Annotated in this window: 53 protein-coding genes (2 of these 53 only partly in view); 27 read left to right on the top strand and 26 right to left on the bottom strand. The window is 67.0% G+C overall.

Annotated elements, in window-relative coordinates; translation table 11 throughout:
* From CFB40_RS13675 to CFB40_RS39070, 5 genes are all read right to left on the bottom strand, one after another.
* Positions 1-100, bottom strand: the 5' portion of a protein-coding gene (locus CFB40_RS13675; protein ID WP_006488946.1) for a branched-chain amino acid ABC transporter permease. 851 nt of this gene lie to the left of the window's left edge; only the first 100 of its 951 coding nucleotides appear in the window; it begins with the start codon at positions 98-100; its stop codon lies off the left edge, out of view.
* A 211-nt stretch (positions 101-311) separates the two neighbouring features.
* On the bottom strand, positions 312-1,055 hold the full coding sequence (locus tag CFB40_RS13680) for an amino acid-binding protein (RefSeq protein WP_174975958.1): 744 nt from the start codon (positions 1,053-1,055) through the stop codon (positions 312-314).
* Positions 1,056-1,258: 203 nt separating this feature from the next.
* Positions 1,259-2,239, bottom strand: coding sequence for a 4-hydroxy-3-methylbut-2-enyl diphosphate reductase (gene ispH / locus CFB40_RS13685; RefSeq protein WP_011352949.1), 981 nt, complete (start codon positions 2,237-2,239; stop codon positions 1,259-1,261).
* 2 nt (positions 2,240-2,241) lie between these two features.
* Positions 2,242-2,697 (bottom strand): FKBP-type peptidyl-prolyl cis-trans isomerase, encoded by a 456-nt coding sequence (locus tag CFB40_RS13690; protein WP_046544593.1) that lies wholly within the window; start codon positions 2,695-2,697, stop codon positions 2,242-2,244.
* An 11-nt stretch (positions 2,698-2,708) separates the two neighbouring features.
* Positions 2,709-2,834 (bottom strand): hypothetical protein, encoded by a 126-nt coding sequence (locus tag CFB40_RS39070; protein WP_256093565.1) that lies wholly within the window; start codon positions 2,832-2,834, stop codon positions 2,709-2,711.
* Between CFB40_RS39070 and radC the strand changes: the two genes are divergently transcribed.
* The 4 genes from radC to nadB all read left to right on the top strand — a co-directional run bounded on the left by radC (position 2,833) and on the right by nadB (position 6,009).
* Entirely contained in the window at positions 2,833-3,606 is a 774-nt protein-coding gene (gene radC / locus CFB40_RS13695; RefSeq protein WP_089431600.1) for a RadC family protein, read from the top strand. The two genes, CFB40_RS39070 and radC, sit on opposite strands and share 2 nt — an antisense overlap.
* A gap of 237 nt (positions 3,607-3,843) precedes the next feature.
* Entirely contained in the window at positions 3,844-4,077 is a 234-nt protein-coding gene (rpmB, locus tag CFB40_RS13700) for a 50S ribosomal protein L28 (protein WP_004186391.1), read from the top strand.
* Between the two features lie 17 nt (positions 4,078-4,094).
* Positions 4,095-4,262, top strand: a complete 168-nt coding sequence (gene rpmG / locus CFB40_RS13705; protein ID WP_006478046.1) for a 50S ribosomal protein L33 — start codon at positions 4,095-4,097, stop codon at positions 4,260-4,262.
* 160 nt (positions 4,263-4,422) lie between these two features.
* A complete protein-coding gene (nadB, locus tag CFB40_RS13710) occupies positions 4,423-6,009 on the top strand; it encodes an L-aspartate oxidase (protein ID WP_046544591.1) in 1,587 nt (528 codons plus the stop codon).
* 91 nt (positions 6,010-6,100) lie between these two features.
* On the opposite strand, the gene nadC is transcribed toward nadB, so the two are convergent.
* From nadC to purN, 6 genes are all read right to left on the bottom strand, one after another.
* Positions 6,101-7,066, bottom strand: coding sequence for a carboxylating nicotinate-nucleotide diphosphorylase (nadC, locus tag CFB40_RS13715; RefSeq protein WP_254600335.1), 966 nt, complete (start codon positions 7,064-7,066; stop codon positions 6,101-6,103).
* Positions 7,066-8,202 carry a quinolinate synthase NadA gene (gene nadA / locus CFB40_RS13720; RefSeq protein ID WP_089431880.1) on the bottom strand — a complete coding sequence of 379 codons (1,137 nt, stop codon included), beginning with the start codon at positions 8,200-8,202 and terminating at the stop codon, positions 7,066-7,068. The genes nadC and nadA overlap by 1 nt, the downstream gene beginning before the upstream one ends.
* 255 nt (positions 8,203-8,457) lie before the next feature.
* The gene (locus CFB40_RS13725; RefSeq protein ID WP_089426146.1) at positions 8,458-9,651 is read right to left on the bottom strand and encodes a DesA family fatty acid desaturase; all 1,194 of its coding nucleotides are present in this window, start codon (positions 9,649-9,651) and stop codon (positions 8,458-8,460) included.
* A gap of 221 nt (positions 9,652-9,872) precedes the next feature.
* Positions 9,873-11,237: a mechanosensitive ion channel family protein gene (locus tag CFB40_RS13730; RefSeq protein ID WP_089431601.1), complete on the bottom strand. Its 1,365-nt coding sequence runs from the start codon at positions 11,235-11,237 to the stop codon at positions 9,873-9,875.
* Between the two features lie 18 nt (positions 11,238-11,255).
* Complete coding sequence (locus CFB40_RS13735) at positions 11,256-12,521, bottom strand: RsmB/NOP family class I SAM-dependent RNA methyltransferase (protein ID WP_011352957.1); 1,266 nt, start codon at positions 12,519-12,521, stop codon at positions 11,256-11,258.
* Positions 12,518-13,180: a phosphoribosylglycinamide formyltransferase gene (purN, locus tag CFB40_RS13740; protein WP_039368183.1), complete on the bottom strand. Its 663-nt coding sequence runs from the start codon at positions 13,178-13,180 to the stop codon at positions 12,518-12,520. The genes CFB40_RS13735 and purN overlap by 4 nt, the downstream gene beginning before the upstream one ends.
* A 123-nt stretch (positions 13,181-13,303) precedes the next feature.
* On the opposite strand from purN, the gene CFB40_RS13745 reads away from it, so the two are divergent.
* The 5 genes from CFB40_RS13745 to dut all read left to right on the top strand — a co-directional run bounded on the left by CFB40_RS13745 (position 13,304) and on the right by dut (position 19,522).
* Positions 13,304-14,296: a bifunctional riboflavin kinase/FAD synthetase gene (locus CFB40_RS13745; protein ID WP_089431602.1), complete on the top strand. Its 993-nt coding sequence runs from the start codon at positions 13,304-13,306 to the stop codon at positions 14,294-14,296.
* A gap of 104 nt (positions 14,297-14,400) precedes the next feature.
* Positions 14,401-17,238: an isoleucine--tRNA ligase gene (gene ileS, locus CFB40_RS13750; protein ID WP_089431603.1), complete on the top strand. Its 2,838-nt coding sequence runs from the start codon at positions 14,401-14,403 to the stop codon at positions 17,236-17,238.
* Between the two features lie 2 nt (positions 17,239-17,240).
* Complete coding sequence (lspA, locus tag CFB40_RS13755; protein WP_069248662.1) at positions 17,241-17,741, top strand: signal peptidase II; 501 nt, start codon at positions 17,241-17,243, stop codon at positions 17,739-17,741.
* A gap of 67 nt (positions 17,742-17,808) precedes the next feature.
* Positions 17,809-19,020, top strand: a complete 1,212-nt coding sequence (gene coaBC, locus CFB40_RS13760; RefSeq protein WP_089426151.1) for a bifunctional phosphopantothenoylcysteine decarboxylase/phosphopantothenate--cysteine ligase CoaBC — start codon at positions 17,809-17,811, stop codon at positions 19,018-19,020.
* A gap of 55 nt (positions 19,021-19,075) precedes the next feature.
* Entirely contained in the window at positions 19,076-19,522 is a 447-nt protein-coding gene (gene dut / locus CFB40_RS13765) for a dUTP diphosphatase (RefSeq protein ID WP_057926079.1), read from the top strand.
* Between the two features lie 51 nt (positions 19,523-19,573).
* Here the strand turns inward: dut and CFB40_RS13770 are convergent, their stop codons facing one another.
* From CFB40_RS13770 to clpS, 4 genes are all read right to left on the bottom strand, one after another.
* A complete protein-coding gene (locus CFB40_RS13770) occupies positions 19,574-20,344 on the bottom strand; it encodes a COG4705 family protein (protein WP_089431604.1) in 771 nt (256 codons plus the stop codon).
* A 135-nt stretch (positions 20,345-20,479) separates the two neighbouring features.
* On the bottom strand, positions 20,480-21,859 hold the full coding sequence (locus CFB40_RS13775; protein ID WP_089431881.1) for an amino acid permease: 1,380 nt from the start codon (positions 21,857-21,859) through the stop codon (positions 20,480-20,482).
* Between the two features lie 104 nt (positions 21,860-21,963).
* Positions 21,964-24,264, bottom strand: a complete 2,301-nt coding sequence (clpA, locus tag CFB40_RS13780) for an ATP-dependent Clp protease ATP-binding subunit ClpA (protein WP_089426153.1) — start codon at positions 24,262-24,264, stop codon at positions 21,964-21,966.
* A complete protein-coding gene (gene clpS / locus CFB40_RS13785) occupies positions 24,261-24,575 on the bottom strand; it encodes an ATP-dependent Clp protease adapter ClpS (RefSeq protein WP_006398529.1) in 315 nt (104 codons plus the stop codon). Before clpS ends, clpA begins: the two co-directional genes overlap by 4 nt.
* Positions 24,576-25,120: 545 nt before the next feature.
* On the opposite strand from clpS, the gene CFB40_RS13795 reads away from it, so the two are divergent.
* The gene (locus tag CFB40_RS13795) at positions 25,121-25,324 is read left to right on the top strand and encodes a cold-shock protein (RefSeq protein WP_006478030.1); all 204 of its coding nucleotides are present in this window, start codon (positions 25,121-25,123) and stop codon (positions 25,322-25,324) included.
* Between the two features lie 184 nt (positions 25,325-25,508).
* Here CFB40_RS13795 and CFB40_RS13800 read toward each other — a convergent pair whose 3' ends face one another.
* Positions 25,509-27,107, bottom strand: coding sequence for a multicopper oxidase family protein (locus tag CFB40_RS13800; RefSeq protein WP_089431882.1), 1,599 nt, complete (start codon positions 27,105-27,107; stop codon positions 25,509-25,511).
* A 668-nt stretch (positions 27,108-27,775) separates the two neighbouring features.
* On the opposite strand from CFB40_RS13800, the gene CFB40_RS13805 reads away from it, so the two are divergent.
* The gene (locus tag CFB40_RS13805; RefSeq protein WP_089426154.1) at positions 27,776-28,000 is read left to right on the top strand and encodes a hypothetical protein; all 225 of its coding nucleotides are present in this window, start codon (positions 27,776-27,778) and stop codon (positions 27,998-28,000) included.
* 122 nt (positions 28,001-28,122) lie between these two features.
* On the opposite strand, the gene CFB40_RS13810 is transcribed toward CFB40_RS13805, so the two are convergent.
* Positions 28,123-30,351 (bottom strand): NADP-dependent isocitrate dehydrogenase, encoded by a 2,229-nt coding sequence (locus CFB40_RS13810; RefSeq protein ID WP_089431605.1) that lies wholly within the window; start codon positions 30,349-30,351, stop codon positions 28,123-28,125.
* A gap of 282 nt (positions 30,352-30,633) precedes the next feature.
* Positions 30,634-31,890 carry an NADP-dependent isocitrate dehydrogenase gene (gene icd, locus CFB40_RS13815; protein WP_006478026.1) on the bottom strand — a complete coding sequence of 419 codons (1,257 nt, stop codon included), beginning with the start codon at positions 31,888-31,890 and terminating at the stop codon, positions 30,634-30,636.
* 277 nt (positions 31,891-32,167) lie between these two features.
* Between icd and CFB40_RS13825 the strand changes: the two genes are divergently transcribed.
* From CFB40_RS13825 to CFB40_RS39535, 6 genes are all read left to right on the top strand, one after another.
* Complete coding sequence (locus CFB40_RS13825; protein WP_089431606.1) at positions 32,168-32,746, top strand: pseudouridine synthase; 579 nt, start codon at positions 32,168-32,170, stop codon at positions 32,744-32,746.
* A 281-nt stretch (positions 32,747-33,027) separates the two neighbouring features.
* A complete protein-coding gene (locus CFB40_RS13830; protein ID WP_011352970.1) occupies positions 33,028-33,243 on the top strand; it encodes a hypothetical protein in 216 nt (71 codons plus the stop codon).
* A gap of 163 nt (positions 33,244-33,406) precedes the next feature.
* Positions 33,407-33,907: a DUF192 domain-containing protein gene (locus CFB40_RS13835; protein ID WP_089426157.1), complete on the top strand. Its 501-nt coding sequence runs from the start codon at positions 33,407-33,409 to the stop codon at positions 33,905-33,907.
* Positions 33,908-34,124: 217 nt separating this feature from the next.
* Complete coding sequence (gene fusA / locus CFB40_RS13840; protein ID WP_089426158.1) at positions 34,125-36,236, top strand: elongation factor G; 2,112 nt, start codon at positions 34,125-34,127, stop codon at positions 36,234-36,236.
* Positions 36,237-36,401: 165 nt separating this feature from the next.
* Complete coding sequence (locus CFB40_RS13845) at positions 36,402-37,412, top strand: HoxN/HupN/NixA family nickel/cobalt transporter (protein WP_174941971.1); 1,011 nt, start codon at positions 36,402-36,404, stop codon at positions 37,410-37,412.
* A 289-nt stretch (positions 37,413-37,701) separates the two neighbouring features.
* Complete coding sequence (locus CFB40_RS39535) at positions 37,702-39,267, top strand: hypothetical protein (protein WP_089431883.1); 1,566 nt, start codon at positions 37,702-37,704, stop codon at positions 39,265-39,267.
* Positions 39,268-39,293: 26 nt separating this feature from the next.
* Here the strand turns inward: CFB40_RS39535 and CFB40_RS13855 are convergent, their stop codons facing one another.
* Positions 39,294-40,139 (bottom strand): aldo/keto reductase, encoded by an 846-nt coding sequence (locus tag CFB40_RS13855; RefSeq protein ID WP_089426160.1) that lies wholly within the window; start codon positions 40,137-40,139, stop codon positions 39,294-39,296.
* Between the two features lie 166 nt (positions 40,140-40,305).
* Between CFB40_RS13855 and CFB40_RS13860 the strand changes: the two genes are divergently transcribed.
* Positions 40,306-41,052, top strand: coding sequence for a GntR family transcriptional regulator (locus CFB40_RS13860; protein ID WP_011352976.1), 747 nt, complete (start codon positions 40,306-40,308; stop codon positions 41,050-41,052).
* A gap of 21 nt (positions 41,053-41,073) precedes the next feature.
* Here CFB40_RS13860 and CFB40_RS13865 read toward each other — a convergent pair whose 3' ends face one another.
* Both CFB40_RS13865 and CFB40_RS13870 read right to left on the bottom strand, forming a co-directional pair.
* Positions 41,074-42,465 carry a CoA transferase gene (locus tag CFB40_RS13865; protein WP_089426161.1) on the bottom strand — a complete coding sequence of 464 codons (1,392 nt, stop codon included), beginning with the start codon at positions 42,463-42,465 and terminating at the stop codon, positions 41,074-41,076.
* A gap of 367 nt (positions 42,466-42,832) precedes the next feature.
* Complete coding sequence (locus tag CFB40_RS13870) at positions 42,833-43,156, bottom strand: DUF2917 domain-containing protein (protein WP_089431607.1); 324 nt, start codon at positions 43,154-43,156, stop codon at positions 42,833-42,835.
* Between the two features lie 220 nt (positions 43,157-43,376).
* Between CFB40_RS13870 and mdtD the strand changes: the two genes are divergently transcribed.
* Together mdtD and CFB40_RS13880 are read left to right on the top strand one after the other, a co-directional pair.
* Positions 43,377-44,813, top strand: a complete 1,437-nt coding sequence (mdtD, locus tag CFB40_RS13875) for a multidrug transporter subunit MdtD (protein WP_089431608.1) — start codon at positions 43,377-43,379, stop codon at positions 44,811-44,813.
* Positions 44,814-45,005: 192 nt separating this feature from the next.
* A complete protein-coding gene (locus CFB40_RS13880; RefSeq protein ID WP_089426165.1) occupies positions 45,006-46,280 on the top strand; it encodes an EAL domain-containing protein in 1,275 nt (424 codons plus the stop codon).
* A 22-nt stretch (positions 46,281-46,302) separates the two neighbouring features.
* Here CFB40_RS13880 and CFB40_RS13885 read toward each other — a convergent pair whose 3' ends face one another.
* The 3 genes from CFB40_RS13885 to CFB40_RS13895 form a co-directional block, all read right to left on the bottom strand.
* The gene (locus CFB40_RS13885) at positions 46,303-46,908 is read right to left on the bottom strand and encodes a methyltransferase domain-containing protein (RefSeq protein ID WP_089426166.1); all 606 of its coding nucleotides are present in this window, start codon (positions 46,906-46,908) and stop codon (positions 46,303-46,305) included.
* A 101-nt stretch (positions 46,909-47,009) separates the two neighbouring features.
* The gene (locus CFB40_RS13890; protein WP_089431609.1) at positions 47,010-48,056 is read right to left on the bottom strand and encodes a 2-dehydropantoate 2-reductase; all 1,047 of its coding nucleotides are present in this window, start codon (positions 48,054-48,056) and stop codon (positions 47,010-47,012) included.
* Positions 48,049-48,573, bottom strand: a complete 525-nt coding sequence (locus tag CFB40_RS13895) for an Mpo1 family 2-hydroxy fatty acid dioxygenase (protein WP_089431610.1) — start codon at positions 48,571-48,573, stop codon at positions 48,049-48,051. The genes CFB40_RS13890 and CFB40_RS13895 overlap by 8 nt, the downstream gene beginning before the upstream one ends.
* A gap of 81 nt (positions 48,574-48,654) precedes the next feature.
* On the opposite strand from CFB40_RS13895, the gene CFB40_RS13900 reads away from it, so the two are divergent.
* On the top strand, positions 48,655-49,362 hold the full coding sequence (locus tag CFB40_RS13900) for a Crp/Fnr family transcriptional regulator (RefSeq protein WP_089426642.1): 708 nt from the start codon (positions 48,655-48,657) through the stop codon (positions 49,360-49,362).
* Between the two features lie 86 nt (positions 49,363-49,448).
* A complete protein-coding gene (gene chrA, locus CFB40_RS13905; RefSeq protein WP_089431611.1) occupies positions 49,449-50,660 on the top strand; it encodes a chromate efflux transporter in 1,212 nt (403 codons plus the stop codon).
* Positions 50,661-50,766: 106 nt separating this feature from the next.
* On the opposite strand, the gene sodB is transcribed toward chrA, so the two are convergent.
* Both sodB and xseA read right to left on the bottom strand, forming a co-directional pair.
* Positions 50,767-51,345 (bottom strand): superoxide dismutase [Fe], encoded by a 579-nt coding sequence (sodB, locus tag CFB40_RS13910; protein WP_011352986.1) that lies wholly within the window; start codon positions 51,343-51,345, stop codon positions 50,767-50,769.
* Between the two features lie 227 nt (positions 51,346-51,572).
* Positions 51,573-52,955, bottom strand: a complete 1,383-nt coding sequence (xseA, locus tag CFB40_RS13915; protein ID WP_046544571.1) for an exodeoxyribonuclease VII large subunit — start codon at positions 52,953-52,955, stop codon at positions 51,573-51,575.
* A gap of 450 nt (positions 52,956-53,405) precedes the next feature.
* Between xseA and lpxK the strand changes: the two genes are divergently transcribed.
* The 5 genes from lpxK to CFB40_RS13940 form a co-directional block, all read left to right on the top strand.
* A complete protein-coding gene (gene lpxK, locus CFB40_RS13920; protein ID WP_089426170.1) occupies positions 53,406-54,434 on the top strand; it encodes a tetraacyldisaccharide 4'-kinase in 1,029 nt (342 codons plus the stop codon).
* Positions 54,415-54,609, top strand: coding sequence for a Trm112 family protein (locus tag CFB40_RS13925; protein ID WP_010090898.1), 195 nt, complete (start codon positions 54,415-54,417; stop codon positions 54,607-54,609). Before lpxK ends, CFB40_RS13925 begins: the two co-directional genes overlap by 20 nt.
* A gap of 110 nt (positions 54,610-54,719) precedes the next feature.
* Positions 54,720-55,505: a 3-deoxy-manno-octulosonate cytidylyltransferase gene (kdsB, locus tag CFB40_RS13930; RefSeq protein ID WP_071334980.1), complete on the top strand. Its 786-nt coding sequence runs from the start codon at positions 54,720-54,722 to the stop codon at positions 55,503-55,505.
* Between the two features lie 208 nt (positions 55,506-55,713).
* On the top strand, positions 55,714-56,376 hold the full coding sequence (gene adk, locus CFB40_RS13935; protein WP_011352990.1) for an adenylate kinase: 663 nt from the start codon (positions 55,714-55,716) through the stop codon (positions 56,374-56,376).
* A 299-nt stretch (positions 56,377-56,675) separates the two neighbouring features.
* On the top strand, positions 56,676-56,959 hold the 5' end (the start) of the coding sequence (locus CFB40_RS13940) for an SDR family NAD(P)-dependent oxidoreductase (protein WP_089426172.1). The gene runs 475 nt beyond the window's last position; 284 of the gene's 759 nt are visible here — the first part of the coding sequence; its start codon is at positions 56,676-56,678; its stop codon lies off the right edge, out of view.

Below are 56,959 nucleotides of genomic sequence, written 5' to 3' on the forward strand. Positions count from 1 at the left end.
TGCCGAGAATGCCGTACACCATCGTGTAACCCAACGCGATGATGGCGTAGACACTGCCGAGCACCAGCCCGTTGAGAACCTGCTGGACGAAAATATCCATTTAAAGCTCCTTGGCCCGTGCTGCCGGAGGACGTTGCGCCCCGCGGGTAAGCGAGGAATCGCGCCTTCTCGGCGACACTGCGGGTACTAGTCGATACCGGTAAGGGTGGATCGTCCCGGCGCGCGCCGCCCGGCCTGTACGGCCGGACCTGCCGCCGGAGCGGATACAAAAACGGCACCGCACTGTTCCGGTGCCGTCATGAGTCCCGTCGCTAAATCGTCACGACATCGAGGACGGTGTTCGTGGCCTCCTTGAAGTCGTAGGGCAGCATGCCGAGACGGCCATCGTCCGGTTGCCCGGCATCCGTGCCTTGTCCCGTCCGGTGCGAGGCAAGCCCCGCACCCGGGCGGATTGGATTCCGTGCCCCGGTGCCTCGCGAGGCACCGCGAACGCCGCGCCCGACATTCGTCAGGACTGCGTCGGAATCCATCGTACGAACCAGACCGCGCGCCGCGACCTCATTGCTCGCGGCAACGCGCTGTTTCGTCGAATCGAAATGAAAGGGGACCGGCGACATCGGCACGCTGCCCGCATCGCCGGGCACCCGGGCCGGCCTGCGTCGATCGGCGCGCACGGTCGCTGTCACGCCACGACCGGCGGCCTGCTGTGCTGCAACCTGCGTGCCCGCTGCCTGGCCGTTCGCCAGGCCAAGCGCGTTGATTTCCTCGATCGCCAAACGTGCCCCGTTTTCCTTGTCCTTGCCCAATTGCGCGGTGCGGCACGCGAACGGTGCCGCACGACCGGTTCCGGCGACGCGCACGCCGCTGGCCGGCGGTGCCGCGAACGCCGCAGCCTCCCTCCCCGCCTCGTCGTCGCTCTTTTTGCTGCAGCCGGCAAGCATTGCAACCGGTGCGGCGACGGACATGGCGTAAGCCAACTTCACATGCATCGAGTGGTCTCCCGCGCCTTGCCAAAATCCGATTTCAAAGCCATTCAGGCCTGAAAACGGGCGCATTGTAACTCCATTTATAGGACGCCAATAATCCTGATTCGATGGGGTTTTCCTGCATTGCAACCAATTTTGAGAGACGCTTGGAAGCGCGCAGAGCAACCCGGTTGCACCATTGATCCGAATAATGGTTGCGATTGCGATTTCGACGGGCAAAAAAAAGCGCGCCGTCAGGCGCGCTTCGGTGTTCCGCGGGTGCGATGCGGCAATCAGGCGGCGGGCGGCAGGTTCAACCCGCGCGGCAGCGGAAACGACACGTTTTCCTCGATGCCGTCGAGCGCGCGCACATTGCGCACACCGAGTTCGCGCAGCCGTGCGATCACGGCCTGGGCGAGCACTTCGGGGGCCGACGCGCCGGCCGTCACGCCGATGCGACGCTTGCCTGCGACCCATGCCGGATCGATCTGGTCGGGTGCATCGACCATGTACGCGTCCACGCCGCGCTTCTCGGCCACTTCACGCAGGCGGCTCGAATTCGAGCTGTTCGGGCTGCCGACGACGATCACGACATCGCACTGCGGCGCCATGAACTTCACGGCGTCCTGGCGGTTCTGCGTCGCGTAGCAGATGTCCTGCTTCTTCGGCTCGCGGATCTTCGGATACTTGGCCTTCAACGCGCCGATGATCTCGGCTGCATCGTCGACGGACAGCGTCGTCTGCGTGACGAGCGCGATGCGTTCGGGATCGGCGAGCTCGAGCTTCTGCACGTCCTCGACGCTCTCGACGAGATGCATGCCGCGCTCGACCTGCCCCATCGTGCCTTCGACTTCCGGATGGCCCTTGTGCCCGATCATGACGATGTCGACGCCGTCCTGGCGCATCTTCGCCACTTCGACGTGCACCTTCGTGACGAGCGGGCAGGTTGCGTCGTAAATGCGCAACCCGCGCACGTCGGCCTCGTCGCGCACGGCCTTCGACACGCCGTGCGCGCTGAAGATCACGGTATTGCCGGCCGGCACTTCCTCGAGTTCCTCGACGAAGATCGCGCCTTTCTTCTTCAGATCCTCGACCACGTACTTGTTGTGGACGATCTCGTGACGGACGTAGATCGGCGCACCGTGCATCGCGATGGCGCGCTCGACGATCTCGATCGCGCGATCGACGCCCGCGCAGAAACCGCGCGGCTGGGCCAGCAGGATTTCGGCATCGGCGGCGACGGTCTGCCCGGACAGCGTATCGGTGGTGCTCATGATTACAGGATTCCGATGATTTTCACTTCGAACGTGAGCGCTTGGCCCGCGAGCGGATGATTGAAGTCGAACAGTGCCGAGGTTTCGCTGACTTCCTTCAGCACCCCCGCGTATCGGCCGCCGTCCGGCGCGTTGAACTCGATCAGCTCGCCCGGCGTGAAATCGTCGCCGACCATCCCGTTCTCGCGCAGCGTCGACAGCGTCACGCGCTGGAGCATGTCGGGATTCCGGGGACCGAACCCCTGTTCGGGGGCTAGCTGAAAAGTCGAATGGTCGCCGACCCTGAGGCCGATCAGAATCTGTTCCAGCGACGGCGCCAGTTGCCCCGCGCCGAGCAGCAGCGTGGCCGGCTTGTCGGTGAAGGTGTTGACGATATCGGCGCCGTCGGCGAGTGCCAGCCGGTAATGCAACGTGACGTGGGAACCGGGCTTCACTTCGGATAGATCGATGAGGCTCATGAATTACTCGTTCAGTCGGCGCCCGATACGGCCGAAAGGCCCGGCGCAAAACCAATATTGTAAGTCACCTGAGCGCGCAAGGCGGAAAGTGCGACGACGTCGCGCACACTGCCCGCCGCCAATGGAGTTTCAAGCATGCTGTCACCCTGCCCAGCCTTGCCGCCAGTCGAATGCCGCGACAGCACCGATCTGCCGGCCGATCCGCCCGGCCGCGTCATCCCGATCCACCGGCGCAAGCACCGCCTGCGCGGCTGGCGGCCCGAGCGGCCACGCGAGCGACTGCTGGAGCGCGGGCCGGCGGCGCTGACCGACGACGAACTGGTCGCCCTGCTGCTCGGCACGGGCAAGCCCGGGCACGACGTGTTCACCACCGCCCGCGCCCTGGTCAAGCAGTTCAAGTCGTTGCACGGGTTGCTCGAGGCGACCACCGACGATTTCGAGGCACACCCCGGCATCGGCCCCGCGCGCGCCGCGCGGCTGGTCGCCGTCATCGAGATCGCGCGTCGCATGCTGAAGGAGAAAGCGCACGAGAAGCAGCCGATCGATTCGCCCGGCGCGGTCGAGGACTATCTGCGGCTGAAGATCGGCGCGCGTCCGTACGAAGTGTTCGCCGCGGTCTACCTCGACGCGCGCCACAGCCTGATCGACATGGAGGAAATCACGCGCGGCTCGCTGACGCGCATGGCCGTCTACCCGCGCGAGATCGTGCGCCGCGCGATCGCATACAACGCCGCGGCACTGATCGTTGCCCATAACCATCCGTCGGGCGCGGTGCAGCCGAGCGCGGAAGATCGCCGCCTGACCCGCGTGCTGCACGACGCGCTCGCGCTCGTCGATGTCAGGCTGCTCGATCACGTCGTGATCGGCACCAGTGATACTTTTTCGTTCGCACGGGCCGGTTGGATGTAGACTGTGCGGTTGCGGCCCGCCCAACGGCGCCGCAACGGTGATGCGAAATTAGGTTTGATTTTTCTGAACTTTTTCTGCTAGAATCGCCGTCTGTCTTTTTTCCAACCAGTTCTAGCCATCGAAGGGCCTTGTCTGTAAGGGCTTCGGCGTTCTGAGTGCAGCCATGGATCACGTGGCGGTACGATGGAACCTTCATCGGCGATCGAACCCCGAATTTAGCGTATTAGGAGTGCTCTCATGGCACGCGTATGCCAAGTAACTGGGAAAGCGCCGATGAGCGGCAACAACGTTTCCCACGCCAACAACAAGACGAAGCGCCGCTTCCTGCCGAACCTGCAAAACCGCCGGTTCTGGGTAGAGAGCGAAAACCGCTGGGTGCGCCTGCGCGTCTCGAACGCCGGCCTGCGCCTGATCGACAAGAACGGCATCGATTCCGTGCTCGCTGACCTGCGCGCACGCGGCGAAGCCTAAGCCCAAGGAGCACAATCATGGCAAAAGGCGCACGCGACAAGATCAAGCTCGAGTCGACCGCTGGTACGGGTCACTTCTACACGACCACGAAGAACAAGCGCAACATGCCGGAAAAGATGGCGATCAAGAAGTTCGATCCCGTCGTCCGCAAGCATGTGGAATACAAAGAAACCAAGATCAAGTAATCTCCGGTTTCTGCTAGCCTGACGGCGACCGAAAAGCCCCGCACATGCGGGGCTTTTTGTTTTGCGCGCACGCTCCGGCGCGACGCGGTATGCTCTCCCCTTTCCGCGGCCACGGCTGCCGGAACGCACAAGATCAAAAGCGTAACGATGGAGATGCAGCATGAAATTCGACGTGGCGATCGTCGGCAGCGGCCTGGCAGGGCTGTCGGTCGCACTCAACCTGGCCAGCACGCGACGTGTCGCGCTGATTGCGAAACGGTCGATGATGGAGGGCGCGAGCGATAACGCGCAAGGCGGCATCGCGGCAGTCCTCGATTCGGCGGACAGCATCGAGAACCACGTCGACGACACGCTGGTCGCCGGTGGCGGCTTGTGCGACGAAGGCGCGACGCGCTATATCGTCGAGCACGGCCGCGAAGCGATCGAATGGCTGATCTCGCAGGGCGTGCCGTTCACGAAGGACGACGCGGCCGAGCTCGGCTTCCACCTCACGCGTGAAGGCGGCCACAGCCACCGCCGGATCATCCACGCGGCCGACGCGACCGGCCATGCGGTGCTCGCCACGCTGTCGGCCCGTGCACGCCAGCATCCGAACATCACGTTCTTCGAAAACCACCACGCGATCGACCTGATCACGTCGGACCGGCTCGGCCTGCCCGGCCGCCGCTGTCACGGCCTGTACGCGCTCGACGTCGACAACGACCGCACGATCACGATCGAGGCGCCGCATACGGTGCTCGCAACGGGCGGCGCCGGCAAGGTCTACCTGTACACGACGAACCCCGACACCGCGACCGGCGACGGCATCGCGATGGCGTGGCGCGCAGGTTGCCGCGTGTCGAACATGGAATTCATCCAGTTCCACCCGACCTGCCTGTTCCATCCGTATGCGAAGTCGTTCCTGATTTCCGAAGCCGTGCGCGGCGAAGGCGGCCTGCTGAAGCTGCCCGACGGCACGCGCTTCATGCCCGCGCACGATCCGCGCGCCGAACTCGCGCCGCGCGACATCGTCGCGCGCGCGATCGACTTCGAGATCAAGAAGCGCGGGATCGACTGCGTGTATCTCGACATCAGCCACCAGCCGGAAGCGTTCCTGCGCGAACACTTCCCGACGATCCACGCGCGCTGCCTCGAATTCGGCATCGACATCGCGAAAGAGCCGATTCCCGTCGTGCCGGCCGCACACTACACGTGCGGCGGCGTCGTCACCGACCTCGCCGGGCGCACCGATCTCGCGGGCCTGTATGCGGTCGGCGAAACGTCGTACACGGGGCTCCACGGCGCGAACCGGCTCGCGAGCAACTCGCTGCTCGAATGCCTCGTGATCGGCCGCGCGGCGGCCGAGGCGATCGAAGCGGCCGGCTTCGATGCCGAAACGCCGGCCACGCTGCCCGCGTGGGACGAAAGCCGCGTGTCGGATGCGGACGAGGAAGTCGTCGTCGCGCACAACTGGGACGAGCTGCGCCGCCTGATGTGGAACTACGTCGGCATCGTGCGTACCGACAAGCGCCTCGAACGCGCGAAGCACCGGCTGTCGCTGCTGCGCGACGAGATCCAGGAGTACTACGCGAACTTCCGCGTGACGCGCGACCTGCTCGAACTGCGCAACCTCGTCGACGTGGCGACGCTGATCGTGAAGAGCGCGCACTCGCGCCGCGAAAGCCGCGGGCTCCACTACAGCCGCGACTGGCCGAACTCGCTGCCGAAGGCGCTGCCGAGCGTGCTCACGCCGCGCGCGCGTCGCTGAGCGGCGCGCCCTTCCCGGCTGCGGCCGCACAGGAAAAAAGCCGTTGGCGTTTGCGCGCCAACGGCTTTTTTGTCTGATCGAAGGCGTTCGGTCAGTCGACGATCCGCATCGAATAGTCGGTCGCGCGCACGTCCTTCGTCAGCGCGCCGATCGAGATGCGATCGACCCCCGTTTCCGCGAACGCACGCACCGTATCGAAATTGACGCCGCCCGACACTTCGAGCACGGCCTTGCCGTTCGCCACGCGCACCGCTTCACGCATCATGTCGAGCGTGAAGTTGTCGAGCAGCACTGACTGCGCGCGATGTGCGAGCGCCGTATCGAGTTGTGCAAGCGTCTCGACTTCGACCTGCACGGGCACACCCGACTCCAGCGCAAATGCCGCGTCGAGCGCCTCGCCGACACCGCCTGCCGCCGCGATGTGGTTTTCCTTGATCAGGATGCCGTCGTACAGCGCGAGACGCTGGTTCTCGCCGCCGCCGACGCGCACCGCATACTTTTGCGCGAGCCGCAGGCCCGGCAGCGTCTTGCGCGTATCGAGGATCTTCGCGCGCGTGCCTTCGACGCGATCGACGTAACGACGCGTCGCGGTCGCGACGCCCGACAGCAGTTGCAGGAAGTTCAGCCCGTTGCGCTCGGCCGTCAGCAGCGCGCGCGCCGGCCCTTCGAGTTCGCAGACGGTCGAATCGGGCGACATACGATCGCCTTCGCGATAACGCCACTGCACGACGATCGCCGGGTCGATCCGGGCAATCACGGCCTCGAACCACGGCACGCCGCACAGCACGGCTTCCTCGCGCACGATGATGCGAGCACGGCGACGTTCGCCGGCCGGTACGAGCCGCCCGGTCTGGTCGCCGGTGCCGACGTCTTCCGCGATCGCATCGGCCACATTGCGCGCGATCGCATCGTCGAATGCCGCGCCGTACTGCTCGCGGACGATGTTGAAGAGCGGGGATACTGCGGAACTCGCGCCGCCTTCCGCCGGGCCGCCCCCAAGGAAGGTGGCCGCCCCCTCGGGGGGCAGTGAACGAATGTGAGCGTGGGGGCTATTCATTACGCAGCCCCCACGTTCGCGAACAGTTGCTGGTCACGCTGCAGATCGCCGCTCGCCTGCACGCGCTTCTTGTGCGCGGCTGCGAAATCGAGCATCCGGTCGATCGGCAGGCGTGCGCGCTCGCCGATCGCGGGATCGACGAAGATCTCGTTGTGACCGCGTTCGAGCACGTCGGCCAGGTTCGCGAGGCCGTTCATCGCCATCCACGGGCAGTGCGCGCAGCTCTTGCAGGTGGCGCTGTTGCCGGCGGTCGGCGCGGCGATGAAGGTCTTGCCGGGTGCCGCAAGCTGCATCTTGTGCAGGATGCCGAGATCGGTCGCGACGATGAAATGCGTCGCGTCGAGCTTGACCGCTGCGTCGATCAGCTGTGTGGTCGAGCCGACCACATCGGCCTGCGCGACGACGTTTTCCGGCGATTCCGGGTGGACGAGCACCTTCGCGTCCGGATACTCGGCGCGCAGCAGGTCGAGTTCGATGCCCTTGAATTCGTCGTGAACGAGGCACGAGCCTTGCCACAGCAGCATGTCCGCGCCGGTTTTCTTCTGGATGTAGCTGCCGAGATGGCGATCCGGCGCCCAGATGATCTTCTCGCCGCGCGCGTGCAGGTCGGCCACGATCTCGAGGCCGATCGACGACGTGACCATCCAGTCCGCGCGCGCCTTCACGGCGGCGCTGGTATTCGCGTAGACGACGACGGTACGGTCGGGATGCGCATCGCAGAACGCCGAGAATTCGTCGACGGGGCAGCCGAGGTCGAGCGAGCAGGTCGCGTCGAGATCGGGCATCAGGATGCGTTTGTTCGGGCTCAGGATCTTCGCGGTTTCGCCCATGAAGCGCACGCCGGCGACGACCAGCGTCTGCGCGTCGTGGTCACGGCCGAAGCGGGCCATTTCGAGCGAATCGGCGACACAGCCGCCGGTTTCGTCGGCGAGCTCCTGCAACTCGGCGTCGACGTAGTAGTGCGCGACCAGCACGGCCTTTTCACGCACGAGCAATGCCCTGATGCGCGCTTTCAGCGCGGCCCGCTCTTCGGCGGACGGTGCATCGGGCACCTTGGCCCATGCCTGCCCCACACCGCACACGGTCCCTGCTGCAACGGGCCGGTCGTACTCGACGGGTTTGATCGTCGATTGCATCTCCATATCTCCTGTCGACCAGCGTTAGCGCTTTAGCGCTTACGCTGGTCCCATGCTTCGCGGTCGACCGGAGTTAGCGCTTTAGCGCCCACTCCGATCCCATCCCCTGCGTTCGCCCCGGAGCAACACTTCCACGTTGCCCCAAGCCTCATACCAATCCGGCCCTGCCGACCACCATTCAAAAACCGGCGGACCAAATAAAAAACCCCGCCAACGCGGGGTTTTTGACGTCCTTAGATTCTAATCGATTTCGAATCAGGCGTAGCGGCGCAGGCGCGTCGCAAATTCCTGCAGCGCCTTGATGCCGCTTTGTTCTGCGCGATGGCACCAATCCTGCAATTGCGCGAGAAGCTGTTCGCGCGATGCGGTCGAACGATCCCAGATCGCGGCGAGATCCTGGCGCAGCTGGAAGTAGGTTTGCAGCTTCTGGCTGTTCGCGAAGATTTCCGGCAGCAGCTTCTTCTGCGGCTCGTCGAGGCCGTCGGCGTCCTTGTGGAACCACTTGCGCGCGCCGCGCATCATCTGGTACTTCTCGCCGCCGATTTCCTTCAGGTGCGCGAGCTCCTGGCGGTACGCACGCTTCACGGCCTTGCCGTAGCGCGCCATCACTTCGTAGCGGTTCGACAGCACGGCCTGCAGCGTTTCCTGGTCGAGCACCGTCTTCGGCTTGTTCAGGCGCGGCGTCGGCGCGACCTTCTTCACCTTCGCGAGACCGAACGCCGACATGATGCGGATGTACATCCAGCCGATGTCGAACTCGTACCACTTGTTCGACAGCTTCGCCGACGTCGCGAACGTGTGGTGGTTGTTGTGCAGTTCTTCGCCGCCGATCACGATGCCCCACGGGAACAGGTTCGTGCTCGCGTCGGCCGAGTTGAAGTTGCGATAGCCCCAGAAGTGACCGAAGCCGTTGACGACGCCAGCCGCCCAGAACGGAATCCAGACCATCTGCACGGCCCACACGGTCAGGCCGATCACGCCGAACAGCGCGACGTCGATCACCATCATCAGGCTGATGCCGAGAATCGGGTACTTCGAATAGACATTGCGCTCGACCCAGTCGCTCGGCGTGCCGTGGCCGAACTTGCGCATCGTCTCTTCGTTCTTCGCTTCCGCGCGATACAGCTCGGCGCCTTCGAGGAACACCTTCCAGATGCCGCGCGTCTGCGGGCTGTGCGGATCTTCCTCGGTCTCGCACTTCGCGTGGTGCTTGCGGTGAATCGCGGCCCACTGGCCGGTCAGCATGCCGGTCGTCATCCACAGCCAGAGGCGGAAGAAGTGGCTCGCGATCGGATGCAGCTCAAGCGCGCGGTGCGCCTGGCAGCGGTGCAGGTAGACCGTCACGCCGATGATCGTGACGTGCGTGACGGCGAGCGCGAACAACGCGACCTGCCACCACGAAAAATGCAGGAGCCCGTGGGAAAGAAAATCGAGCAGGGAATTCAACAAGGCAGTTACCTGTGATGAGAGCGACGCCGGCACGCGCCGAGCGTCAGAAAAATGAAAGCATACCGCGTGTAGACCAGAATTTTACTTCAACCGTTCCAAGTCTTTGTAAAAAATGAACATTTTCTTGCCCTGACGCAACAAACCCAGTCCATGGGCGGACTTGGAAAGGCCCGCGATCCGGTTCCGGCCGCGGGGTCAGTACGATTGACGACCGGCGCGCGTCATGCCGCCGGTGCGTGCCCGTCCACGGCGCCGTTGCCGGCCGTCACACCCGTGGCGGGAAAGGCGTCGGGCAACCCGACGACGCGCACTTCGCGCTGCGGGAACGGAATCGAAATCCCGTGCTCGCTGAACAGGCGCCAGATGTTCCGGTTCACGCTCGAACGCACGCCGGACGTGCCTTTCGCCGAATCCTCGATCCAGAAACCGAGCTCCAGGTCGATCCCGTCCGCTCCGAAACTCACCAGATACGGGGTCGGAGCAGGCTCAGCCAGCACGCGCGGCACGCCCTTGGCCGCATCGGCGAGCAGCGTGAGCGCGTGCTCGACGTCACTCGTGTACGCGACCTGCACGGCGACCTTCGCGTAGCCGCGCGTCAGGTACGACGACTGGTTCTGCACGACGTCGGTGATCAGCTTTTCGTTCGGGATCAGCGTCTCGTTGCCGTCGAGGCCGCGCACGACCGTGTAGCGCGTGCGGATCTGCGTGACGACGCCCTGCAGGCCGCCGACGCTGATCGCGTCGCCGAGCCGCAGCGAGCGGTCGAGCAGGATGATGAAGCCCGACACGTAGTTGCTGGCGATCTTCTGCAGCCCGAAACCGAGGCCGACACCCACCGCGCCGCCGAACACGCCGAGCACGGTCACGTCGATGCCGACCAGCGACAGCCCGATCAGGATCGCCGCGAACACGAGCAGCGCGCGGCCGACCCGCGACAGCACGACCTTCAGGTTCGCGTCGAGCGTGCTCGCACGTGTGAGGCGATCCTCGAGCACCGAGCCGAGCCACATCGCGACCATCAGCGTCACGCACACCCACAGCGCGCCGGAGATCACCGACAGCAGCGTGAGATGCGCATTGGCGACGCGGAACTGCACGCTGTCGAGCCAGCCGAGCACGTCACGCTGGATGCCGAGCACGGTCAGCACCATCGCGGCCCACACGACGGTCGACACGATCTTCTCGACGATCGACAGCCATGCATGCGTGTGGCCGTCGCGCGCGAACACGCGCCGCGCAAAGAAGAACAGCACGTAGATCAGCCCGATGCCGAACAGCGGCACGAGCGCGAGCGACAGCAGCGACGTCGACATGAACGGGTCGAACGCGAGTTGCGCGCCGCCCACGAACAGGCCGCCGAACAGCGGGAACAACGCGCGCTTCAGGCTTTGCGCGCCCGCGCCGGGCGCACGTCCGGCCGCCCGGCGGCGCGCGTCGATCCGGCCGTGCACGAAGCGCGCGGCCACCCATGCGAAGCACAGCGCGCCGATGAGGATCGCCGCCTGCCAGATCATCACCGGCTGGTGGAAATCGCGGATGACCAATGCCAGCCGGTGCGACAGCAGGCGGCTCTGCAGATTCTCCATCGTCCGTCCAGCCCGCCGTTACTGCGCAGCGCGCCGTTCGAGCACCGCGGCGAAGAAGCCGTCGGTCGCGTGGCGATGCGGCCACAGCGACAGGTAGTCGCCCGTCTCGAGCTCGATGCGCTGGTCGTCCAGCACCTTCTGCGCCGGCACCAGCACGAACTCGGGATGGTCGGCCAGGAACTGTTCGACGATGCGTTCGTTCTCGGCGTCGAGCACGCTGCAGGTCGCGTAGACGAGCCGGCCGCCCTTCTTCACCAGGCGCGCGGCGCTCGCGAGGATCGACGCCTGCTTCGGCGTCAGCTCGTCGATCGCGGTGCGCGTCTGGCGCCACTTCAGGTCCGGGTTGCGGCGCAGCGTGCCGAGGCCGCTGCACGGCGCATCGACCAGCACGCGGTCGATCTTGCCGGCGAGCCGCTTGATCTTCGCGTCGTGTTCGCTGTCGATCAGCACCGGGTTCACGTTCGACAGCCCGCTGCGCGCGAGGCGCGGCTTCAGCTTCGCCAGGCGCTTCTCCGACACGTCGAACGCGTAGAGGCGCCCGGTCGAGCGCATCATCGCGCCCAGCGCGAGCGTCTTGCCGCCCGCGCCCGCGCAGAAATCGACGACCATCTCGCCGCGGCGCGGCGCGACCAGCGAGCACAGCAGCTGGCTGCCTTCGTCCTGCACCTCGATCGCGCCTTCCTCGAACAGCCTCAGGCGCGTCAGCGCCGGCTTGCCGACCACGCGCACGCCGAACGGTGAAAACGGCGTCGCGCCCGCATCGATGCCTTCCGCGCGCAGCCCGTCGATGACCTGGTCACGGCTGGCCTTCTGCACGTTGGCGCGCAGGTCGAGCGGCGCCGGGTAGTTCAGCGCGGCTGCGAGCTGCGCGAGCTCGTCGGCGTCGAAACGGGCCGACAATGCCTGGTGGATCCAGTCGGGCAGGTTCGTGCGGATGCGCACCGGCAGGCTCGCCGGATCGATCTTCGACACGTGCTCGAGCCATGCGGACTCGGTGTCGGACAGGAACGGCTTCAGCGCATTGCGGCCAGCCGTCTGCATCAGGCCGAGCAGCGTGAGGCGTCGCGCGGGCGTGCCCGTGCCGCTCTCGGCGAGATGCGAAAACTCCATCTTGCGGCGCAGCACCGCGAACACGGCCTCGGCGATCACGCCGCGCTCGGCATGCCCGAGCTTCGGATGCGCGCGGAAGAACCGGCTCGTCGTCGCATCGGCGGGGCCGGCGAACTTCAGCACCTCGGCCAACAAAGTCTCGGTCTGGCCGATCAGGAATCCGTGCAGTTTCATACGCCCTCACTCGTTTCGGTATGCGGTTGATCCGCGAAAATCCAGCGCGCCTCTTCCGGCGCCACCACTGCACGGCCGTTCTCGAGGCGCAGACGCCCCTCGATGAACCAGCGCACCGCGCGCGGATACAGCACATGCTCGACCGTCAGCACACGCTGCGCGAGCGCGGCCGCGTCGTCGCCCGCGCGCACGGGCACCGCGCCCTGCGCGACGATCGCGCCGCTGTCGAGTTCGGGAATGACGAAATGCACGCTCGCGCCATGTAGCGCGACCCCCGCGTCGAGCGCCTGCTGGTGCGTGTGGATGCCCTTGAAGCTCGGCAGCAGCGACGGATGGATGTTCAGCAGCCGGCCTTCGTATCGTCTGACGAATGCGGGCGTGAGAATGCGCATGAAGCCGGCGAGGACCACGAGATCGGGCGCGAATCGGTCGATCTCGGCGGCAAGCGCCGCGTCGAAGCTGTCGCGGCCGTCGAACGACCGGTGGTCGACCACCGCCGTCGCCACCCCGTGCGACGCGGCAAATGCCAGGCCGGCCGCGTCGGGCCGGTTGGCGATCACGGCCGCAACCTCGGCCGGCCAGCGTTCCTGCGCGCACGCGCGGACGATGGCCTCCATGTTGCTGCCGCGACCGGAAATCAGGATCACGAGTTTTTTCATCCGCGAATTTTACCATTCGCCCCCGCGTTTCCCCCCTTCTCGGCCGCCGGCCCGCCCGAACGTTTATAATCTTCTGCTTTGCGGCATCCCACCGCCCATTCCCCCGACGCTGCATCCGCTATCGTGAAAGTCTTCCGCGGCCTGCCCAACGCCGAGAGCCGCGCCCCGTGCGCGCTGACGATCGGCAACTTCGACGGTGTCCATCGCGGCCACCAGGCCCTGCTCGCGCGCGTGCGCGCGGCAGCGGACGCACGCGGCCTGCCCGTGTGCGTGATGACGTTCGAACCGCACCCGCGCGAATTCTTCAACCCGGCCGGCGCGCCGCCGCGCATCGCGATGCTGCGCGACAAGCTCGAGGCGCTGCGCGATCACGGCGTCGACCGCGTGGTCGTCGAGCACTTCAACCACACGTTCGCGAGCCAGTCGCCGCAGGCGTTCGTCGAACGCACGCTGGTGAACGGGCTGCACACGCGCTGGATGATGGTCGGCGACGATTTCTGCTACGGCGCGAAACGCGCGGGCACCTTCGACACGCTGCAGGCAGCCGGCGCGCAGTACGGCTTCGAGGTCGAGCAGATGGGTACGGTGGCCGGCAGCGACGGCACGCGCATCTCGAGTTCGGGCGTGCGCGCCGCGCTCACGGCCGGCGATCTCGATGCGGCCGCGCAGGCGCTCGGCCATGGCTATGCGATCAGCGGCCACGTCGCGCACGGGCTGAAGCTCGGCCGCGACCTCGGCTTCCCGACGCTGAACCTGCCGATCGCACACAAGCGGCCGGCGCTCTCGGGCATCTTCGTCGTGCAGGTGCACGGCCTCGGCCCCGCCCCGCTGCCGGGCGTCGCGAGCCTCGGCCTGCGCCCGACCGTCGACGATTCGGGCCGCGTGCTGCTCGAAGTCCACCTGCTCGACTGGCACGGCGATGCCTATGGCAAGCTCATCCGCGTCGAATTCCTGAAGAAGCTGCGCGACGAGGCGAAATTCGACGATCTCGAGGCGCTGTCGCGCGCGATCGCGCTGGACGTCGCGAATGCGCGTGCGTACTTCATCGAGCGCGACCGTGCGCCGGGCAGCCGCGCCACGGGCTTCGCGACGTCGGCCACCGACCGAATTAGCTGATCCGGACGGCGGCGCCCCGCGCCGCACCCTCGCGCCGCTCCCTTGCGCGCATCCCCGATTCACGACGCTCGCGCGTCCCCCGAGATTGAGATAGCGATTCCATCATGAGCAACAAGAAAGCCGATTCGAAACCGCAGGCCAAGTATCCGGTCAACCTGCTCGACACGCCGTTCCCGATGCGCGGCGACCTGCCCAAGCGCGAGCCGCAGTGGGTCAAGGAATGGGAAGAGCGCGGCATCTACGAGAAGATCCGCGCGGCCAGCGCCGGCCGGCCGAAGTTCATCCTGCATGACGGCCCGCCGTATGCGAACGGCGACATCCACCTCGGCCACGCCGTCAACAAGATCCTGAAGGACATCGTCGTCAAGTCGCGCAACATGGCCGGCTTCGACGCGCCGTACGTGCCGGGCTGGGATTGCCACGGGATGCCGATCGAGATCCAGATCGAGAAGCAGTTCGGCAAGTCGCTGCCGGCGGCCGAAGTGATGAGCAAGGCGCGCACGTACGCGACCGAGCAGATCGAGAAGCAGAAGGTCGGCTTCAAGCGTCTGGGCGTGCTCGGCGACTGGGCCAACCCGTACAAGACGATGAACTTCGTCAACGAGGCGGAAGAGCTCCGCGCGCTCGGCAAGATCATCGAGAAGGGCTACGTGTATCGCGGGCTGAAGCCGGTGAACTGGTGCTTCGACTGCGGCTCGGCGCTCGCGGAAGCGGAAGTCGAGTACAAGGACCGCACCGATCCGACGATCGACGTGATGTTCGCGTTCGCGGAACCGGAAAAGACCGCGCAGGCGTTCGGCCTGCCGGCCCTGCCGCGCGCCGAAGGCGGCATCGTGATCTGGACCACCACGCCGTGGACGATCCCCGCGAACCAGGCGCTGAACCTCCATCCGGAAATCGTCTACGCGCTGGTCGATACCGAGCGCGGTCTGCTGATCATCGCGGAAGAGCGCGTCGAAGCTTGCATGACCGACTTCAAGCTGACCGGCCGCGTCGTGGCGACCGCGCCGGGCGTGAAGCTCGCGGGCCTGCGCTTCCACCACCCGCTCGCGTCGGCTCACCCCGGCTACAAGCGCACCGCGCCCGTGTACCTCGGCGACTACGTGACGACCGACACGGGTACCGGCGTCGTGCACTCGTCGCCCGCGTACGGTATCGAGGACTTCGTGTCGTGCAAGGCGCACGGGATGACCGACTCGGACATCATCAACCCGGTGATGGGCGACGGCCGCTACATCGAATCGCTGCCGCTGTTCGGCGGCCTGTCGATCTGGGACGCGAACCCGAAGGTCGTCGACGCGCTGAACGCGGCCGGCTCGCTGCTGCGCAGCGAGCACTACAAGCACAGCTACATGCACTGCTGGCGCCACAAGACGGCGATCATCTACCGCGCGACGTCGCAGTGGTTCGCCGGCATGGACGTGACGCCGCGCGACGGCGGCAAGACGCTGCGCGAAACGGCGCTCGAAGGCATCGACGCGACCGCGTTCTACCCGTCGTGGGGCAAGCAGCGCCTGTTCAGCATGATCGCGAACCGTCCTGACTGGACGCTGTCGCGCCAGCGCCAGTGGGGCGTGCCGATGGCGTTCTTCGTGCACAAGGAAACCGGCGAGCTGCATCCGCGCACGCTCGAGCTGCTCGAGGAAGTCGCGAAGCGCGTCGAGCAGTCGGGCATCGAGGCGTGGCAGACGCTCGACCCGCGCGAGCTGATCGGCGACGACGCAAACCTGTACGAAAAGAACCGCGACACGCTCGACGTGTGGTTCGATTCGGGCACGACGCACTGGCACGTGCTGCGCGGCTCGCACAAGGATCAGCTGCAGTTCCCGGCCGACCTCTACCTCGAAGGCTCCGACCAGCACCGCGGCTGGTTCCACTCGTCGCTGCTCACGGCGTCGATGATCGACGGCCGCGCGCCGTACAAGGGCCTGCTCACGCACGGCTTCACGGTCGACGGCGAAGGCCGCAAGATGAGCAAGTCGCTCGGCAACGGCATCGACCCGCACGAAGTCGCGAACCGTCTCGGCGCGGAAATCATCCGCCTGTGGATCGCGTCGACCGACTACTCGGGCGAGCTCGCCATCTCCGAGGAAATCCTGAAGCGCGTGACCGAAGGCTATCGCCGCATCCGCAACACGCTGCGTTTCCTGCTCGCGAACCTGTCGGACTTCGACTTCGCGCAGCACGCGGTGCCCGTCGACGAATGGCTCGAGATCGACCGCTATGCGGTCGCGTTCTCGCAGCAGTTGCAGACGGAGCTGCTCGGCCACTACGAGAAGTACGAATTCCACCCGGTCGTCGCGAAGCTGCAGACGTACTGCTCGGAAGATCTCGGCGGCTTCTACCTCGACGTGCTGAAGGACCGCCTGTACACGAGCGCGGCCGATTCGCGCGCACGCCGCTCCGCGCAGACCGCGCTGTACCACCTGACGCACGGCCTGCTGCGCGTGCTCGCGCCGTTCCTGTCGTTCACGGCGGAAGAAGCGTGGAAGGTGTTCCAGCCGGCCAGCGATACGATCTTCACAGAAACCTACTACGCGTATCCGGAAGTCGACGGCTCGGCCGCGCTGATCGAGAAGTGGGCGCTGCTGCGCGAGGTGCGCGGCAACGTCACGAAAGCGCTCGAGGAAGCACGCACCGCGAACCGCATCGGTTCATCACTGCAGGCCGAAGTCGCGGTGCACGCGAGCGGCGCACGCTACGACGCGCTCACGAGCCTCGGCGACGATCTGAAGTTCGTGCTGATCACGTCGGCCGCGACGGTCGTCAAGGTCGACGACGAAGCACAGGAAAGCGTCGACGTGGCTGCGTCGAAGTACCAGAAGTGCGAACGCTGCTGGCATTACCGTGAAGATGTCGGCGCGCATGCCGATCATCCGACGCTGTGCGGCCGCTGCTTCTCCAACCTGTTCGAAAACGGCGAAATCCGGAGCGCTGCTTAACCATGGCGAAAACCCTGTCGAAACCGGCCAGCGGCGCGCTTGCGCCCTGGCTCGGCATTTCGCTGATCGTGATCCTGTTCGACCAGCTGTCGAAGATCGCGATCCTGAAGACGTTCGCGTACGGCGCGCAGCACGAGCTGACGTCGTTCTTCAACCTCGTGCTGGTGTACAACCGCGGCGCCGCGTTCGGCTTCCTGTCGACCGCAGGCGGCTGGCAGCGCTGGGCGTTCACCGCGCTCGGCATCGCCGCGACGCTCGTGATCTGCTTCCTGCTGAAGCGTCACGGCCAGCAGCGGCTGTTCAGCCTGTCGCTCGCGATGATCCTCGGCGGCGCCCTCGGCAACGTGATCGACCGGCTCGTCTACGGCCACGTGATCGACTTCCTCGATTTCCATCTCGGCGCCTGGCACTTCCCGGCGTTCAACCTCGCCGATTCCGCGATCACGGTCGGCGCGGTGCTGCTGATCTACGACGAACTGCGTCGCGTGCGCGGCTCGCGCTAAACGCGCATACTCGGCGTCGACGGCCGGCTTCGCGCCGGCCGTTCCGTTTGACCCTTGGAGGCCTGAGTTGGCACACGCAGAACTCGCAGGAAAACACCTCGTTCTCGGCCTGACGGGCGGCATCGCCTGCTACAAGATCGCCGAGCTCACGCGGCTGCTCGTGAAGGCCGGCGCGACCGTGCAGGTCGCGATGACCGAAGCCGCCACCCAGTTCATCACGCCCGTCACGATGCAGGCGCTGTCGGGCCGCCCCGTCTACACGAGCCAGTGGGACGCGCGCGTCGACAACAACATGGCGCACATCGACCTGTCGCGCGAAGCCGATGCGATCGTGATCGCGCCCGCGTCGACGGATTTCCTCGCGAAGCTCGCGCACGGATTCGCGGACGATCTGCTGTCGACGCTATGCGTCGCGCGCGATTGCCCGCTGCTCGTCGTTCCCGCGATGAACCGCCAGATGTGGCAGAACCCGGCCACGCAGCGCAACGCCGCGCAACTGCGCGCGGACGGCGTGTCGGTGCTCGGCCCGGATTCGGGTGCGCAGGCGTGCGGCGAAGTCGGCGACGGCCGCATGCTCGAGCCCGAGGCGATCTACGAAGCGATCGTCGCGCACTTCGCGCCGAAGGTGCTCGCGCACCGGCGCGTGCTGATCACGGCCGGCCCGACGTTCGAACCGCTCGACCCGGTGCGCGGCCTCACGAACCGCTCGAGCGGCAAGATGGGCTTCGCGCTCGCGCGCGCCGCGCAGCAGGCCGGCGCCGACGTGCATCTCGTCGCGGGGCCGGTGGCGCTCGACACGCCGTGGGGCGTCTACCGTCAGGACGTGCAGACGGCGCAGCAGATGTACGACGCGGTCATGCATGCGGTCGCCGATGCCGATATCTTCATCGCGGTGGCTGCCGTCGCCGACTGGCGCGTCGCCCAGCCGGCCGAGCACAAGATGAAGAAGACGGCCGACCGCAAGATGCCCGAGCTCGCGTTCGTCGAGAACCCCGACATCCTCGCGTCGGTCGCGGCGCTGCCCGATCCGCCGTTCTGCGTCGGCTTCGCGGCCGAAAGCGGCGACCTCGACGTGCACGGCGACGAGAAGCGCAAGCGCAAGAACGTGCCGCTGCTGGTCGGCAACCTCGGCCCGCTGACGTTCGGTCGCGACGACAACGAAGTCGTGCTGTTCGAGGCCGCCGGCCTCACGCGCCTGCCGCGCGCACCGAAGGACGAACTCGCGCACACGCTCGTCGCGGAAATCGCGAAGCGCCTGCCCGACAACCGCCTGATCTGATCTCCCGCGCGGCGGCCGTTGCCGCCGCGCCCTTCCCGACTCATCCGACGACCGCATGAAACTCGACCTGAAGATCCTCGACGCGCGCATGCGCGACTACCTGCCCGCCTACGCAACCACCGGCAGCGCGGGCCTCGACCTGCGCGCGTGCCTCGATGCACCGGTCACGCTGCAGCCGGGCGAGACCACGCTCGTGCCGACCGGCCTCGCGATCCATCTCGCCGATCCCGGCTACGCGGCGCTGATCCTGCCGCGCTCGGGGCTCGGCCACAAGCACGGCATCGTGCTCGGCAACCTCGTCGGCCTGATCGATTCCGACTACCAGGGCCAGCTGATGGTCTCGACGTGGAACCGCGGCCAGACCGAGTTCGTGCTGAATCCGTTCGAGCGGCTCGCCCAGCTCGTGATCGTGCCGGTCGTGCAGGCGCAGTTCAACATCGTCGACGACTTCGCGCAAAGCGATCGTGGCGAGGGCGGCTTCGGCAGCACCGGCCGTCACTGAACGACGCAACGAAAAAAGGGGCCGCGGCCCCTTTTTTTCATTCCTTCGCCGTCATTCCTCGACGGGTTGTGCGATCCGCGCGGGCGCCAGGTCGCGCTGCCGCGATTGAGCCACGATCGCATAGATCACCATCGCGACCAGCACGCCGAGCAGCACGGCCGACGAGCCGATCGTGCCGAGCGCGAGGCCGCCCTTCGCCACCGGCTTCGTCAACAGGTCGCCGACCGTCGCGCCGAACGGGCGCGTGAGCACGAACGCGGCCCAGAACAGCAGCACGCCGGAGATCCGCGTGAAATAGTGCGCCAGCACGATCACCGCGAGCAGCCCGCCGATCAGCAGCGCGCCGCCACCGAAGCCGAGCCCTGAACTGTCCGCGAGGAAGTCACCGAGCGCCGTGCCGAGCGTGTTGGAGAACAGGATCGCGATCCAGTACAGCAGCTCGACCTTGCGCGTGCGAATCAGGTCGACCGACAGCGATTCGCCGCTCAGGCGCCACACGGCGAAGATCGCCAGCAGGATCGCGACGAGAATCGACGAGCCGGCCGCATAGCCGAGGCCGAGCGTGCGGTCCATGAAGTCGGACATCGTCGTGCCGGCCGTGCTCGTCGCGACGATCACGGCCCAGTAGATCGCCGGGCGATAGCGTGTCGTCCTGAGCTGCGCGCCCAGCGTCACGAGAAAGAAGCCGAACAGCAGGATGGAGCTCACCGCGTAGCCGACGTTCAGCGTCATCGACAGCAGGTCGCCGCCGGTTTCGCCGAGCGTCGTCGCGCAGATCTTCATGATCCAGAACGCGAGCGTGATTTCGGGAAGTTTGTTCATTCGAACCCCTTTCGCAGGAAAGCGGCGGGCCGGCGCGTGCCGGCCCGCCTTGCAGACAGGATCGAATGTAGTCGCCGCAGGCTTAACGCAACCTTAGCGAACGGGGAATCGGTGCGGGCGGCCGCGCCGTGACCCTCAACGCGCGTGCTGGTGCCGGTAATGCAGCGCGTACGCGAGCGTGAGCAGCACGACGAACACGACGCCGACCACCATCGTCATCCGGAATTCGCGCGTGAACGCGGTCGTGAACAGAATCGCCGCGACGAGGCCCGCGCCGAGCAGGCTGCCGAACGGATGCCCCCACATCCGGAACGCGAGCGCGGGGCCGCGATAGCGCGCACGGAAGCGCAGGTGCGTGACGAAGATCATCAGCCACGTGAACAGTGCGCCGAACATCGCGATCGCCATCATCACGGTGAACGCGGTGTCGGGCGCCAGCGCGACCAGCACGGCCGCAACCGCGACGCCGCTCGTCGAGATCCACAGCGCCGCGCGCGGCACGCCGTTCGTGCCGAGCCGGCCGAACACCGCGGGCGCGAGCCGCGCACGCGACAGGCTGAACATCATCCGCGTCGTCACGTAAAGCTGGCTGTTCATCGCCGACAGCGCCGCGATCAACAGCACGAAGTTGATCACGCCTGCCGCGTACGGCACATGAGTCGCGGCCATCACCTTCACGAACGGGCTTTCGTCGGTGCCGGCCTGCGTCCACGGCACGATCGCGAGCATCAGCGACAGCGTCAGCAGGTAGAACAGCACGAGCCGGAACACGGTCGAACGGAACGCGCGCGTGACCGCGTGCTGCGGATCGCGCGCCTCGCCGGCCGCGATCGCGACGGCTTCGATGCTCATGTAGCTGAAGATCGCGACGATCACCGCGACCCAGGTGCCCCACGGCCCCTTCGGCATGAAGCCGCCGTGCGCGGTGTAGTTCGCGAAACCGACGCCCGATGCGGCCGGCGCCGACCACACGAGATAGGCGCCGAGCACGATGAACACGACGATCGCCGCGATCTTCAGCAGCGAGAACGCGTATTCGACCGTGCCGTACAGCGTGACGCTCGCGAGGTTCACGGCGATCAGCAGCGCGGAGAAGCCGATCACCCAGTACCAGCCGGGCACCGCCGGGAACCAGTACTTCATGAACACGGCGATCGCGCTGATCTCGGTGCCGATCGCGAACACGACCGCGAACCAGTACGCATAGCGCACCAGGAAACCCGCCAGCGGGCCGACATAATGCTCGGCATACGCGCCGAACGAGCCGGCCGTCGGATGGGCGACCGTCATTTCCGCGAGCGCGCCCATCAGCAGCAGCGCGATCAGCGCGCCGATCGCATACGAGACCAGCACGCTCGGGCCGGCGAGCCCGATCGCGAACCCGCTGCCGAGGAACAGCCCCGTGCCGATCGCGCCGCCGATCGCGATCATCGCCATCTGCCCAGACGTCAGCGCGTGGCGCAAACCCTGTTCGCGCGCGACGATGTCGTCGAACGTCCGTTGTTGTTGTGTCACTGCGTTGCCACTCCCCTGCACCACCATCGCGCCGCCGGCGCCAGATAAAACGAAACGGCGCGGAAAACCTCCCGCGCCGTTCGCATGAACTACCCGATTATCGCTTACTCGACTTCGACCGCCTCTTCGTTCGGCTTGTGCGGCGGGTTCCCGAGCTTGTCGAACGACAACTGCACCTTGTCGCCTTCGTCGACGTCGACCGTCACGTGACCGCCGTTCAGCAGCTTGCCGAACAGCAGTTCGTCGGCCAGCGCACGGCGGATCGTGTCCTGGATCAGCCGCTGCATCGGTCGCGCGCCCATCAGCGGATCGAAGCCGTGCTTCGCGAGATGCTTGCGCAACGCGTCGGTGAAGAGCGCGTCGACCTTCTTCTCGTGCAGCTGTTCCTCGAGCTGGATCAGGAACTTGTCGACCACGCGCATGATGATTTCCTCATCGAGCGAGCGGAAGCTGATGATCGAATCCAGCCGGTTGCGGAACTCCGGCGTGAACAGGCGCTTGATGTCGGTCATCTCGTCGCCCGTTTCACGGCGCGTCGTGAAGCCGATGGTCGCCTTCTGCATCGACTCGGCGCCCGCGTTCGTCGTCATGATGATGATGACGTTGCGGAAATCCGCCTTGCGGCCGTTGTTGTCCGTCAGCGTGCCGTGATCCATCACCTGCAGCAGCACGTTGAAGATGTCCGGATGCGCCTTCTCGATTTCGTCGAGCAGCAGCACGCAGTGCGGCTTCTTCGTGACGGCTTCGGTCAGCAGGCCGCCCTGGTCGAACCCGACGTAGCCCGGCGGCGCGCCGATCAGGCGGCTCACCGCGTGACGCTCCATGTATTCCGACATGTCGAAGCGGATCAGCTCGATGCCGAGCGTGAACGCGAGCTGGCGCGCCACTTCGGTCTTGCCGACGCCCGTCGGGCCGGAGAACAGGAACGCGCCGATCGGCTTGTCCATCTTGCCGAGGCCCGCGCGCGCCATCTTGATCGAGGCTGCGAGCGCATCGATCGCCGGATCCTGGCCGAACACGACGCTCTTCAGGTCGCGGTCGAGCGTCTGCAGCTTGCTGCGATCGTCCTGCGATACGCTCTGCGGCGGCACGCGCGCGATCTTCGAGATGATTTCCTCGATCTCGCTCTTGCCGATCGTCTTCTTCTGCTTCGACTTCGGCAGGATGCGCTGGGCCGCGCCCGCTTCGTCGATCACGTCGATCGCCTTGTCCGGCAGGTGACGGTCGGTGATGAAGCGCGCCGACAGTTCGGCCGCGGCCGACAGCGCACCCGACGAATACTTGACGCCGTGATGCTCCTCGAAGCGCGACTTCAGCCCGCGCAGGATCGCGACCGTCTGCTCGACGGTCGGCTCCGTCACGTCGACCTTCTGGAAGCGCCGCGACAGGGCCGCGTCCTTCTCGAAGATGCCGCGATACTCGGTGAACGTGGTCGCGCCGATGCACTTGAGCACGCCCGACGACAGCGCCGGCTTCAACAGGTTCGAAGCATCGAGCGTGCCGCCCGACGCGGCGCCCGCGCCGATCAGCGTGTGGATCTCGTCGATGAACAGGATCGCGTGCGGACGCTCCTTCAGCTCCTTCAGCACCGTCTTCAGACGTTGCTCGAAGTCGCCTCGGTACTTGGTGCCCGCGAGCAACGCGCCCATGTCGAGCGAGTAGACCTGCGCGTTAGCGAGGATGTCCGGCACTTCGCCGCGCGTGATGCGATACGCGAGCCCTTCCGCGATCGCGGTCTTGCCGACGCCGGCCTCGCCGACGAGCAGCGGATTGTTCTTGCGGCGGCGGCACAGCACCTGGACCACGCGCTCGACCTCGGGCTCGCGACCGATCAGCGGATCGATGCGGCCGTCCTTCGCCATCTGGTTCAGGTTCTGCGTGAATTGCGCGAGCGGGGTTTCCTTCTGCGCATTCGCGTCTTCGCCTTCCGCGTTCGCGTCGGCCGACTTCGCGGCTTCGCCGTTGTTCGTCTTCGCGATGCCGTGCGAAATGAAGTTCACGACGTCGAGGCGCGTGACGCCCTGCTGCTGCAGGTAGTACACGGCATGCGAATCCTTCTCGCCGAAGATCGCGACCAGCACGTTCGCGCCGGTCACTTCCTTCTTGCCGTTCGACGTCGACTGGACGTGCATGATCGCGCGCTGGATCACGCGCTGGAAACCGAGCGTCGGCTGGGTATCGACATCGTCGGTACCCGGGACGGTAGGTGTGTTGTCGTGGATGAAATTGCGCAGGTTCTGACGCAAGTCCTCGATGTTTGCCGCGCACGCGCGCAACACCTCGGCTGCCGTCGGATTATCCAGCAGAGCCAGCAGCAAATGCTCGACCGTAATGAACTCATGGCGCGCCTGGCGTGCTTCCATGAACGCCATGTGCAGGCTGACTTCCAATTCCTGGGCAATCATGCTTCCTCCATCACGCACTGCAGCGGATGCCCGGCCTGCCGCGCATGGGTAACGACTTGCTCAACCTTGGTCGACGCGATGTCCCGCGTATAGACCCCACAAACCCCTCGCCCTTCGCGATGGACCTTCAGCATGATCTGCGTGGCCGTCTCGCGATCCTTCTTGAAATACTCCTGGACCACCATCACGACGAATTCCATCGGCGTGAAGTCGTCGTTCAGCAGCACCACCTTGTACATCGAAGGCGGCTTGAGCTTCTGCTGCTTGCGTTCCAGGACGGTGCTGTCCTGCTTGTCCGGGATAATCGCCATACACCCATTCTAAACAACTCGGACAGGCCCGCAATCCTGCCATTACCCGACCGACCGGCCGGCGCCCTCCCCGGAATCCCGGAACACGCGATCTTCTTCGCGCCATACGAAAGCCGGCTGCGGTGCCGGCTTTCACGCGTGGCGCGGAACACGAACCGTCAGGGGAACCGCACCGGAACGTCGTGTCTGCATCCAGTATCCCACAAGCCGGGACGACTCGAACGCGTGTCACTCGAGCCTGGTATATGAGCCGATTATGCGGCTTTTCAAGACCTCGCGCTTGGCCGCGTGCTGCTAAGCAAAGCCGGAAAAACCCTGAAAATGGGTTCTTTACAACGTCCCTCTAAACGTCTAAAAATTCCACTTGACACTCCAATAAAGAGCGCCAACAATCAAGCTGGCACTTTTTTCAATTTGCCGGTTGGCAAAATGAAAGAGGCCGAGGTGAGCTTGTGAGGGGGGAACGGCTGCGTTTTTCAGGTCGTTTAGCTTTTCGAGCGTGCTCGTGGTAAGTAGCAGCGACTGTGTGACAGGGGAAGTAGGAAATGGCAACTGGTATCGTTAAGTGGTTCAACGACGCGAAGGGCTTCGGTTTCATCACTCCCGATGAGGGCGGTGAGGATCTGTTTGCGCACTTCTCGGCTATCACCATGAATGGCTTCAAGACGCTGAAGGAAGGCCAGAAGGTGAGCTTTGACGTCGTTCAAGGACCGAAGGGCAAGCAAGCGTCGAACATCCAGGCCGCATAAGGCATCGGATATCAGACGAAGAAACCCGGCGCATGGTTTGCGCCGGGTTTCTTTATTTGAGGCCGGCCAATCGATAATCGATTGGCCGGCCTTTTCGTTCAATCCCGATAATTGAACATACATTGTCTTGTCACGCGCGCAGATCGGATACTCATCCCGCGCGTGAAACATAATCACCGCCTCGTTACACGACCTTCAGCGTGCCCATCATGCCGAGATCCTCGTGTTCGAGAATGTGGCAATGAAACATGCGCTCTCCGGGCATGTCTTGCGTGACGAGAATCGTCACGGTTTCGCCGCTGCGCACGTTCACCGTATCGCGCCATGCACGGAACGGTTCGCTCGTGCGCGAACCGCCCGATTCGCGTTCGATCACCTGGAACTGCGTGCCATGCAGGTGGAACGGGTGATCCATGTCGGTGCCGTTGCGGATCGTCCAGCGCTCGACGTCGCCACGGCGGCTCGTCAACGTCGCGCGATGCGGCGCGTAAGTGTCGCCGTTGATCGTGAAGCGCATGCCGGCCGGACGGCCGTGCGCCGCGCCCTTCATCATCGCGTCCATGTCCATCTCTTCGCCGAACTCGACCGTCTTGTGCGCGACCGGCTCGCCCAGCGGCGGCACCGTGCGCAGGGTCGCCGGCAGCGCACGTGCGGCGGCCGGCGCGAATGCGACGTCGGCCAGCGCCAGCGCCGGATCGGGCGGCAGGCTGCCGTGTCCGTCATCGTGCGACATCGACATCTTGCGGCGGTCGTATTCAGCCGCCTGCAGCACGGCGCGCGACGCCCGGTCGCCGGCGCGGACCAGCAGCTCCGCCCGTTCGCCCGGCGCGACCAACAGCGACGTGACGCGGCGCGGCGCGTCGAACAGCCCGCCGTCGGTGCCCGCATGCTCGAACGTACGACCGTCGTCGAACGCGACGCGCAAATAGCGCGCGCTGCACGCGTTCCACACACGCCAGCGCTCGTCGCCCGCGACGTCGATCCGCGGCCGGCGGGCGCCGTTGACCAGCACGAACTGGCCCTCGCGGCCGTTCATCCAGTCCATCATGTCGTTCGGTGCAATCGTGCCGTCGCGCGCAAGCTTCAGGTCCGACACGAACAGGTTGCGCTCGGGCCAGCCCGCCAGCGGATCGTCCGCGGCGCGCACGACGAACGGGCCGGCCAGCCCGCGGAAGACCTGTTCGGCCGTCATCATGTGCGGATGCGGGTGGTACCAGTAGGTGCCGGCACTCCCCTTCGGCAACGTGAAGCGGTACACGCGCGACGCGCCGGGCGCGACGGGATCGGAAGGATTGCCGTCCTGGTCAGGCGGCACCGGCAGGCCGTGCCAGTGGATGGTCGAAGGCTGCGGCAGCTTGTTCACGAACTTGATCTCGACCGTGTCGCCCTCGCGCACGTCGATCAGAGGACCGACGACGGGGCCCTGCGTGCCCGCGCCGAACTGCCAGAACGTGGTCGGCCGTGCACCGTGCAGCATCGGGCGCGCCACGGGCTGCGCCACCAGCGTGGCCCGGAACGTGCCGGGCTCGCGGCCTTCGTTCGCGAGCGTGCGCAGCGCCGCGAGCGGCGCGCCGGCGGGCAACGCGTCGGCGGCCGCGAGCGCAGCCGGTGCGGACTTGCCGTGCTGCCCGTGACCCGCCATCCCTGACATGCCGGGCATGTCGTCCATCGAGTCCATGCCGGCCATGCCGGCGTGGCCGGCATGCTGCGCCCACGCGACGCGCGCGAACAGTGACGCGGCCGCGACACCGATGGCGCGCGACAGGAAGGTTCTCCGTATCATCAATCGTTCCTCGTTATCCATGCTGGGTCGCGCGGCCGCCGCGACGCCCGCGCCGGCCGGCCGAAGCGCCGATGCGCCGATGCGCGACGCAAATCCTGATGCCCGCGTCATCATAACCGCAGGCCAAAATCGAGACGCGCCGCGGCCGGCCGGGCGGCGATACGCCGCAGGGCTCGACAACACCGCACCCGATTCGTCACGCAGCGTCGATCGGCGATCCACGGCTCTTCGCTCACGGCCGAAGCGCCACTCAACCCTGCCCCGGGCAGTTCCAGGCGGTCGCCTCGCGCCTGCCGTTCGGCCCCACCACGACGCCGGTCACTTCGCCGATCCGCAAACCCGCCAATATTTCACGATGCGGAACAAGTCTCTGCGTTATAAAAATTCGTGGTGCAGGGCACAAAATCCCCGTTTCGCGATGCCAAAAAACGTTCCGCAATACAAAACGATGGAAATAATTATTTGTTTTTAAAAGAGAATTTTTGTTTAGTGAAGCCGTTCTACATGCACCATCCGAGCGGGCCGCGGACGTAGACTTTGTTCCATGCACTGACGCTTCGCCGCGACGTTCGATACGGAACCCGGCGCAAGCAGCCAGTCGGGCCACAGCCGGCCAAGCCGGCGGGCGGCACACCAGAATCGCTTGTGATCAGAAAGGGAGAACGGAAATGAAGGGATTTCGCTTTGGTTCAGCGCTCGGGTCGTTCTACATCCTGCCGGCAAACGGCGGCTGGGAAGCGACGTTCGGCAACGCCTCGCTCGGCGCGTTCTCGTGCCCGGAAATCGCGGCCGACCGCATCTCCCGCGGCGACTGCGCGCAACCGTCCGAACTGGACACGGCGACGCTCGAAGTGCCGGACGAAATCGCCGAGTGGGAAATCGTTCACGTCTGAATGGCACATCTGCAACGACAAACGCCCCGGGCGACCGGGGCGTTTGTCTTAATGCCGGGCAGCGAACGGCTCAATCCGCCGCACCGGCCCATGCCTGGGCCCGCGCGATCGCGCGGCCTGCGTCAGGCGACCGCGTCGACGATGCCGTTCAGCGTCGCGCTCGGGCGCATGGCCTGGCTCGTCAGGTCGACGTTCGGACGGTAGTAGCCGCCGATAGCTTGCGCGTTGCCCTGCGCGGCCGCCAGCTCTTCCAGGATGCGCGCTTCGCTGTCGGACAGCGCCTTCGCCACGCCTTCGAACTGCGCCTTCAGCGCCGCGTCCTCGGTCTGCTCGGCCAGCGCCTGCGCCCAGTACAGGCACAGGTAGAAGTGGCTGCCGCGGTTGTCGAGGCCGCCGACCTTGCGCGCCGGCGACTTGTTCTCGTCCAGGAACTTGCCGGTCGCCTGGTCGAGCGTCTTCGCGAGCACGACCGCCTTCGGGTTCTGGTATGCGTTGCCGAGATGTTCGAGCGACGCGGCCAGCGCGAGGAATTCGCCGAGCGAATCCCAGCGCAGGAAGCCTTCCTCGACGAACTGCTGCACGTGCTTCGGCGCGGAGCCGCCCGCACCCGTTTCGAACATCCCGCCGCCGGCCATCAGCGGCACGATCGACAGCATCTTCGCGCTGGTGCCGAGTTCCATGATCGGGAACAGGTCGGTCAGGTAGTCGCGCAGCACGTTGCCGGTGACCGAGATCGTGTCCTTGCCCGCGCGGATGCGCTCGAGCGAGAAACGCGTGGCTTCGACCGGCGTCATGATGCGGATGTCGAGGCCGTTCGTGTCGTGATCCTTCAGGTAACGCTCGACCTTCGCGATGATCTGCGCGTCGTGTGCGCGAGCCGGATCGAGCCAGAACACGGCCGGTGCGCCGGTCGCGCGTGCGCGGTTGACCGCGAGCTTGACCCAGTCCTGCACCGGTGCGTCCTTCGTCTGGCACATGCGCCAGATGTCGCCCGCTTCCACGGCATGCTCGAGCAGCACGTTGCCCGCTTCGTCGGTGACGCGCACGACGCCGTCCGCCGGGATCTGGAACGTCTTGTCGTGCGAACCGTATTCTTCAGCCGCCTGCGCCATCAGGCCGACGTTCGGCACGCTGCCCATCGTGACCGGATCGAACGCGCCATGCTGCTTGCAGTCCTCGATCACGGCCTGGTAGACACCGGCGTAGCAGCGATCCGGAATCACGGCCTTCGCGTCGTACAGCTGGCCGTCCGGGCCCCACATGCCGCCCGAATCGCGGATCATTGCCGGCATCGATGCGTCGACGATCACGTCGCTCGGCACGTGCAGGTTCGTGATGCCCTTGTCCGAGTTGACCATCGCCAGGCGCGGACGCACTGCGTACTCAGCCTTGACGTCGGCTTCGATCGCTTCGCGCGTGTCGGCCGGCAGGTCCTTCAGGCGCGCGTACAGGTCGCCGATGCCGTTGTTCGGGTTGAAGCCGACCTTCGCCAGCACGTCCGCGTGCTTCGCGAGCGCGTCGCGGTAGAACACCGACACGAAGTGACCGAACAGGATCGGGTCCGAGACCTTCATCATGGTCGCCTTCAGGTGCACCGAGAACAGCACGTCCTGCGCCTTCGCGTCGGCGATCTGCGCTTCGATGAAGCTGCGCAGCGCGTTGCGGCTCATCACCGACGCGTCGATCACTTCACCGGCCTTCACGGCCGTCTTTTCCTTCAGCACCTTCTTAGCGCCGTCGGTCGTCGTGAGTTCGATCTTCACGCTGCCGGCATCGGCGATCAGCGCCGACTTCTCGCTGCCGTAGAAGTCGCCTTCGCTCATGTGCGCGACGTGGGCCTTCGACGTCGCCTTCCACGCGCCCATCTTGTGCGGATGCTTGCGTGCGTAGTTCTTGACCGACAGCGGCGCGCGGCGGTCGGAGTTGCCTTCGCGCAGCACCGGGTTCACCGCGCTGCCCTTGATCTTGTCATAGCGGGCCTTGACCGCCTTCTCTTCGTCCGTCGACGGATCTTCCGGGTAGGCCGGCAGCTTGTAGCCCTGCGCCTGCAGTTCGGCGATCGCGGCCTTGAGCTGCGGCACCGATGCGCTGATGTTCGGCAGCTTGATGATGTTCGCTTCCGGCTTCAGCGTGAGCTGGCCCAGTTCGGCCAGATCGTCGGAACCCTTCTGCTCGGGCGGCAGGACGTCCGCGAATGCGGCGATGATGCGGCCGGCGAGCGAGATGTCGCGCGTTTCGACGGCAACGCCGGACGAGCGCGTGAAGGCCTTGACGATCGGCAGCAGCGAATAGGTCGCGAGCGCGGGCGCTTCGTCGGTGAGGGTGTAGATGATCTTGGGCGAAGTGGACATGGTGGTCAAAGCATTGCTACGTGATTGTTGAACAGGGAGCGCCGGCGGGTAACCGGCGGGGAGCGACCGGGTCGGTCGCGAAAGGGGCGCGCCGGCTTAGCCGGGCGGTGGTGTTGCGAGGGCCGTCATGTTCTACCTTGCAGGGGCTCCGGGCCGCATCGCGGCGCCGCGGCCCGCATGCCGGACCGCCCTGCCAACAAACCTGCCATCCACGAAACGCTCCGGCGCCGGCAGTAGGCGCCGGGGCGGCCGGCAACCTGCCGGCCCACCCCGGAAGGGGTCTTACATGTTCTCGATCAGCACTTCACCGAAGCCCGAGCACGACACCTGCGTCGCACCTTCCATCAGACGCGCGAAGTCGTAGGTGACGCGCTTCTGCAGGATCGACTTCTCCATCGCGGCGATGATCGTGTCGGCTGCTTCCGTCCAGCCGAGGTGGCGCAGCATCATTTCTGCCGACAGGATCTCGGAACCCGGGTTCACGTAATCCTTGCCCGCGTACTTCGGCGCGGTGCCGTGCGTCGCTTCGAACATCGCGACCGAATCCGACAGGTTCGCGCCCGGCGCGATCCCGATGCCGCCGACCTGCGCGGCCAGCGCGTCGGAGATGTAGTCGCCGTTCAGGTTCAGCGTGGCGATCACGTCGTATTCGGCCGGGCGCAGCAGGATCTGCTGCAGGAACGCATCGGCGATCGAATCCTTGATCACGATCTCGTTGCCCGTCTTCGGGTTCTTCACGCGCATCCACGGGCCGCCGTCGATCAGCTCGCCGCCGAATTCCTTCTGCGCGAGCGCGTAGCCGGCGTCACGGAACAGGCCTTCCGTGAACTTCATGATGTTGCCCTTGTGCACCAGCGTGACCGACTTGCGATCGTTGTCGATCGCATACTGGATCGCCTTGCGCACGAGACGCTCGGTGCCTTCGGTCGACACGGGCTTGACGCCGATCCCCGAGGTTTCCGGGAAGCGGATCTTCTTCACGCCCATCTCGTCCTGCAGGAACTTGATCACCTTCTTCGCCTGCTCGGAGCCCGCGGCCCATTCGATGCCTGCGTAGATGTCTTCCGAGTTCTCGCGGAAAATCACCATGTCGATCTTTTGCGGCTCGCGCACCGGCGACGGCACGCCCTTGAAGTACTGCACCGGGCGCAGGCACACGTACAGGTCGAGTTCCTGGCGCAGCGCGACGTTCAGCGAACGGATCCCGCCGCCGACCGGGGTCGTGAGCGGCCCCTTGATCGACACCACGTATTCCTTCAGCACCTGCAGCGTTTCGTCCGGGAGCCACACGTCCGGACCGTACACCTTCGTCGCCTTCTCGCCCGCGAAAATCTCCATCCAGTGGATCTTGCGCTTGCCCTTGTAGGCATGCGCGACCGCCGCGTCGACGACCTTGATCATGACCGGCGTGATATCGAAGCCCGTACCGTCGCCTTCGATATAGGGAATGATCGGCTGATCGGAAACGTTGAGCGAGAAGTCCTTGTTGACGGTGATCTTGTCACCGCCTTCCGGAACCTTGATGTGCTGATACGGCATGATCGACTCCAGTGACGTGGCTGAGCAGGTGATGCTGGTCGAAGCTGCGCGCGCGGCGGGGGCGCGGCATGGCCACCCCGTGACGGCAACAGCGAGCCGCTATTCTAGCGCCCCAACCGGGCACTTCGGCATGAAGCGCGGCACTGCGTATCAAGACCCCACTTATGTCTTATATAAGACAGAGGACTTGCCGTTCCGTATTATGCATTAAGATTCCGCCATTTGCCATAGACCGCCCGCCCCCGCTTCCCGCGGCGCGCCGGGCGGACGCCCCGCCATGAACCTGATCGCCCTCAACAAGCCGTTCGGCACGATTTGCCAGTTTTCCGCGCACGAGACGCGCCCGTCGCTCGGCGACTGGGTCAAAACGCCCGGCGTCTACGCGGCCGGCCGGCTGGACGCGGACAGCGAGGGGCTGCTGCTGCTCACCGACGACGGCGCGCTGCAGGCGCGCATCGCCGAGCCGCGCCACAAGCTCGTCAAGCGCTACTGGGCGCAGGTCGAGGGCGCGCCCGGCACCGCCGACCTGAAGGCGCTCGCGCGCGGCGTCGACCTCGGCGACTACGTGACGCGTCCATGCCGCGCCGAGTTCATCGAACCGCCCGACACCCTGTGGCCGCGCACTCCGCCGATCCGCTACCGCGCCGCGATCCCGACGACGTGGATCGAGCTTGCAATCACCGAGGGCAAGAACCGGCAGGTGCGCCGGATGACGGCGGCAGTTGGCTTCCCGACGTTGCGCCTGGTGCGCGTCGGCATCGGCGCACTGGATATATTCGCGCTCGGCATTGCACCGGGAGAAACAATCGCACTGCCGCCACGCGCACCGTGGGAGGGTTTCGCGCCCGCCGGATGACGAATTCGGGATAGGCGAATTTTTCGTCATCTTTTTCGTCAACCGGCTGCGAAGATCGCGCGTTAAACCACGCAGATGCCAACCTTAGCTATCCGGCATTGGCAGCCGAACCCGTGTTTGCGTCACGAAAGCGACGTTTTTATCGAATACGATTCGGCGCCCGCAGCGCAATGAGAAATTTCTCGAAGCGTCTGTCAACCGAAAGGTGGATGGCACCGTTAGACGACATGACTCCTATTGCCGGGTCATTTGGTTAATTAACTAAAGCTGAGGAACACAACATGAACAAACTGATCGCTGCTCTGGTCGCTGGTCTCTTCGCAACGGCTGCATTCGCACAAGCATCGGCTCCGGAAGCTGCTCCGGCTGCTGCTGAAGCTGCTTCGGCACCGGCAAAGCACGCTGCTAAGAAGCACCACGCAGCTAAGAAGCACCACAAGGCATCGAAGAAGGCTGCAGCGAGCGACGCAGCAGCACCGGCAGCTGCTTCGAACTAAGTAAGCTTGCTGTAATAAATAACGCAGTCAAGAACACGCAGTCTTGCCGTTCTTACGGCGTTGAAAGGCAGATCACCGCAAGGCGATCTGCCTTTTTCTTTTTGTGCCCGACGACGCGCATCGCGTACCATGCGGGTCTCGTTTTCCAGATAGGAGCCTTGCTGTGCAATTCTCCCTGCGCTCGTCGCTCGGCCGCCTTGCGCGCGCCGCCGTGTTTCCCGCCGCGCTCGCCGTCATGGCGTTCGGCATGCAGGCCGCCAGCGCGCAAGTGCCGCCCGGCGCCAAGCAGCCGAGCGAATTCCCGCGCGTGAAGCTGCGCGCCGGCATGTACGTGATCGACGCAGCCGTCGCCGCGAACGACCCCGACCGCGAACAGGGGCTGATGTACCGTTCGCAGCTCGCGCCGAACGAAGGCATGCTGTTCGTGTTCAACGAGAACGCGGTGCATTGCTTCTGGATGAAGAACACGCTGATCCCGCTGTCGATCGCGTTCATCCGCGCGGACGGCACGATCACCGACATCGACGAGATGAAGGCCGAGACGACCGACAACCACTGCCCGCGCAACAACGGCGTCTATGCGCTCGAAATGAGCAAGGGCTGGTTCGCGACGAAGGGCATCAAGCCCGGAATGAAGCTCGAAGGCCTGCCGAAGGCCCAGTAACGGCCATTGCCGCGGCACCGCGCCGCGCACCGACCGAAGCCGGCCGCCCGTTGCGCGCCGGCTTTTTTTTCGCCCGCCGGCGGTGGCACCCGGCTTGATTCCGCCGCCGCCGGCCGCATCTGCAAAAGCCACGCGCAAGCGCTATGCTTTAAGTCTCGCTTGTCCAGCCCGGGCCGCCGCTGTCGGCCCGCTTACATCCGAACCTAAGGAGGTTCACGTGCCCCGCAAAACCCCCATCGAGCGCTATCGAAATATCGGGATCAGCGCTCACATCGATGCCGGCAAAACCACGACGACCGAGCGCATCCTGTTTTACACCGGCGTGAGCCACAAGATCGGTGAAGTGCACGACGGCGCGGCCACGATGGACTGGATGGAGCAGGAGCAGGAACGCGGCATCACGATCACGTCGGCCGCGACCACGGCCTTCTGGAAGGGCATGGCCGGCAACTATCCCGAGCACCGGATCAACATCATCGACACGCCCGGGCACGTCGACTTCACCATTGAAGTCGAGCGCTCGATGCGCGTGCTCGACGGCGCGTGCATGGTCTACGACTCGGTCGGCGGCGTGCAGCCGCAGTCCGAGACCGTCTGGCGCCAGGCCAACAAGTACAAGGTGCCGCGCATCGCGTTCGTCAACAAGATGGACCGCATCGGCGCCGATTTCTTCCGCGTGCAGAAGCAGATCGGCGAGCGCCTGAAAGGCGTCGCCGTGCCGATCCAGATTCCGATCGGCGCGGAAGATCATTTCCAGGGCGTCGTCGATCTCGTGAAGATGAAGGCGATCGTGTGGGACGACGAAAGCCAGGGCGTGAAGTTCTCGTACGAGGACATCCCGGCGAACCTCGTCGAGCTCGCGCACGAATGGCGCGAGAAGATGGTCGAGGCCGCGGCGGAAGCGAGCGAGGAACTGCTCGAGAAGTACCTGCACGACCATGAATCGCTGACCGAGGACGAGATCAAGGCCGCGCTGCGCAAGCGCACGATCGCGAACGAGATCGTGCCGATGCTGTGCGGCAGCGCGTTCAAGAACAAGGGCGTGCAGGCGATGCTCGACGCGGTGATCGACTACCTGCCGTCGCCGGTCGACGTGCCGGCCATCCTCGGCCACGACTTCGCCGATCCGGAAAAGCCGGCGGAACGCCATCCGAGCGATGACGAGCCGTTCTCGTCGCTCGCGTTCAAGATCATGACCGACCCGTTCGTCGGCCAGTTGATCTTCTTCCGCGTGTATTCGGGCGTCGTCGAATCGGGCGACACGGTGCTCAACGCGACCAAGGACAAGAAGGAACGGCTCGGCCGGATCCTGCAGATGCACGCGAACGAGCGCAAGGAAATCAAGGAGGTGCGCGCGGGCGACATCGCGGCGGCCGTCGGGCTGAAGGAAGCGACCACCGGCGACACGCTGTGCGATCCGGCGAAGCCGATCATCCTCGAGAAGATGGAATTCCCGGAGCCGGTGATCTCGCAGGCCGTCGAGCCGAAGACGAAGGCCGACCAGGAAAAGATGGGCCTGGCGCTGAACCGCCTCGCGCAGGAAGATCCGTCGTTCCGCGTGCAGACCGACGAAGAATCCGGCCAGACGATCATTTCGGGGATGGGCGAGCTTCACCTCGAAATCCTGGTCGACCGGATGAAGCGCGAATTCGGCGTCGAGGCAACGGTCGGCAAGCCGCAGGTCGCATATCGCGAGACGGTGCGCACGACGGCGTCCGACGTCGAGGGCAAGTTCGTCAAGCAGTCGGGTGGTCGCGGCCAGTACGGCCACGCGGTGATCACGCTCGAGCCGAACCCCGGCAAGGGCTACGAGTTCCTCGACGAGATCAAGGGCGGCGTGATTCCGCGCGAATTCATCCCGGCCGTCGACAAGGGCATCACCGAGACGCTGAAGAGCGGCGTGCTCGCGGGCTATCCGGTCGTCGACGTGAAGGTGCACCTGACGTTCGGCTCGTACCACGACGTCGACTCGAACGAAAACGCGTTCCGGATGGCCGGCTCGATGGCGTTCAAGGAAGCGATGCGCCGCGCGAAGCCCGTGCTGCTCGAGCCGATGATGGCCGTCGAGGTGGAAACGCCCGAGGACTTCATGGGCAACGTGATGGGCGACCTGTCGAGCCGTCGCGGCATCGTGCAGGGGATGGAAGACATCGCGGGTGGCGGCGGCAAGCTCGTGCGCGCCGAAGTGCCGCTCGCGGAAATGTTTGGCTATTCGACGTCGCTGCGTTCGGCCACGCAGGGCCGCGCGACCTACACGATGGAGTTCAAGCAGTACGCGGAAACGCCGGCCAACGTATCGGAAGGCGTGATCAACGCGAAAGTGAAGTAAGCGCGGCGCGCTCGCGCGCTGCTGCTTGCAGGCAAGGCCCGTCCGGTTCCGGACGGGCCTTTTTTCATTCGCGCGCACCGCACACACGGCCTTTTTTGATCGGCACGTCCCGGTTTTTTTTCGCGTGCCACAATGCATCGCGATTCATCAGATGGAACCATCCCGATGCCGCCCACCCCTGCCCTGCGCCGCCTGCTGATCCTCTATGCCGGCCTGATCGCCGCGAACGCCGCCGTCTGGCTGTGGGCGCTCGCCGTGTTGCGCGATCATCCGCTGCTGCTCGGCACCGCGGCGATCGCATACGGGCTCGGGCTGCGTCATGCGGTCGACGCCGATCACATCGCCGCGATCGACGTTGCAACGCGCAAGCTGATGCAGGAAGGCCAGCGTCCGGTGAGCGTCGGGCTGTTCTTCTCGCTCGGTCATTCGACGATCGTGATCGCCGCGACGCTCGGCATCGCGCTGACCGCGTTCGCGCTGCGCGACCGGTTCGACGCATTCCGCGAGATCGGCGGCACGATCGGCACGGCGGTGTCGGCCACCTTCCTGCTCGTGCTCGCGTGCGTGAACCTGGTGATCCTGCGCGACGTGTGGCGGCGCTATCGCGGCACGCACGGGCATGCGCACGATGCCGCGCATGTGCACCGCCCCGCCGGGCTCGTGTCCCGGCTGCTGCGACCGCTGTTCCGGTTCGTGTCGAAGAGCTGGCACATGTATCCGGTCGGCGTGCTGTTCGGGCTCGGTTTCGATACTGCAACCGAAATCGGCCTGCTCGCGATCGCCGCCGCACAGGCGAGCCAGGGGCTGCCGGTCTATACGGTCATGCTGTTTCCCGCGCTGTTCACCGCCGGCATGACGCTGATCGACTCGACCGACAACGTGCTGATGATTCACGCGTACGGCTGGGCGATGGACGATCCGCAGCGCAAGCTGCTCTACAACGCGAGCATCACGTTCGTGTCGGCGGCCGTCGCACTGGCGATCGGCGGGATTGAGGCAGCCGGCCTGCTGGCCGACAAGCTGTCGCTGACGGGCCCCGTGCGCGACGCGCTCGATGCGCTCGGCGAACGCTTCGGCTCGATCGGCTACGGCATCGTCGCCCTGTTCCTCGTCTGCTGGATCGCGTCGATCCTGTTCCACCGCTGGCAGCGTGCGGCCGATGCGCCTGCACGCTGAACATAGCTCAGACGTTTCATTCCGGAAACAAAACTCCCCCCAAGGCGTTGCAGGCGCCGTCGCGCACTCGCGTGCGCCTTGCGCGACGGGCGCAAGCGGCCGGTGGCACGGATCTCGCAGATAGGGATTCGCACGGCGGGCCCGCATACCGTTCCGCGCTCGCGGCTGGCGTCCAGCGCCCGCCCGGACGCGATCGGCTGCCGACAGGACTACGAATCTTTACCGGCCCCCTGCACCACACCTAGATAGCCGCGCGGCGACGAGGCATCGCGCGCATGGGGAGGCCATGATGCTCAAGAAGAAACAACCGTTCCGTACGCCGGGACGGCGCTATCGCGCAACCTTGTTCGCCGCAGCCGCGTTCGCGTGCTGCTGCTCGTATGCCGTCGCACAGGATGCGACACCGGACGCCGCGGCCGATGCAGTTGCCAGCGCGGACGCCATCATGACGCTGGTCGACGATGCTTCGCCTTGCGCAGCCAATCCGGCGGCGTGCGCGGTGCACGTCTTCGCCGGCGGGCGCGTGGGCGGAAATGGCGCAGGCTCGGGCGGCAATGGCAGCGGCGGCAGCCCCGGTAGCGGAAACGGGAACGGGAACGGCGGCGGTAGCGGCAACAACGGGAACGGTACCGTCGGGCCTGCTGGTGTCGGCGGAACGACAAGCGGAACATCCGGCGGCACGAGTGGTTCAGGTGGCTCGGGCCGCGGAGGCAATGCGTCCGGCAGCGGGGGTTCGGGTGGTGGTTCTTCCGGTGGCGGCACTTCGGGTGGTGGCACTTCGGGTGGTGGCACTTCGGGTGGTGGCACTTCGGGTGGTGGCACTTCGGGTGGCGGCACTTCCGGTGGTGGGACTTCCGGTGGTGGGACTTCCGGTGGTGGTACTTCCGGTGGCGGTACCTCGGGTGGCGGTACTTCCGGTGGCGGCACTTCGGGTGGCGGCACCTCCGGTGGCGGTACTTCGGGCGGCGGTACTTCCGGTGGCGGTACCTCGGGAGGCGGCACTTCCGGTGGTGGAACTTCAGGCGGCGGAGGTCACGGCGGACATGGTGGCCATGGCGGTGGTGGTGGTGACGGTGATGGCGGCGGTCACGGCAACGGCGGCCACGGGGACGGTGATGGTGGCGGTCACGGCAGCGGTGGCCAGGGCAACGGTGACGGCGGCGGTCACGGCAACGGTGGCGGCCATGGCGACGGCGATGGCGGTGGTCACGGCAACGGTGGTGGCCATGGCGACGGCGATGGCGGTGGTCACGGCAACGGTGGTGGCCATGGCGACGGCGACGGCGATGGCGGTGGTCACGGCAACGGTGGTGGCCATGGCGACGGCGGTGGCGGCGGCCACGGCAACGGTAGTGGCCATGGTGACGGCGGTGGCGGCGGCCACGGCAACGGCGGTGGCCATGGCGACGGCGGTGGCCACGGTAACGGTGGTGGCAACGGCAATGGAAACGGCAGTGGCGGCGCCGGCAATGGCGGGGCCAACGGTGTCGGCAACGGTCGCGGCAATGGCAATGGCGCCGGCGGCAACAGCGGCTCGGGCAACGGCGGCGGTACCGGCAGCAACGGTAACGGCGGTGGCAACGGAAACGGCAGTGGCGGCGCCGGCAATGGCGGGGCCAACGGTGTCGGCAACGGTCGCGGCAATGGCAATGGCGCCGGCGGCAGCAGCGGCTCGGGCAACGGCGGCGGTACCGGCAGCAATGGCGGCCACGGCAATGGCGGTGGCAACGGCAATGGAAACGGCAGTGGCGGCGCCGGCAATGGCGGGGCCAACGGTGTCGGCAACGGCCATGGCACCGGGAACGGCAACGGCGGCGGTCACGGCAACGGCGGATCGTCAGGAGGCCACCACTGACCTGCTGCGTTGATCCGCGGGTATCGTCAGAGCATCTCGAGCGCGCGCTTGCTGCGTGGCGGACGGAAGTAAGCGTCAAGCTGCGCGCGCTCGTCATCGCTGAGCACGAAATCGAGCGCGGCCCGGTTGTCGCGCACGTGTTCGAGCCGCGATGCCTTCGGGATCGCGAACACCCCCGGCTGCGCGAGCACCCACGCGAGCGCGACGCGCATCACCGACACGCCGCGCTGCCGCGCGATCTCGTCGAGCGGCGAGTGCTTCGGCAGCCGCCCGTGATCGACCGGACTGTAGGCCATCGCCGGCATCCGGTGCTCGGCAAGCCACGGCAGCAGGTCGAACTCGGGGCCGCGCCGCGCGATGTTGTAAAGGATCTGGTTGGTCGCGCACGCACCGCCACCGGCTTCATCGACGAGCTCGGCCATGTCGGCCGTATCGAAATTGCTGACGCCCCAGTGACGGATCTTGCCCGCGCGCCGCAGCGCCTCGAAGCCTTCGACCGTCTCCTCGAGCGGCACCGAGCCGCGCCAGTGGAGCAGGTACAGGTCGAGGCGATCGGTACGCAGGCGCTCGAGGCTCGCATCGCACGCGGCGACGACGCCGCGCCGGCTCGCATGGTGCGGATAGACCTTGCTGACGAGGAACACGTCGTCGCGCAAGCCCGCGAGTGCTTCGCCCACCAGCTCCTCGGTCGCGCCGTCACCGTACATCTCGGCCGTATCGACCAGCGTCATCCCGAGCGCGACGCCTTCGCGCAGCGCCGCGATCTCGTCTGCGCGCCGGCCCGGCCGTTCGCCCATTTCCCACGTGCCCAGGCCAAGCTTCGGAATCGTCTCGCCGTCCGGCAGGACGACCGTGGCGATCGTGTCTGTCATGCGTTCCTCGTTGCGGATTCGTGGCCGCGCACCGCGGCCCAGCCATGGAATACGACGCATCAGTGTAGTCAATCGGCGCGCCATTCACCTATTGCACGGCAAAAACCGGCTATAACGGCGCCACGTGATGACTTAGAATGGCCGCAATCAGATCGATACCCACTCCATGAAGGCATCCACGGACGACCGCTGGCAGGACCTGCGCCCCGACCCCGACAACGACACGCCGCTCTACCTGCAGCTCGCCCGCAAGCTCGGCGATGCGATCCACGACAACCGCTGGACGGCCGGCGAGGCATTGCCCTCCGAGCGCGTGCTGTCCGATGCGCTCGGCGTCTCGCGCATCACCGCGCGCAAGGCGATCGCGCTGCTCGTCGAGCAAGGCCTGATTCGCCGCACGCAGGGCGCCGGCAATTTCATCCAGCCGCGCTACGAAGATCCGCTGTCGCGGCTGTCGAGCTTCAGCGAAATGCTCGAACGGCGCGGCTTCAAGCCGAGCTCGCAATGGCTCGCGCGCGAGATCCAGCCGGCGAACCGCGACGAAGTGATCCAGCTCGGGCTGTCGCCGGCCGCATCGGTCACGCGCCTGAAGCGCCTGCGACTCGCCGACGGCATCGTGATGGCCGTCGAGAATTCGACGTTCCCCGCGACGCTGATCCCCGATCCGCAGGCGATCGGCGGCTCGCTGTACAGCTATCTCGAAGCGCGCGGCACGCCGATCGTGCGCGCGCTGCAGCATTTCCGCGCGGTCAACGCGACCGACGAGATCGCCGAGCAGATGGGCATCGCGCCGCACGACGCGCTGCTGCTGATCACGCGGATCGGCTATACGTCGGACCAGCGCGCGATCGAACTGACCGACACCTACTGCCGCAACGACTACTACGACTTCGTCGTCGAGCTGCGCAAGTAACGCCCGCCGTGCCGCCGGCGCTCACAGCCAGCGCGCCTCATCGGTGCCGAGCGGCACGGGCGGGCGCGCAAGCGACGGCGGGGTCGCCGACAACCGCTCTGCCGGCCGCACCGCGTCGAGCGTGCCGAACGGCGACGCGATGCGCTCGATCCGGTCGCGCACGTCGGTATGCGCGAGATCGGGTGCCTGCAGGCCGTCCGGCACGATGCCGAACGACTGCAGCCAGCGTCCCGTCTGCGCGAGCGACAGCCGCACGTGCCAGCTTCCCCCTTCGCGCGCCCGGCGCGCGAGCGCGATCATCGCGCCGAACGCCGCGAGATAACCCGTTGCGTGATCGAGCGCCTGGCACGGCAGGTGGCGCGGCGCGTCCGCGTGCGCGGCCTGCTGCTCCTGCCACGCGATCCCGCTCGCCGACTGCACGAGGCTGTCGAAGCCGCGCCGCTGCGCCCACGGCCCCGCATGCCCGTACGCAGATATCGACACGTACACGATGCCTGGGCGCCGCATCGCCAGTGCGTGCGGCGCGAAGCCGCGCGCCGCGAGCGCGCCCGGCCGGTACGACTGCAGGAACACATCCGCGTCGTGTGCGAGCGCGTGCAGCGTATCGATGCCCGCCGCATCGCGCAAGTCGATCCACGTCGAACGCTTGCCGCGCCCGTTGTCGATCACGAGCGGCGCGATGTTCGGCAGGTGCGGACCGTTGACGAGCAGCGTCTGCGCGCCGTGCGACGCCAGCGTGCGGCCCGCGACCGGCCCCGCGATGATGCGCGTGAGATCGAGCACACGCACACCCGTGAGCGGCTGGGCGGCTTCGCCTCGACCGATCGGCTCGACCGGTGCATCGCCGATCCGCTCGATCTCGAACAGCGGCAGCGACGCGATCGCGCGCGCCTGCTCGAGTGACGCCCACTCGTCAGGTGTTCTGATCAATGCGGCACACAGCCCGGCGTCGGCCAGCGCGGTATCGAGTGTCGCACCGTCCCACGTGCGGATCGCCGCGGCGACATCGTCCCGCTGCGCGCCGCAGCCAAGCACGTCGAGAATGCCGCTCAGGTGATGCGGGAAGTTCGCGTGCAACTGGATCCAGCGTCTGTCGCCCGTCTCGAAGAAGCCCGTCACCGGATGACGCAACTCCGGCGGCGGACCATCGTCCACGCGCAGGTAGCGTTCGCTGCGGAATGCGACGAGCGCGTCGCGCACCGACACGTCGACGGATTGCGCAACACCCGTGCGAAGCCGGTGGCATTCGGCCGCCGCGAGCCCGGCTGCCGCGATCGTCGCCGCGGCCAGCGTGCCGACCCGGAAGGTCGACGGCAGCGTCGGGTCCTGCCCTGTTACGGTCGCACGGGCCAGCGCGCCGGGGTCGCCGTGTGCGAGCCGCCACAGATGCGCCAAAGCAAGTTCGGGGGTCATGGCGGAATGGGCGGTGAGAAAGACAACATCGAGTCTAGGATCGGCGGCAACCGCGAGCAATCCTGATTGCATGAATCCGCACATCACGCACGGTCGTATCCCCTGCGTTCCGGCAGAAACGGCCGACCTCACCCCTTCCAGTGCGCAAGAAACCTGCCGGTATCCTCGATACCGGCGTGAACCCTTGCACGTGTGAACCGCGACCTGCAGCGCTCACTACCGGATCGCGCGACCGGTACCGCTACCATCACGCAGATCGAGTGCCGCTGCTCGCACGCTGCCGTGCCGACGCGATACGCTCGCGCGCCAGCGTCGAACGTTCGCTCGAACAATGCACAGACGGAGCGCTGATCCCGCCCCGGGCGCGCTACGTCGGCAACGACGCGGGCGCGTGACGCCGGCCGTCGCGCCACGCGACGAGCGGCCTCCACCACGCCTGCGCGGCGCGCCTCGCCGGCACCTCGAGCGGACCGAACGCAAACGTCGCACCCTGCGACCCCGCGCTGACCCATACGCGCATGCCGCGCGTCAGCATCAACGAATCCCCGGCACCAAGCCAGTGATCGTCGGGCAAGCCCTCGATCGTCACCCAGATCTCGCCGTCGGCCACCTCCAGCGAGGTGCGATCGACGATCCGCCAGCGACCGGCCGGCTCGTCGCCATCGATCACATAAAGTCGCAGTTCGCGCATGGCAGCCTCCTGGTCGCACGGATCCGATGGCATCAGTATTTCGGACAGTGGCAGCACGCGGACAGATACGGATGCAGACACTTTTGGCTGAACTGTACTGGTCGATCGACGGAGACGGGGCACCCGCCGGCCGGGACTGCGCGCCGTCCTTGCGCCGAACCGGCACGACGCGACGGCTTTCCCTACAATGTCGGCTGTCCCGCGCCCCCCTTCCGCCCCCATGTTCCAGCGCCCGCCTGCCGCCGCTCCCGGCGAAAAGAACCTCACCGTGATGCTCTGGCTCGTCGCAACGGGCTTCTTCATGCAGACGCTCGATGCGACCATCGTGAACACGGCGCTGCCGTCGATGGCCGCGAGCCTCGGCGAATCGCCGCTGCGGATGCAGTCGGTCGTGATCGCGTACTCGCTGACGATGGCGGTAATGATCCCGGTCTCGGGCTGGCTCGCCGATACCTTCGGCACGCGGCGTGTGTTCTTCAGCGCGATCCTGGTGTTCTCGCTCGGCTCGCTGCTGTGCGCGAATGCGCATTCGCTCACGCAACTTGTCGCGTTCCGCGTCGTGCAGGGGGTCGGCGGCGCGATGCTGCTGCCGGTCGGACGGCTCGCGGTGCTGCGTACCTTTCCGGCCGAGCGCTACCTGGCCGCGCTGTCGTTCGTCGCGATTCCCGGCCTGATCGGCCCGCTGATCGGGCCGACGCTCGGCGGCTGGCTCGTGAAGATCGCGTCGTGGCACTGGATCTTCCTGATCAACGTGCCGGTCGGCGTCGCGGGCTGCATCGCGACCTTCTATTCGATGCCCGATTCGCGCAACCCGGCCGTCGGCCGCTTCGACCTGAAGGGCTATCTGCTGCTGACGATCGGCATGGTCGCGATCTCGCTGTCGCTCGACGGGCTCGCCGATCTCGGGATGCAGCACGCGGCCGTGCTCGTGCTGCTGATCCTGAGCCTCGCGTGCTTCGTCGCGTACGGGCTGTATGCGGTGCGCGCGCCGCAACCGATCTTCTCGCTCGAGCTGTTCCGGATCCATACGTTCAGCGTCGGGCTGCTCGGCAACCTGTTCGCGCGGATCGGCAGCGGAGCGATGCCGTACCTGATCCCGCTGCTGCTGCAGGTGAGCCTCGGCTACTCGGCGTTCGAGGCCGGGCTGATGATGCTGCCGGTGGCCGCCGCCGGGATGTTCTCGAAGCGGATCATCACGGGCCTGATCACGCGGCACGGCTATCGCAAGGTGCTGCTCGCGAACACGATCATGGTCGGCGTGATGATGGCGAGCTTCGCGCTGATGCGCGACACGGTGCCCGTCTGGGTGAAGGTCGTGCATCTCGCGCTGTTCGGCGGCTTCAACTCGATGCAGTTCACCGCGATGAACACGCTGACGCTGAAGGATCTCGGCACGGGCGGCGCGAGCAGCGGCAACAGCCTGTTCTCGCTCGTGCAGATGCTGTCGATGAGCCTCGGCGTCACGGTCGCGGGCGCGCTGCTCGCGACGTTCACGGGCATGCTGCGCACCGTGACGCCGAGCAACACGCTGCCGGCGTTCCATGCGACGTTCATCTGCGTCGGGATCATCACGGCGGCTTCCGCGTGGATCTTCGCGCAGCTCGCGCCCGAGATCCGCAGCACCGCGCGCAAGACCGACCCGTCCGAGCGCGCGTGATGCGTGGCGCGCGCCGAACCGGGTCGGCGCGCACCATCACGGTGCAGCGCGGCCCCGCGATGCGCATCCGAAACACCGGCAATGCCCCGCGGGGCTTGGCCGCGACGCGCCGCCGCACGGGGTACGATGCCGTGCACGCTTCTTGCTCGCCTATTCTCTAGGTAAACTGGCAGTCTTCCTTCGGCCGACATCATGAGCATGATCGAAATCGATCCCCCCGGCTTTCAGCCGCCCCGCCCCATCGCCGGCGACGACGGGAACCGGCGCACCGTGCTGTACGGCGGCTACACCGTGTTCAGCGTGTTCCAGCCCGTTTTCTCGGTGTCGCACCGCCGCGCGATCGGCTATCACGCGTCGCTGCGTGCGCACGACGAGGAAAGCCGCCAGGTGGCGTCGCACGAGGTGTTCACGCAGGCGGCGCGGCGCGGCGACCTGCTCGAGCTCGGCCGGCTCGCCGAATCGCTGCATCTCGGCAACTTCCACGCATTCGACAGCCATGACGAATGGCTCTTCCTGAGCCTGCATCCGGCCGCGCTGATGGACACCGTCTACAGCGACGCGCTGCTCGCGAACCTGAAGGCGCTCGGGCTGCCGCCGCATCGCGTCGTGCTCGAGGTGCCCGAACAGGCGGGCGGCGAGACGCCGCGCTACGCGGCGATCGTCGACGGGCTGCGCAAGGCCGGCTTCCTGATCGCGCTCGTCGGGTTCGGCGCGAAGCATTCGAACATCGACCGCGTGTGGCACCTGCATCCCGACATCGTCACGCTCGACCGCGGCATCCTCGCGCAGGCGAGCGAGCACTCACATCTCGAACGCGTGCTGCCGGGGCTCGTGTCGCTGCTGCACGAATCCGGGCAGCTTGTGCTGATGGGCGGGCTCGCGACCGAGCGCGACGCGCTGATCGCACTGGAGTGCGACGTCGATTTCGTGCAGGGCCAGTACTTCGCGGGGCCGAGCGTCGAACCGGTGCAGCCGCAGGCCGCCGCGGGCTGCATGGATACGCTGTCGGCCGCGTTGCGGCTGCGCGTCGCGAAACGCGAGCGCACGCAGGCGGAACGGCTCGCGCCGTACGTCGCGGCGCTCGAGGAAGCGAGCCAGAAGCTCGTCGCGGGAGAATCGCTGACCGACGCGGCCGCAGCCGTACTCGGGCTGCCCGAGACCGCACGCTGCTTCCTGCTCGACGCATCGGGGCGCCAGATCGGCGACAACGTGCTCGCGCGCGGCAGCGTCTCGCAGCGCGCGAAGCGCTTCCGGCCGCTGCTGCATTCGGAAGGGGCGAGCTGGGAACGCCGTCCGTACTTCATCGATGCGATGCGCGCGCCGGGCCGTGTGCACCTGACGGCACCCTACCTGTCGATCAACGAGGCGCACCTGTGCGTGACGGCGTCGATCGCCGCGCCGGTCGCGACCGGCATGCAGGTGCTCTGCGTCGACATCAACTGGGAAGCGGCACTCAACCGCGAATGAACGCGCCGCCGCGCCGCCCCACTTATGCGGCGGCGGCAGCCTTGCGTACGATCAGCCGGTGCACGCGCTTGCCGGACGAGGCGCTGACGACCTCGTGCTCGTCGATCACTTGCGTGCCGGCGCCCAGCGCCGAGCGCATCCGCGCCGAATCGAGCGGCGTGTAGAGGCGGCCGCGCTCGTCACGCAACGCGCCATTTCCAGCCACCCGCCAGCTCATGTACAACGTGCCGCCCGGCATCAGCAGCTCGGCCAGTCGCGCGGCGGCAGCGGCCGCCTCCGCCTGTTCGAGATGCATGACGACCGTTTCGCACAGCACGTTGCGAAACGCGCCGGACGGCACGCCGGCCAGCGCCGGCAGCGCGGCCAGCTCGAAGGTGAGATCCGGATGGCGGCGCCGCGCCTCGTCGAGCAGCGCGGCGCTCGCGTCGTAGCCGCGCACGTCGAAGCCGCGCGACGCGAGCCAGGCCGTATCGCGCCCGGCCCCGCAGCCGACGTCCGCGGTCGGCCCCGGCGAGAAATGCTGCTCCAGCAACGCGTACATGTCGTCGGGCGCAGCCTGGTCGAGCCAGTCCTGCGCGTATTGCGCGGCGTGGGCGTCGTAGGCATCGAGAGTCGGGCGATCCACCATGGTGACGGCTCCGCATAGGCGTCGCATGACGCACTCCGCATCTTAGCCGTTGCACACTCCGTGCGGCATCACGCACGCCCATGCGGCGAGCCGTGCAGCCCCTACGCGGCCCGCACGTCGCCCGCGCGCGGCGCCTGCGCGGTCAGCTCGGCCCACAGCGCATCGCCGCGCCAGGCCGGGCGCGCCGCCGCGCGTTCCGCGTCGTGCACGAGCGCGCACAGTCGCGCATTGACGGGCGCCTGCCCGCCGAAGTGCGCGGCCAGCCGCACGACCTCGCCGTTGATCCACTCGACTTCCGTCGCCCGCCCCGCCGCGAGATCGTCGGACATCGACGAACGCGCGAGCGGGTCGATCGCGAGCATCCGGCCGCCCAGCACGCGAAACGCCGGATCGGGCAAATCGAGCACCGCCGGGAGCCACCCGGCCGGCAACGGCGTCAGCCGCGCGGGCCGGATCGCGGCCCGCGCCAGCCAGTGCAGCGCTTCGCGCTGCGCAAGCGCGACGCAGCGCCGGTACGCACGTTGCGCGAGTTCGTCGCGCAGCGGCAGGTTCGCGAGCGCGTTGACCGCGTTGTTCAGGTTGAGCAGCAGCTTCGCCCATTGCACGGCCGGCATGTCGCGATGCAGCGCGAGCGGCAGCCCGGCACGCGCGAATGCGCCGGCGAACGGCGTCAGCGCGGGGGAGGTTTCGGCCGCCAGCGCGCCGGCCGATCCCTGATGAAACGCACCGGGCGCGCGCTCGATCACGTTGAACGGCACCATGCCGGCCAGTACGGTGGCTTGCGGTAGCGCTTCGCGCAGCACGTCGGCGTTGTGCAGGCCATTCTGGAAACTGACCACGACCGTGCCGGGCCGCAGCACGCCGGCAAGCTGCGCCGCGGCCTCACGCGTCGCGGCCGATTTCACCGCCACGAGCACGAGCCGCGCGGTGGCCGCAGCCGCAGGATCGGACTCGAACACGACGTCGGCCGGCGCGAGCGTCGCACGGTAGCCACGCTGGTCGGTCAGCGTCAACCCGTGCCGATGGATCGCGTCACCGATCCGCGCGCGGCCGACGAGCGTCACATTCGCGCCGGCCGCCGCAAGCCGTCCACCGAGATAGCAGCCGACCGCGCCCGCGCCGAACACGCAGACCGCGGCGTCAGACATGCGAATGCGCGCCGCCGTGCACGGGGCCGGCCCGACGCTCGACTTCGCGGCGCACGTCGCCGCGCAGCCCCGCGAAGAACGCGACCTCGGCGACGACGAACAGCGGCCCGACCATCAGGCCGACCAGATCGTCGACGAACGCGGGTTTGCGCCCCTCGAACCAGTGCCCGACGAACTGCACGATCCAGCCGACGACGAACGCGCCGATGCCGATCGCGAGCCATTGCGCGGTCGGCAGCAACGCGAGCGCCTGCGCGGCCCACAGGCCGAGCGCGAACAGCGCGGTCATCACGATCCCGAACCGCAGGTCGAGACGCAGGTAGAACAGCGCGAACGCGACGGCCAGCAGCAGCGCCGGCGACAGCGCAATGCCGGCCAGCACCCCGAGCGCCGGCCGCGACAGCAGCACCTCGACCGCGAACACGATCATCGGAATGCCGACCAGATGCGTCGCGATGTTGCGCGCGTCGCGGTGGTACGCCGCATACTGGGCAAGATGGTCTTCGAGTGTCTTCATCGCGTCTCCTGGTCCATGGTTGAGCGCTATGATGCGCGTCACGCCCGAGAACCTCTGTCAGCTACCCGACATCGCGTGCCCATGCCCTCTTCGCTCGCCCCGTACCTGCCGCAGATCGAAGCGAACCCGTGGTTCGCCGCGCTGCCGCCCGCGTTGCGCGCGGATCTGCTCGCCCGCGCGGCGCTGCGCCGGCTGCCGGCCGGCCAGGCGCTGTTCCGGCGCGGCGACCCGCCGTGCGGGCTGTACGCGGTACTGGCCGGTTCACTCACGATAGGTGCGGTCGACCCGCAGGGCAAGGAAGCGCTGCTGACGGTGGCCGAGCCCGTCACCTGGTTCGGCGAAATCGCGCTGTTCGACGGCCAGCCGCGCACGCACGACGCGATCGCGCTCGACGACGCGCTGCTGCTGCACGTCCCGCAGGCCGCGCTGCTCGCGATCCTCGATGCGACGCCGCAATACTGGCGGCAATTCGCGCTGCTGATGGCGCAGAAACTGCGCCTGAGCTTCCTGACCGTCGAATCGATGAGCGTGATGCCGGCCGCGCAGCGGCTCGCCGCCCGGCTGCTGATGATCGCCGACGGCTACGGCGGGATCAGTGCCGGCCGCACCCGCATCCGGCTGTCGCAGGAAAAGCTCGCGGCGATGCTGTCGCTGACGCGGCAGACCACCAACCAGTTGCTGAAGGCGCTGCAGGCCGACGGCGTCGTGCGGCTGCACGTCGGCGAGATCGAGCTCGTCGACGTCGATGCGCTGCGACGCGCGAGCGGGTTGCCCGACGGCATGCGCTGAGGTTCCGCACCACCGCCACGCGGCCTCCCCGCCGTCACCGCGTTGCGCTATCGTGGCGGCTCGTCCGTTCATCCGCCCGCCTCGCCTTGAGCACGTCGACCGCCTCCGCTCCGTCCCGCCATCCGTGGCCTGTGTTCATCGCGTTCCTGCGGCTCGGCCTCACGTCGTTCGGCGGCCCGGTCGCGCATCTCGGCTACTTCCGCACCGAGTTCGTCACGCGGCGCGGCTGGCTCACCGAGCGCACGTACGCGGATCTCGTCGGGCTGTGCCAGTTCCTGCCCGGGCCCGCAAGCAGCCAGGTCGGGATGGCGATCGGCCTTGCGCGCGCCGGCTACACGGGCATGTTCGCCGCGTGGCTCGGCTTCACGCTGCCGTCGGCGCTGCTGATGATGCTGTTCGCGCTCGGTGTGCATGCAACGGGCGCGCCGATCGAAGCCGGTGCGCTGCACGGGCTGCGCATCGTGTCGGTCGCCGTGATCGCGCAAGCCGTGTGGGGGATGGCGCGCACGCTGTGCCCGGATGCGCGCCGCGTCACGCTGATGGCCGCGGCCGCCTGCGTCGCGCTGCTCGCGCCGGCCGCGTGGACCCAGGTTGCGGTGATCGTCACGGCCGGGTTAGCCGGCCTCGTGCTGCTGCCGCAGCCGCCACGTGGCGCGCATGATCCACTGCCGCTGCACGTGTCGCCTCGCGCGGGCGTGCTGTGGCTCGCGCTGTTCGCGGCGCTCCTCGTCGTCCTGCCGTTCGCGGTTCGTACGCTGCGCTCCGATACGCTTGCCGTCGTCGATGCGTTCTTCCGCACGGGCGCGCTCGTGTTCGGCGGCGGTCACGTGGTGCTGCCGCTGCTGCAGGCGGCCGTGGTCGCGCCCGGCTGGGTCGGCGATGCGGCGTTCCTGGCCGGATATGGCGTCGCGCAGGCCGTGCCGGGGCCGCTGTTCACGTTCTCGGCGTTCCTCGGCGCGTCGCTGCGCACTGCGCCGAACGGCTGGCTCGGCGGCACGATCGCGCTGGTGTCGATCTTCGCGCCGTCGTTCCTGCTGGTGGCCGGCACCGCGCCGTTCTGGGAACGCCTGCGCCGCAGCACGTGGATGCAGGCTGCGCTCGCCGGCGTGAACGCGGCCGTCGTCGGGCTGCTGCTCGCCGCGCTCTATCACCCGGTCTGGACCGACACGATCGTGGCGCCGCGCGATCTGGCCGCCGCGCTCGTCGCGTTCGTCGCGCTGGTGTTCTGGCGCGTGCCGCCGTGGGCCGTCGTGATCGCGAGCGCCGCGCTCGGCTGGGGGCTCGGCCTCCCGGCCTGACCAGGTGCGCGCGACACGTTTCACCGCGTCAAAAACAAAAAAGCCCTCGTTTCGAGGGCTTTTTTGCTGGGTGCCGCGCGCCGCAGCGGCGCGCAGGCGCCGGACCTTACGCGAAGTTCTTCGCTGCGAAGTCCCAGTTCACGATGTTCCAGAACGCTTCGACGAACTTCGGACGTGCGTTGCGGTAGTCGATGTAGTACGCGTGTTCCCACACGTCGATCGTCAGCAGTGCCTTGTCGGCGGTCGTCAGCGGCGTTGCTGCGTTGCTCGTCGACACGATGTCGAGCGAACCGTCAGCCTTCTTCACGAGCCATGCCCAGCCCGAGCCGAACGTGCCGACTGCAGCCTTCGTGAACGCTTCCTTGAATGCGTCGTACGAACCCCACTTCGCGTTGATCGCGTCGCCCAGCGCGCCCGTCGGTGCGCCGCCGCCGTTCGGCGACAGGCTGTTCCAGAAGAACGTGTGGTTCCAGATTTGCGCGGCGTTGTTGAAGATGCCGCCCGACGACTTCTTCACGATCTCTTCCAGCGACAGGTTTTCGAATTCCGTGCCCGGGATCAGATTGTTCAGGTTCGTCACATAAGCCTGATGGTGCTTGCCGTAGTGGTACTGGATCGTCTCGAGCGAGATGGTCGGCGCGAGTGCGTCTTCAGCGTACGGGAGCGGCGGGAGCGTATGAGCCATGGCGATTCCTTCGTTGAGTATGTAGGGAGGCTGTGTTGGATGCTGCCGAGCGTCCGATTGTAGGCGAGGACGAATAACCCCGCAAACTCACGGGCCATTTATCCGCGGTATGCGGAAAAGCGATGTTTGCGCAACGTCCGGCAGGACGAACCCGACGATGAGCAGCATCCGTTCCCGTGCACGATGCGTCCGTTGCGACAACCTTCGCGCCGCTCGCACCCGTTACGTCAGATCGTATCGGTCAGCCGCGGCTGCACGTCGGCGATCGACACGTCGGCCGAGCCTTCCGCGAGATGCACGGTCAGGCGGCGCTGCGGCTTCAGCGCGTTCGGCGTGCGCACCGCGCGGCCCGTCTGCGCATCGATCAGCGCCGCATAGCCGCGCTCGAGCGTGCGCTGCGGGCTCAGCACCTCGAGCCGTGCCGCACAGGCTGACACGCGAGCCGTGTCGCGTTCGTGACGGCGCTGCAAGGCCAGCGCAAGACGCTGCGACAGTCCCGCGAGCGCCTGGCGCGCCTGCGACGGATCAGGCCGTGCGCGCTGCCAGCGCAGCTGCGCGAGCGCGAACCGCGCACGCGCGTCGCGCACCGGCCGCGACGCCGCCGACGCCAGCCGCACCGCGAGCTGCTCGACGTGCGTGCGCTGCCGCTGCAGCCGCTCGGCCGGGCTCACCAGCCGGCGCGCGAGCCAGTCGAGCTGCTGCGCGCGCTGTTCGAGCCGGCGTTCCATGCCGCGCGCGAGCGCCCGCTGGCGCTCGCCGACCTCGCGCAGCAGCAGCGCGCGCTGCGGGCTCGCCAGCTCGGCCGCGCCGGTCGGCGTCGGCGCACGCACGTCGGCCGCGAAGTCCGCGATCGTGAAATCGGTTTCGTGCCCGACGCCGCTGACGACCGGCAGTTCGCTCGCCGCGATCGCACGCGCCAGCGCCTCGTCGTTGAACGACCACAGATCCTCGATCGAGCCGCCGCCGCGACAGACCAGCAGCACGTCGACCTCGCGGCGCGCATTCGCGGTCTCGACGGCCGCGACGAGCTTTTCGGCGGAACCCGCACCCTGCACGGGCGCCGGATAGACGATCACCGGAATGTGCGGCGCACGGCGGGCGAGCGTGGTCAGCACGTCGCGCAGCGCCGCCGCCTGCAGCGACGTGACGATGCCGATCGCGCGCGGATGGGCCGGCAGCGGCCGCTTGCGTTCGGGCGCGAACAGTCCCTCGCTCTCGAGCTGCGCCTTCAGCCGCAGGAACGCCTCGTACAGGCGCCCCTGCCCGGTGCGCCGCACGGCCTCGACGTTGAGCTGCACTTCGCCGCGCGGCTCGTACATCGTGACGACCGCGCGCACCTCGATCCGGTCACCTTCGCGCGGCGTGAACTCCGCGTACTGCGCGCGGCCGCGGAACATCACGCAGCGCATCTGCGCCTGCTGGTCCTTGATCGAGAAATACCAGTGGCCGCTCGCGGCGCGCGTGAAATTCGACACTTCGCCCGAAATCCACAGCAGCGGAAACGAGCGCTCGAGCATCGTCGAAATCGCGCGATTGAGCGCCGAAACGGGAATCACTTCGTCGCCGCCGCGGGTCGCGCCCGGTGCGGCAAATGGGGAGTCGGAAGGCATGGACGGTCGGATGAATGCTGGCGGCGACACGATAGTCCGACACGCGCGCGACGTCCAGCGCCGGGCGCATGTACCGTGACGTTCGGAAGGTGTCCACACTTTGGCAATCATCGGCCTAAAACACGTGAAAACCGCGGAAAAATCCAGACAATTCTCTCTAACACATTGATTTTTATATATTTTTAAATCTTTCCGAATGATTCTCATCCGATTCGAAGCCCACCCGGCGGGCGTTTGACGCCATCGAGGAGGGAGTTCTTCACAGAGTTATCCACAAGCCGCCGCGATCCGGCCCCGCGAGCTGCGGCCGCCGGTCGCGCTTGCCGCGCCCGCCCGCGGCGCGCTAGAGTGCCGCCTTCCGCAGACCCCGCGGCATGCGCCGCCCAACGGAGAATCCGCCTTGACGAATCCGTCCCACGCCGCGGCGCACGACCTGCCGCGCCCGGCCCGATGAGCGCGCCCGACGGCCCGCTCGCCCGGCTCGAAGCCCGCCTGACGCGCGAATGGCAGCGCCGCGGCGCGCTCGCGTGGGCGCTCACGCCGTTCGCGTGCGTGTTCGGCCTGTGCGCGGCGCTGCGGCGCACCGCCTACGCGCAAGGCTGGAAGAAGCCGGTCGACGTCGGCGTGCCCGTCGTCGTGGTCGGCAACGTGACCGTCGGCGGCACCGGCAAGACGCCGACCGTGATCGCACTCGTCGACGCGTTGCGCGCGGCCGGCTTCACGCCCGGCATCGTATCGCGCGGCTACGGTGCGAACGTGAAGGCGCCGACCGCCGTCACACCCGCGTCGCGCGCCGGCGCGGGCGGCGACGAACCGCTCCTGATCGCACGCCGCACCGGTGCGCCCGTCTGGGTCTGCCCGGATCGCGTCGCGGCCGCGCAGGCGCTGCGCGCCGCGCATCCGGACGTCGACGTGATCGTCAGCGACGATGGCCTGCAGCACTACCGCCTCGCGCGCACGGTCGAGCTCGTCGTGTTCGACCACCGGCTCGGCGGCAACGGCTTCCTGCTGCCGGCCGGGCCGTTGCGCGAGCCGCTGTCGCGGCACCGCGACGCCACGCTCGTCAACGATCCGTACAGCGGCGCGCTGCCGCCGTGGCCCGACACCTATTCGCTCGCGCTCACGCCGGGCGCCGCGTGGCACCTCGACCAGCCCGCGCTGCGCCGCCCGCTGTCGCAATTCGCGAACGAGCGCGTGCTCGCCGCGGCCGGCATCGGCGCGCCGGAACGCTTCTTCGCGACGCTGCGCGCGGCCGGTCTCGCGCCCGCGACGCGCGCGCTGCCCGACCACTACGCGTTCACCGACAATCCGTTCGTCGACGACGCCGTCGATGCGATCCTGATCACCGAGAAGGATGCAGTAAAATTGGGCGCTTCCTGGCGCGACGCCCGACTGTGGGTTGTCCCCGTCGAAGCCGCGCTCGACCCTCGCCTCATTGCCCTCGTTGTGGAGAAACTCCGTGGACGCTCGCCTGCTTGAAATCCTTGTGTGCCCTATCTGCAAAGGCCCGCTCCACTATGACCGTGCCGCGCAGGAGCTGATCTGCAACGCGGACAAGCTCGCCTACCCGATCCGCGACGGCATCCCCGTGATGCTGGTCGACGAGGCGCGCCAGACCGTCGAAGGCACGCCGGTCGACCCGGCCGGCCGCTAAGCCGCCCGACCCGCCCCTCGTAGCGGCCCGTCCGCGGCGAGGGCGCCGAACCCGCCGGGCGGCCCGCACCCGACGCGCTGCCCGCTCCGTTCTTCTCACCGTCCTCCCCGATGACTCAACCCTTCATCGCCGTCATTCCCGCCCGGCTCGCGTCGACGCGGCTCCCGAACAAGCCGCTCGCCGATCTCGGCGGCAAGCCGATGGTCGTGCGCGTCGCCGAACGCGCGCGCGAAGCGGGCGCGCAGCAGGTGCTGGTCGCGTCCGACGCGCAGAGCGTGCTCGATGCGGCCCGCGATCACGGTTTCGAAGCGGTGCTGACGCGCGCCGACCATCCGTCCGGCACCGACCGGCTCGCGGAAGTCGCGGCGACGTTCGGGTGGAGCGACGACACCGTCGTCGTCAACGTGCAGGGTGACGAGCCGCTGATCGACCCGGTGCTCGTGCGCGACGTAGCGTCGCACCTCGCCGCGCATCCGGCCTGCGCGATTGCGACGGCAGCCCACCCGATCCACGACGCGGCCGACGTGTTCAACCCGAACGTGGTGAAGGTCGCGCTCGACGCGCAGAGCGTCGCGCTGTACTTCTCGCGCGCGCCGATTCCGTGGAGCCGGGACGCGTACCAGCCGCACTGGCCCGACGTCGCGGCCATGCCAGCACCGGCCTTCCCGGTCTACCGGCACATCGGCCTCTATGCGTATCGCGCGCGTTTCCTGCGCACCTATCCGACGCTCGCGCAGGCGCCGATCGAACAGGCCGAGCAGCTCGAGCAGCTGCGCGCGCTCTGGCACGGCGAGCGCATCGCAGTGCTGATCACCGAGTCCGCACCGGAAGCCGGCATCGACACACCGGCCGATCTCGCACGCGTGCAGGCCCTTTTTCAGCCGTCATCAAAATAACCCGTGGCATAATCAGGCGATTGTGCGAGCCGTCCGCGACCAGCGCGTCCTCGCTTGACCCCGCCCGCGGCCCTGCCGGCAGCCGCGCGTCGCCCAACCCGACGCGCCGCATCAGACCGGTCCGCCACGCGCCAGGCAAGCCCCGCGCACACCGTCGCCGGCGCTTTTTTCGTCTCGCCACACGAATCTACATACTGGAGATATCACCATGCGTTTGATCCTGTTGGGCGCGCCCGGCGCGGGAAAGGGCACCCAGGCAAACTTCATCAAGGAAAAATTCGGCATCCCGCAAATCTCGACGGGCGACATGCTGCGCGCGGCCGTAAAGGCCGGCACGCCGCTCGGCGTCGAGGCGAAGGGCTACATGGACGCGGGCAAGCTCGTGCCGGACGCGCTGATCATCGGCCTCGTCAAGGAGCGCCTGAAGGAATCCGACTGCGCGAACGGCTATCTGTTCGACGGTTTCCCGCGCACGATCGCGCAGGCTGACGCGATGAAGGAAGCCGGCGTCGCGATCGACTACGTGCTCGAGATCGACGTGCCGTTCTCGGAAATCATCGAGCGCATGAGCGGCCGCCGCACGCACCCGGCATCGGGCCGCACGTACCACGTCAAGTTCAACCCGCCGAAGGTGGAAGGCCATGACGACGTGACGGGCGAGCCGCTGATCCAGCGTGACGACGACAAGGAAGAAACCGTCAAGAAGCGTCTCGAAGTGTACGAAGCGCAGACCAAGCCGCTGATCACGTACTACGGCGACTGGGCGCAGCGCGGCGAGGAAAACGGCCTGAAGGCACCGCAGTACCGCAAGATCTCGGGCCTCGGCAGCGTCGAGGAAATCCGCGAGCGCGCGTTTGGCGCACTGAAGTAAGTAAGCAGCGCATCGCGCACCCGCAAGCCGCCCTTTCCGGGCGGCTTTTTTTTGCCCGCGCGGAATTGGCACGACCGTTCTGGTCCCGCCGTCGAGCGAGCGTGCCCCGTACAATCGGTCGGGTGCGGGCGCTAGCGTTTCCCACGCGCCGGCATTTCAACCCATCGCACGGCATCGAACCAGACAACCGCTTGGCGCGGCACCGCAACCCGCGCCGAAGCACCGATAGCGGTCGATCACCCTGGACGGGTCCGCCCTGAGCGCTGAAGCGCCACTGGCGCTCAACAACGGAGACAGTCATGGAAATTCGCGGCAACGTGTTTCTGATCACGGGCGGCGCATCGGGCCTCGGCGCCGGCACCGCGCGGATGCTCGCGCAGGCAGGCGGCACGGTCGTGCTCGCCGACCTGAACGACGCGGCGGGCACCGCGCTCGCGACCGAACTGGGCGGCCGCTTCGTGCACTGCGACGTGTCGAGCGAAGCCGACGCCCAGGCCGCCGTCAGCGCGGCGACGCAAGCCGGCACGCTGCGCGGCCTCGTGAACTGCGCGGGCATCGCGCCCGCCGCGAAGACCGTCGGCAA

The sequence above is a fragment of the Burkholderia sp. AU31652 genome, assembly GCF_002223155.1.
Classification (GTDB): Bacteria; Pseudomonadota; Gammaproteobacteria; order Burkholderiales; family Burkholderiaceae; genus Burkholderia.

Excerpts from the sequence above, each read along its gene's own strand:
- CFB40_RS13680 (WP_174975958.1), bottom strand. The coding sequence starts at position 1,055 with ATGCGCCCGTTTTCAGGCCTGAATGGCTTTGAAATCGGATTTTGGCAA.
- ispH (WP_011352949.1), bottom strand. The coding sequence starts at position 2,239 with ATGAGCACCACCGATACGCTGTCCGGGCAGACCGTCGCCGCCGATGCC.
- CFB40_RS13690 (WP_046544593.1), bottom strand. The coding sequence starts at position 2,697 with ATGAGCCTCATCGATCTATCCGAAGTGAAGCCCGGTTCCCACGTCACG.
- radC (WP_089431600.1), top strand. The coding sequence starts at position 2,833 with ATGCTGTCACCCTGCCCAGCCTTGCCGCCAGTCGAATGCCGCGACAGC.
- CFB40_RS39070 (WP_256093565.1), bottom strand. The coding sequence starts at position 2,834 with ATGCTTGAAACTCCATTGGCGGCGGGCAGTGTGCGCGACGTCGTCGCA.
- rpmB (WP_004186391.1), top strand. The coding sequence starts at position 3,844 with ATGGCACGCGTATGCCAAGTAACTGGGAAAGCGCCGATGAGCGGCAAC.
- rpmG (WP_006478046.1), top strand. The coding sequence starts at position 4,095 with ATGGCAAAAGGCGCACGCGACAAGATCAAGCTCGAGTCGACCGCTGGT.
- nadB (WP_046544591.1), top strand. The coding sequence starts at position 4,423 with ATGAAATTCGACGTGGCGATCGTCGGCAGCGGCCTGGCAGGGCTGTCG.
- nadC (WP_254600335.1), bottom strand. The coding sequence starts at position 7,066 with ATGAATAGCCCCCACGCTCACATTCGTTCACTGCCCCCCGAGGGGGCG.
- nadA (WP_089431880.1), bottom strand. The coding sequence starts at position 8,202 with ATGCAATCGACGATCAAACCCGTCGAGTACGACCGGCCCGTTGCAGCA.
- CFB40_RS13730 (WP_089431601.1), bottom strand. The coding sequence starts at position 11,237 with ATGGAGAATCTGCAGAGCCGCCTGCTGTCGCACCGGCTGGCATTGGTC.
- CFB40_RS13735 (WP_011352957.1), bottom strand. The coding sequence starts at position 12,521 with ATGAAACTGCACGGATTCCTGATCGGCCAGACCGAGACTTTGTTGGCC.
- purN (WP_039368183.1), bottom strand. The coding sequence starts at position 13,180 with ATGAAAAAACTCGTGATCCTGATTTCCGGTCGCGGCAGCAACATGGAG.
- ileS (WP_089431603.1), top strand. The coding sequence starts at position 14,401 with ATGAGCAACAAGAAAGCCGATTCGAAACCGCAGGCCAAGTATCCGGTC.
- lspA (WP_069248662.1), top strand. The coding sequence starts at position 17,241 with ATGGCGAAAACCCTGTCGAAACCGGCCAGCGGCGCGCTTGCGCCCTGG.
- dut (WP_057926079.1), top strand. The coding sequence starts at position 19,076 with ATGAAACTCGACCTGAAGATCCTCGACGCGCGCATGCGCGACTACCTG.
- CFB40_RS13770 (WP_089431604.1), bottom strand. The coding sequence starts at position 20,344 with ATGAACAAACTTCCCGAAATCACGCTCGCGTTCTGGATCATGAAGATC.
- clpA (WP_089426153.1), bottom strand. The coding sequence starts at position 24,264 with ATGATTGCCCAGGAATTGGAAGTCAGCCTGCACATGGCGTTCATGGAA.
- clpS (WP_006398529.1), bottom strand. The coding sequence starts at position 24,575 with ATGGCGATTATCCCGGACAAGCAGGACAGCACCGTCCTGGAACGCAAG.
- CFB40_RS13795 (WP_006478030.1), top strand. The coding sequence starts at position 25,121 with ATGGCAACTGGTATCGTTAAGTGGTTCAACGACGCGAAGGGCTTCGGT.
- CFB40_RS13800 (WP_089431882.1), bottom strand. The coding sequence starts at position 27,107 with ATGATACGGAGAACCTTCCTGTCGCGCGCCATCGGTGTCGCGGCCGCG.
- CFB40_RS13805 (WP_089426154.1), top strand. The coding sequence starts at position 27,776 with ATGAAGGGATTTCGCTTTGGTTCAGCGCTCGGGTCGTTCTACATCCTG.
- CFB40_RS13810 (WP_089431605.1), bottom strand. The coding sequence starts at position 30,351 with ATGTCCACTTCGCCCAAGATCATCTACACCCTCACCGACGAAGCGCCC.
- icd (WP_006478026.1), bottom strand. The coding sequence starts at position 31,890 with ATGCCGTATCAGCACATCAAGGTTCCGGAAGGCGGTGACAAGATCACC.
- CFB40_RS13825 (WP_089431606.1), top strand. The coding sequence starts at position 32,168 with ATGAACCTGATCGCCCTCAACAAGCCGTTCGGCACGATTTGCCAGTTT.
- CFB40_RS13830 (WP_011352970.1), top strand. The coding sequence starts at position 33,028 with ATGAACAAACTGATCGCTGCTCTGGTCGCTGGTCTCTTCGCAACGGCT.
- CFB40_RS13845 (WP_174941971.1), top strand. The coding sequence starts at position 36,402 with ATGCCGCCCACCCCTGCCCTGCGCCGCCTGCTGATCCTCTATGCCGGC.
- CFB40_RS39535 (WP_089431883.1), top strand. The coding sequence starts at position 37,702 with ATGCTCAAGAAGAAACAACCGTTCCGTACGCCGGGACGGCGCTATCGC.
- CFB40_RS13855 (WP_089426160.1), bottom strand. The coding sequence starts at position 40,139 with ATGACAGACACGATCGCCACGGTCGTCCTGCCGGACGGCGAGACGATT.
- CFB40_RS13860 (WP_011352976.1), top strand. The coding sequence starts at position 40,306 with ATGAAGGCATCCACGGACGACCGCTGGCAGGACCTGCGCCCCGACCCC.
- CFB40_RS13865 (WP_089426161.1), bottom strand. The coding sequence starts at position 42,465 with ATGACCCCCGAACTTGCTTTGGCGCATCTGTGGCGGCTCGCACACGGC.
- CFB40_RS13870 (WP_089431607.1), bottom strand. The coding sequence starts at position 43,156 with ATGCGCGAACTGCGACTTTATGTGATCGATGGCGACGAGCCGGCCGGT.
- mdtD (WP_089431608.1), top strand. The coding sequence starts at position 43,377 with ATGTTCCAGCGCCCGCCTGCCGCCGCTCCCGGCGAAAAGAACCTCACC.
- CFB40_RS13880 (WP_089426165.1), top strand. The coding sequence starts at position 45,006 with ATGAGCATGATCGAAATCGATCCCCCCGGCTTTCAGCCGCCCCGCCCC.
- CFB40_RS13885 (WP_089426166.1), bottom strand. The coding sequence starts at position 46,908 with ATGGTGGATCGCCCGACTCTCGATGCCTACGACGCCCACGCCGCGCAA.
- CFB40_RS13890 (WP_089431609.1), bottom strand. The coding sequence starts at position 48,056 with ATGTCTGACGCCGCGGTCTGCGTGTTCGGCGCGGGCGCGGTCGGCTGC.
- CFB40_RS13895 (WP_089431610.1), bottom strand. The coding sequence starts at position 48,573 with ATGAAGACACTCGAAGACCATCTTGCCCAGTATGCGGCGTACCACCGC.
- CFB40_RS13900 (WP_089426642.1), top strand. The coding sequence starts at position 48,655 with ATGCCCTCTTCGCTCGCCCCGTACCTGCCGCAGATCGAAGCGAACCCG.
- sodB (WP_011352986.1), bottom strand. The coding sequence starts at position 51,345 with ATGGCTCATACGCTCCCGCCGCTCCCGTACGCTGAAGACGCACTCGCG.
- xseA (WP_046544571.1), bottom strand. The coding sequence starts at position 52,955 with ATGCCTTCCGACTCCCCATTTGCCGCACCGGGCGCGACCCGCGGCGGC.
- lpxK (WP_089426170.1), top strand. The coding sequence starts at position 53,406 with ATGAGCGCGCCCGACGGCCCGCTCGCCCGGCTCGAAGCCCGCCTGACG.
- kdsB (WP_071334980.1), top strand. The coding sequence starts at position 54,720 with ATGACTCAACCCTTCATCGCCGTCATTCCCGCCCGGCTCGCGTCGACG.
- adk (WP_011352990.1), top strand. The coding sequence starts at position 55,714 with ATGCGTTTGATCCTGTTGGGCGCGCCCGGCGCGGGAAAGGGCACCCAG.